Raw genomic sequence first — 45,388 nt, 5'->3', positions numbered from 1 at the left:
GTGGCGGCATCTACGCTAAAAGACCCCCATGCAGAATCGAGTTGGGAAAGAATTTCAGTATTAAAAAGATCACAAACCTTAGGCAGGGAATCATTGTCCAAAAGATTTAAAGGAATAAATTTTCCTGCACAAATTTCCGTATCATCCAAATTGAAAATATCATCATTGGCCATTGGAGACTGGCAACAATCAGCTTCCGGGACAACCACTTTCACCAAAGCCGAATCACATTCTGTTTCACAGCCGGGACAAGCATTGCAGACTTTGTAAGAAAACTCGAATTCCCCAAAGAAACCCGATTTGGGCAAATAATTAATTGTTCCTGTGGATGCATCCACAGTGAAAGACCCCCATGCAGAATCGAGTTGTGTAAGAATTTCAGTATTAAAAAGATCACAAACTTTAGGCAGGGAATCATTCTCCAGAAGATTTAAAGGAATAAATTTTCCTGCACAAATTTCCGTATCATCCAAATTAAAAATATCATCATTGGCAATTGGAGACTGGCAACAATCAGCTTCAGGTACAATGACTTTCACCAAAGCCGAATCACATTCAGATTCACAACCCGGACAAGCATTGCAGACTTTGTAAGAAAACTCGAATTCCCCAAAGAAACCCGGTTTGGGCAAATAATTGATGGTTCCAGTGGCAGCAACCACAGTGAAAGACCCCCATGCAGAATCGAGTTGGGAAAGAATTTCAGTATTATATAAATCACAAACCTTAGGCAGGGAATCATTGTCCAAAAGATTTAAAGGAATAAATTTTCCTGCACAGATTTCCGTATCGTCAAGGTTGAAAATATCATTATTGGCGAAGACTGGCTCACAATCTTTACAAAAAATAGTATCCGATTCCTGATCTGAGGAAATTACCAAAAGGTTGTTTTTTTGTAATTCAGCCCAATTTACTTTTTTAATTAGCTGTTTTCTGGCGCCATTTAAATAAGGATAATTTACCTCCACAAATAGATTATTTAAATCCGTAGAGGTTAGCGTTTTTAGTCCGAAATGGACCTGTGCAAAGTCTTGTGTGCCATGGCCATTTCCACCATTTATTTCTTTTATTCCGGATAATATTTTTTGCTCACAATTTAATAACCGAATCGTAGTGCCAAGTGCATTCCTGTTTTTTCCGGAGGAAAATCTATTTTCAAAAACCTGGACCAGCAAATGCTCCGACTCAGCCTTTTGAACAGATTCATTGAGCCAAAGCTGATTTTTGTCCCCATCAATATTGATATACAGATCCAAATCTCCATCTGAATCTATGTCCATAAAATTACAGCCTTGTTGCCTTCCTACAGCAGGAATATCATCAGATAACTCAAATTGAATTATTCCATCCTTCGAAATATTTTTGAGTAATTTTCCCGTTTTTAAACCGGCAAAATATAAATCAATATCGCCATCATTATCCACATCTCCCCCGGCAAGGCCTTCAATTGGATTCTTACCATCCGGGTTTAATTTGTCCAAAGCCGGGATATCCAGCGGAACAAAAGCCCCATTTTGGTTTTCATAAATTCGATTAAATTTATTTTCGGTCCAAATCAGGTCAAAATCACTGTCACTATCCAGGTCATAGAAAGAAACCGCCCCCTTATTTAAATTAAAGGCGTGTTGGCTTGTATCTGTTTCAGAAATTGGAACTTCAGTGAATTGCCCTCCTGTATTTTTATAAACATTCATTCCGAAAAGTCCGCTTTTTCTGGCGATTGCGTCCACATAACCATCATTATCATAATCAGTTACGGTAGAATAATCCCCATCACTTTGAGTAGCAGGTGGGAAGCCTTCAGGAAGGCCTGTAGCTGTTGGCTTTACATGACAAAATAAATCGTTGCATTCGGGATTGGTAAAACGAGATTTATCTTTTGAGGGAATGGTATTGTTTTCATAAATCTCCATTCCCCAATTGTGATTTTCAATGAATAAATCTAAATCCCCATCATTGTCATAATCTAGTACATTTACCCCTTCTGTATTCATCCCTCCGGGAATTCTGTGTAGAGTATCTGCCGGATTGACAAGGCTTGAGGTAAAAAGGAAAAAATTTGGCTCATTACTATTCCCTACTCCAAAATTAAAATCATTTTCGGGCCCCTGGTTAAAATAGACTTCCAATCTCCGGGATTCATTCCTAACAAAATCATTAAAACCATCATTATTGAAGTCTGCAATTACAAGGCTTCTTTCCATTACAGAAGTCCCGGGTAGGTTTTCCGCCTCACAACCCTTGCATTTTTCTGAGGTTACATCCTTATATTGATTATCCACAGGATCGAAAAAATAAATTCTTGTCCTGTGCTGGCTGTTATCTTCTTCTGTGTTGACAATCAAATCAGCAAATCCATCATGGTTTAAATCACCAAATGAAAAGCCTCCATCCTTTTTTCCCCCTAAAAATATAGCCTTATACTTAGGGTCATTTTCCTCCACTTTTGTGAATTGTGCCTGGGTCAGAAATGCATTAAAAAATAAAAATATGGTTAATGCAGTTTGAATAGTTTTTCTCATCGGAGAAGGTTGATAAGTAATGGTTTTAAATATTATTATCCTATTTTCTGAAAATTTCGATAAATTATTACTGGTTGGATTCCTAAAAAATAATATGCTGAAAATATCAAAAAAATAGTAGTTAAGTAAATGAAAAATTTGAGTTTCAAAAAGTGCTCAAAAGTAAAAATTCTAAATTCAGAATCCCCTTTGTACAACTTATTTTCCTAAAAACCGGAAATTAAAAAAGGGTTATTCATCCCATAGCATCAGTTACCGTGTAAAATATTTAAGGCAATTAAATTTGAGTAGAGAGAGTATTGATATTAATCCTGATCAGATTCTTGGAAAATTAGGCTGACAATTTCATTAAAATATGATTGCCTATTTGAGGTTTGAAGTTATGGAAATATTGGAGAATTCCTACTTAATTGCTATTTGATTAACATTTGTTATCCAAATTAATAAAGATTATGGAGGTTTAAAAAGACTTATTCCCTTATTTTCGGCTTACCAGAAAAGCGCCCAAAAATATCAATAAGGAAAAAACAATTTTCTCAATGGTAAGCTTATCCATTCCAAATGAAACCGCAATGGAAGTGCTCACAATGGGTTGCAAATAAATATAGAATCCTACAACGCTTGGATTTAATTTACCTAATGCGTAGGTATTGAGCAGGTAAACCAAAAAAGTAGCTCCAATAATGATATAGACTAATGCTACCCAAACGTGGAAAGGAAAAGTAGAAAATTCAGTATTCAAAACTTCTCCTATTCCAAAGGGAATTACCAATGGGCAACCGATCAGGAAAATCCATTTGATCACCGTAAAAGATTGATATTTAAGCATTAAAGGTTTTACCGAAACCAGGTATAGGGCAAAACAAAGCGTGTTTGCTAAAATGATGAGATCTCCGGTTGTATTTTCTCCGGAAAACTGAAAACCATTTCCTCCCACCAAAAAAAAGGCGCCTATAATTCCAACAATAATTCCTGCCCATTTTAATTTATTCAACCTTTCAAATCCCAGAAAAACGGAAAGTAAAAGCACCGAAACGGGAATTAAGGTCATAATGACTGAAGCATTTATCGCACTTGTCATGGAAAGGCCTTTCAAATACAACATTTGCGTGCCGGCAGTCCCGAAAATGGCACACATGATAAATCTTTTATAATCAGATACAGCAATCTTTTCTTTGGGCGCAAATCGTCCAAAAATCCAAAATAGGGCGGTAGCAATCCAGACCCTAATCATTACCAGGCCATATGGATGGACAAACTCAGGTGTTACAATTTTGGCAATATTATAATTAGAGCCATAAAGTATGGCCACACAAAGTAATGCAATATGGGGGGCTTTAATTTTAATGTTGTTGTTGGGAAAGAATAGTACTAAATTTTTATCAGAAAGAACCTGTTTTGTTAAAAGCTGCGAATTTAATTTATTAATTGGTAAATAGTGCTAAAAAGTCGATGGGATTTGGAGTAGGAGGGGTGGAAAAAACCACAAATAAATTTCATTTAAAAAACTTATAGAAATCATATTTCTAAGCTCAAAATAATCTTTAACTTTAGGAATCTGATAATTTTCAATATCAAGCAGATCAATATTAAAAATTCAGGAAATCATTAATTTTTACAACCAGACCCCTGGAGGCTAACCTTAAATTTTAAATTCAATGAAACACAATTTCACAGTTCAAAAACTTGGAAAATGTACCGTAAACTCTCCTCTAAAACTGTCAACTGAAAAGGGAGATAGTGTTTACAATTATATAAAAGATGAGGAAAAAGTAATTTTTGATGTTACCCTGAAGGGCTCAAAAAAGGCCAGAGAATCTAATGAGGAAGAATTGGCCATGGAAAAAGCTGGTCCGAGAGAACGGATTTTTTTCGATCCGGCCAAAACCAAAGCCGCAATTGTAACATGTGGTGGGTTATGTCCCGGCATAAACAATGTAATCAGAAGTCTGGTAATGGGGCTTTATTATCGGTATGGGGTGAAAAATGTAGTGGGGATTAAATATGGTTATGAAGGTTTTATTCCCAAATACAACCATCCTTTTGTAGAACTAACTCCAAAAACAGTATCTACAATTCACCAATTTGGAGGAACCATATTAGGATCTTCAAGAGGCCAGCAGGATGTAAGTGTGATTGTGGATACTCTGGTGCGTTTCAATATCAATATTTTATTTACCATTGGTGGAGATGGTACTTTACGAGGGGCTCAGGCCATCTCTCAGGAAGTAGAAAGGAGAGGACTGAAAATATCGGTGGTTGGGGTGCCTAAAACCATTGATAATGACATTAGTTTAATCGAAAAAACTTTTGGTTTTGAAACTTCATTTACCATGGCAAGCCCTATAATAAGAGATGCGCATAATGAGGCAAAAGGCGCCTGGAATGGAATTGCCATTGTGAAATTAATGGGAAGGGATTCTGGTTTTATTGCGGCCAATGCGGCACTTTCAATGCCTGAAGTAAATTTCGTTTTAGTGCCGGAAATTGATTTTACCCTTGAAGGTGAACACGGTTTTTTATCTGTTTTAAAAAAACGACTGGATCACAGCCAGCATGCCTTAATCGTAGTAGCAGAGGGCGCAGGTCAAACTTTGTTTGATGATAAAGAGCGGCAGAAAGATGCTTCTGGAAATGTTTTACACAAGGATATAGGTGTTTTTCTCAAAAATAAAATTTCGGAGTATTTTAAGAGAATTGATTACCCGGTTACGGTGAAATACATTGACCCAAGCTATATCATAAGAAGTGCTCCGGCTAATCCAAGTGATAGTATTTTCTGTAACAGGCTGGCCTTATATGCCATTCATGGGGCTATGACTGGAAGAACAAACTTTATCGTAAGCCGATGGAATAATAAATTTGTTTATATACCAATTGCCGAGGCGGTAAGAGAGCGGAAAAAAATTGACCTGGAAGGCGAATTGTGGTTAAATGTATTGGAAGCTACTGGCCAGCCAATTGAAATGAAAGGCTAGTGGGACTAAACTAAACCCAATTATTGAATGAGTGGAATTTTCAAGTTATCCCTAATTGGTTAACTTAAAACTTATTTAAGCAGTAATTCAAAATTAACCGTGTATTATTTTGCCATAAGAGACTGATAGAGGGATTACTATTTCTCGGAAATAATAGTACCCGGTATGGAGTACCCGGTGTGGAGCACGAGTGCTTAACAATAATTCCCAATGTGATAAAACAGGAGGAACAAGCAGGGTCATTTTTCGACCCTGTGTCCATAAAACTTGAGTTATAAATGGTATCCATGGATACGGTGGCTAATTTTATCTAAATATTCAATTTTTCTGAAGAATTTCCTCAATGACCAGGTTGGTAATATCATGGGCAGAATCTGAAAATAAAAAGATGGTGGCTGGCAAAACGTAATGATAACCATTCCGCATAGCCACTTCATTAATTCCTTCCTGAATTTTTTGAGAAATGGGTTGCATTAATTCCTGTTCTTTTATGGAAATATTAGTTTGGCTTTCATTCTTGAATCTGTCCAGGTTATTCGCCATAATCTGGATTTCCCTTTGTCTTTCAACCAAAATCTCCTCAATTGGATTTTGTTTTTTGAGGATTTCAAATTCGGCCATTTTTTGCTGAATCTCTGATTGCATTTTTTCAATTTGATCTACAATCTGTTTGGTATAAGCCTCAAAAAGACGGGACTGAATTTTAAACTCTGGTAGAGCCTTGACCACACTATCCTGATTAATATGTGCGATTTTGGTTTTCTGCTGGGCATTTCCTGTTTGGAAGAAAAAAAATAATGAAGAGATTAAAAGAAAAGCTTTCATATTTCTGGAGTTTGATTAAAAAAAACAGAGCGAATACCAATCACTCTGTTTTCTGAAAATGCCCCAAAATTGGTATATGACTACCAGCAATAAGATTTTTACTTTTTTTAACTAATCCAGGCTTTCCACAATATCTACATAAGAAAGATACAGGGCAATATAGGAAACAGGAACAGTTACCAACAATCCTATCCCAAAAACAATTGCTCCTGCAGCGTTTAACAATAATATTACTACTCCAAGCCCGAGGAAGCTAAACCAGTTTTTAGAGATAATTTTCCTGCTAAATTCCATTGCAGGCCAAAATTCCTGCTTGCCATAGTATATAATAAAAGAAACCCACATGTATCCCACCGCAAGATAAATTCCGGGAATTAGTAGTAATATTAATCCAATTCCAATTAAAACACCTGAAATAAACCCTCCAAGCGCTAAGGGGGAGAAAAGATCAAATCCCTTGAAGAAATCCCCAAATTCAAAGGGTTCCTCACGGAGGATTTTACTGGTTACGATTGCCCAGCCAATTGCAAGTGGTGCATTTACAATCGTGGTGGCAAAATTTCCGATAATGGGAAGAAAAGAAAGCCCTATATTAATGGCCAGGGTGACCAAAGCAAAACCTATAAATCCTCCGGCATTTCGCTGAAAAACTTCAAAAGCCCGGCTGATGTAAAAGCCGGTTCTTACTTCATAGCCTTCATAAATTAATCTTTCTGCTTTTTCCTCAAAAGCATAGGGGGATTGACTGCTCCCAAAATCGTCTAAAATTTCTTCTCTCATTTTTTATTATGTGTTTTTAAAAATAAAGTTTGTAGGTTTTTACCTGTAAAGATTACACCTTAATTTATTCAACGTGAGATATTAGTTAAATTCTGGGAATATGACAAATATTAGATGGAGTTCCTTGAGAATTAACCTACTGAAATGCTAAATATGGCTGGTTTTCACATTTCGGAAAGAAGTATCTTATTTATTTTCTAAAACCAGTATCTTTGGGATTTTTAGGGAAAGGGGTTATACAAAGAGGTTGAAAACTTTTGAGTTTTATTTCCAGGTATCCCGCTCCTGTTTAAGAAAACTGAAATGAACCTATTGGGAAAATACAGATTTTTTTCCATGTGAATTATTAAAAAAACACTTACTAAATAAAATTTTATGGCTAATAAGGAGGTAACCTTGGGAATCGATATTGGAGGAACAAATACCAAAATCGGCTTGGTGGATAAAACGGGTTATTGCTTGTCAGAGACTTCTATAGAAACGGATTCAGAAAAACCATTTGAAAATTTTTTGGATAGAGTTTTGGCTTCTGTTGAGGAAATCACAGGGAATTTGAATGAGGGTGTGGATATTAAAGGAGTTGGAATTGGTGCGCCAAATGGCAATTATTATACAGGAAAAATAGAAGAAGCACCAAATTTACACTGGGGAGAACAGGTTCCGATTGTAGAAAAAATGAAGGAAAGGACTAATCTTCCGGTAACGTTAACGAATGATGCCAATGCAGCAGCTCTTGGGGAGATGAAGTATGGAGTGGCCAAGGGAATGAAAAACTTTGTAGTTATCACATTGGGTACAGGACTGGGCAGTGGAGTTGTCGTAAATGGTGAGTTGGTTTATGGCCATGATGGATTTGCCGGTGAGCTTGGCCATACCACGGTGTTTATTGAAGGAGGCAGGGATTTACCAACCGGAAGAACCGGCTCCTTGGAGGCCTATGTTTCTGCAACGGGAATTAAAAGAACCATATTTGAACTATTAGCCAAAAGAATATACCCAAGTGAACTAAGGGATATTCCATACAACAAACTTGAAGCAAAAGACATAACCATTGCTGCCCAAAATGGAGATAAAATTGCCCTTGAGGCATTTGAATACACCGGAAAAATACTGGGGCTCAAGCTTTCTGATACCGTGGCACATTTAAGCCCGGAGGCTATCATTTTATTTGGAGGACTGGCTAAGGCAGGCGATTTAATCGTGGAGCCTACCAAAAGATACATGGAACAATACAATCTGAATATTTACAGAAATAAGGTAAAAGTTTTATTATCTAATTTGAAGGGAAGTAACACGGCCATTCTTGGTTCGAGTGCACTTGCATGGACTGAATTGGAAAAAGGGAAATAAAACTCAGTTCGATATTTTCTTTAAATAATTACCAAAGATTTTAGAAAGGGAATTTTTAATTCTTTAACTTCTAATGTCTTTGGTATTTTTTTGTTAAGGATTTAAATTACCTAAGATAAACCACCTGAAAAATAACTTTGTTTATATCAAAAGTAAAAACCTTAACCAAATACAAATGATTAAAACCATAGATCCCGGGTCGATAACCGTTCAGGAATTCCATTCGTATTTTCTTGGTGCAGTGGCCCCCCGGCCAATTGCCTTTGCCAGTACGGTTGATAAGGAGGGCAATGTAAATCTCAGTCCATTTAGTTTTTTCAATGCCTTTGGCAGTAATCCTCCTACACTCATTTTTTCTCCGGCCAGACGAGTAAGAGACAATACCACCAAACATACCCTGGAAAATGTGTTGGAGCATGATGAAGTGGTAATCAATATCGTGAATTTTGATATGGTGGAGCAGATGTCTCTGGCAAGCACTGAGTATGAAAAAGGGATAAATGAATTTGTAAAATCAGGTTTGACTCCGGTAGAATCTGAAAAAGTGAAACCGCCAAGAGTAAAAGAATCTCCTGCAGCATTTGAATGTAAAGTAAAGCAGGTGATTGCTATCGGGCAGGAAGGCGGTGCAGGAAACCTGGTAATTTGTGAGGTCCTTCTAGCGCATTTTCAGGAAAGTATTTTTGACAAAGATGGCAAAATTAGCCCTTATAAACTGGATGCTGTGGCAAGGATGGGCGGAAACTGGTATTGCAGAGCTCAGGGAGATGCCATTTTCGAAATTCCCAAGCCAAACCTGAAAAAGGGAATTGGAGTAGATCAAATTCCTGAAAAAATAAGAAACAGCCATGTGCTTTCGGGAAATAATCTGGGTAGATTGGGAAATATAGAAAATCTTCCTGCGGAAGAAGAGGTTCATAATTTTAAGGAAACACCGGAACTGCAGGAAATATTAATCAGGTTTAGTAACGACCAGGAATCATTGGAAAACCATTTGCACTTACTGGCCAAAGATTATTTGTTAAAAAATGAGTTAGAAAATGCCTGGAAGGTATTGCTTAGTTATTGAAGTAATTAGAATGAAAAATGCTGGTTGAAAGCAAAAGCCTGAATGTTAGTAAAATAAATTTGATATTTTGTTGAATTCCTTAGCTCTTTTCAACTGTAGATTTTAGACGATTTAAGCCATCTTCGAAAATTGGACCAAGGAAGGGATCAATTAAAACGCCCATCCATTTATCCATAATGCCCTCAGCTTCTCCTCTAAATGACCAGGTGACATACGTAGAACCTCCTTTATCTTCAAATTCCCAATGGCCATAGGCAACTCCCTGTTCCTTAAAATCGAGATAGGTATCAATCGATTTGTTGGTTTCTGTAGCGGTGATACTTTGTGCACCTTCACCAGAATTTTCACTTTCCCATGAGTAGGTGGCTCCGGTTCCAGCTGTAATAGAACCATAGGATAATTTCATTGTGGGGTCAGCCAGGTAAAAGGGCGACCAGCTTTCCCAGTTCTTAAAATCATTTACCTGTGCATAAACCTGAGCAACAGGGGCATCAATTTCAATAGATCTTTCCATTCCATAATCTTTGGGTAAAGCGAATCCTATAATGACAAAAAGAAGAATTAGCGAAGCGAGAACAATCCCAATAATTTTTAGCACTTTCATGATGGAAATAATTTTAGTTAGCAAGAAATTTTTAACATATAATCAAAGTAAGGATGGTAGTTCGTAAAGGATTTACGGAGAAGATGATATTAACTGAATTTTTGATAAAAAAGGGGATTTTTCGACAAATCAGTCTAATTATTTGTTAGACCATTGTTTTTCTAAAATTCAACAATGACTTTTGCAGTGAGATTTCCATTTTTTCAGGAATAACTCTACCTTATCCAACAATCCAACTACAAAAACCATTTCAAATGAATTGTAATAGAAACATGATTTCCTATTACTTTTGCCAATTGTAAAACCTGTACCCGCAGAAAAATAGAATAAAATGAAGGTCGCCCTAATAAAATATAATGCAGGAAATATTCAGTCGGTAATTTATGCCTTAAACAGACTGGGGATAGAACCCATTGTCACAGATGATCATGAGGTAATTAAAGCGGCAGATAAGGTGATTTTTCCAGGAGTAGGGGAGGCCAATTCTGCTATGAGGAGCCTGAAAAGTAAAAATCTGGATGTTTTAATTCCTTCACTCACACAGCCTGTTTTCGGGATTTGCATTGGCCAACAATTGCTTTGCAAACATTCTGAGGAAAATGACACCAAATGTATTGGCGTTTACGATTTGGAGGTAAAAAAATTTCCCAACAAAAACTATAAAGTGCCTCAAATGGGCTGGAATTGTATTCACTCCTACAAAGGCAAACTTTTTCAGGGATTATCTGAAAATGAATATGTGTATTTTGTGCATAGCTATTTTACAGAACTAAGTGACTACACCACAGCAGTTGCAGATTATTCAGTGCCTTTCAGCGCAGGTCTGGAAAAGAATAATTTTTATGCGGCTCAGTTTCACCCGGAAAAAAGCAGCAACGTAGGTAGTAAAATCCTTAAAAATTTTATTGAATTGACATAATTGCCCATTTGGTTTTTATGACAATTATCATATTTCACAGGTGAGAATCTTCAAAAATCCTGTTTTAGAATTGAGGTAAATTTGTAGTCTGATTTTCAACAATCAAGACTATGGAAAAACTCATACTAAAGGACTTAATCTCAAAATATAATGTACCCGGCCCAAGGTACACCAGTTATCCCACTGTTCCATACTGGGAAGGGGAAGGTTTAAGTGAAGAAACCTGGAAAGCTCACGTGAAATCCAGTTTTGCAGTAAGCAACAGTTCTCAGGGAATAAGTCTGTATATCCATCTTCCTTTCTGTGAAAGTCTTTGTACTTTTTGTGGCTGTAATAAAAGAATTACCAAAAATCACTCGGTTGAGGAAGTTTATCTAAAGGCTGTTGTGAAAGAATGGAAAATGTATAGGTCAATTTTGCCAGGCATTCCTAAAATTACAGATATTCATTTTGGAGGTGGGAGTCCCACATTTTTTTCAGCTGAGAATTTAGGTAAATTACTTGATGGAATTTTTGAAGGAGCTGAAAAAGGGGAAAATGCTTCTTTTAGTATAGAAGGCCATCCCAATTATACAAGAGAAGATCAATTAGTTACTTTATACAATTATGGATTTCGAAGGATTAGTTTTGGCATTCAGGATTTCGACCCCAGGGTCCAGGAGGTAATTAACAGAATTCAGCCCTTTGAAAATGTGGAGAATGCCACATATCTGGCAAGGAAAGTAGGGTTTACTTCAGTGAACTATGATATTATATATGGACTCCCACTTCAAAAAGAAGAAAGTATAATTGATACCATACAGAAAGTCGGTAAATTGAGGCCAGACCGGATTGCCTTTTATAGTTATGCACATGTGCCCTGGATAAAGGGAGTTGGCCAGAGAAAGTTTACCGAAGAAGATTTACCCAAAGGTCCTGAGAAAAGGAAATTGTACGAAACCGGAAAAGAAATGCTTGGTGATTTGAGATATGAGGAAATTGGAATGGACCACTTTGCATTAATTACAGATAAGCTGTACAACTCCATGAAAGAAAAGAATTTACATAGAAATTTTATGGGATATGTAGATTCAAAAACGGAACTGATGATTGGTTTGGGAGTTTCGTCCATTTCCGATTCCTGGACTTGTTTTGCCCAAAATGTAAAATCTGTAGAAGCATATTATAAATTATTGGAAGAAAAAAAGCTGCCCATTTTCCGTGGTCATGAATTAAATCCGGAAGATTTACTGGTAAGGAAGCATATCCTGGAGCTCATTTGTAATTTTGAAACTAAACTTAATCTTTCTGATTGGAATGAGAATGATTTTGAAAAAATTGAATGGAGTATGAGGGATTTTGTAAATGATGGTATTTTGACTTTTCAGGATGGAATAATTAAGGTGTTGGAGGAAGGAAAGCCTTTTATCAGGAATATTTGCATGGCGCTGGATTTGAGATTATTCCGGGCCAAACCAGAAACACAATTATTTTCAATGACGATTTAAACTCCAGTGTTCCACACCGGGTACTCCATACCGGGTACTATTATTTCCGAGAAAAAATAATCTCTCTGTCAGTCTTTTATGGCAAAATAATAAACGATTAATTTTTAATTACTACTTAAGTAAAATCAAAAGTTTAGTTTACCTGAATTTCCTCTAAATTAAATCAAAACCTCATCTAAAGAATGCACAAAAGTTTTTTGTGAAAAATCTTTACAATTGTTTAGGCTTGCAAGTTGCTAATTAAGGTATTAAAAGTAATTTTGAATCCTGTCTTTTTCTATTGAAATTGCACAATAGTAATCGCTGTTACTTAAATTTTAGGTAGCATTGGGAATTTTTGATTTTACCCAAAGAAAAAGTTTAAGTCACTTCAATAATAAATAGATTTTAAAATTTTTTGAACAATCCCATCATGTTAGAAGCAAACGTAAAAGCCAAAGTTGATGCCTGGTTAAATGGCAGTTATGACGAGGAAACTAAAAATGAAATCAAAAAACTATTAGCTGAAAATGAGGAAGAAATAGTAGATAGTTTTTACAAAGAACTAGAGTTTGGTACAGGTGGACTAAGAGGGGTAATGGGAGTTGGTTCGAACAGAATGAATAAGTACACAGTAGGGTCTGCTACCCAGGGGTTGGCAAATTACCTCAAGAAAAACTTTGAAGGAGAAGAGGTAAAAGTGGCAATTGCCCATGATAGCCGAAACAATAGCCCTTATTTTGCTAAAATTACTGCAGGAGTTTTTGCTGCGAATGGTATAAAAGTTTACTTATTTGATGCACTCAGACCTACTCCGGAATTATCATTCACTATTCGCCATTTAGGTTGCCACAGTGGAATTGTAATTACCGCTTCTCACAATCCCAGAGAATATAACGGTTACAAAGCTTACTGGAATGATGGAGGCCAAATTGTTTCGCCTCACGATAAAAATATTATTGCTGAAGTGAACAAAATCAATTCTATTGATGAGGTGAAATTTGAAGGAGGTGAAAACTTAATAGAGTCCATAGGAAAAGATTTGGATGAAGCTTATCTGGCTGCATTGAAAAAACTTTCACTATCTCCGGAAGTTATTGAAGCCCAAAGTGATTTGAAAATTGTATTTACTCCGATTCACGGAACAGGAATTACTTTAGTTCCTGCAGTTTTGGAGAAGTATGGTTTTAAAAATGTACATATTGTAGAAGAACAGGCAGAGCCAAATGGCAATTTCCCTACAGTAGTTTATCCTAATCCGGAAGAAGCCGAAGCCCTGAGCAAAGGACTGAAAATGGCAAAAGACCTGGATGCGGATATTTTGCTGGGGACTGATCCCGATTCTGATCGAGTGGGAATTGCTGTAAAAAATAACCATGGTGAATTCCAATTGCTAAATGGTAACCAGACAGGAACATTACTTTTCGATTACTTGATAAATGTAAGAAAAGAGAAAGGACTTTCTCAGGATAATGATTTTATTGCCAAAACAATTGTAACCACTGACCTGATTGATAAAATCGCTGCAAAAAACGGCATGCAGTGTTTCAATGTATTGACTGGCTTTAAATTTATTGCCGATGTAATTAAGCGGGAAGAAGGAAAATTAAATTTCATTGCCGGTGCGGAGGAGAGTTATGGTTATCTTGTTGGGGATGATGTGAGAGATAAAGATGCAATTGCCTCAGTAGCCATGATTTGTGAACTGACTGCATATGCCAAACATCAGGGATTGTCACTATTTGATAAACTTGCGAAAACTTATGTGGAATATGGATTTTATAAAGAAAGTCTGATTTCAATCACCAAAAAGGGAAAGAAAGGGGCAGAAGAAATTGCTGATATGATGAAAGGACTAAGGGAAAATCCTCCCACTTCAATTAATGGATCCGATGTAGTGCTGATTTTGGATTATCAATCTTCTGTAAGCAAAAATGTAATTTCTAAAACTGAAGAGGCGATTGATCTGCCTAAGTCGAATGTTTTACAGTTTATTACCAAGGATGGAAGTAAAATTTCCGCTCGTCCTTCCGGAACTGAGCCAAAAATAAAATTCTATTTTAGTGTAAATACAGAATTGCCATCAGCTGAACAATTTGATGAAGTTTCAGTAAAATTAGATAAGAAAATTGAAGGGATTATTTCAGATATGAAGTTGAAGTAATTTGTGAAATTTATTATAAATAATTGTATTTCAGGGTGTAATAATCATATTGCACCCTGATTTTTTTAATTCAACTGAAAAATGAATTTAGAAATAAACAAGGCATTGGCCATTTCAAGAGCATCTAGAAATAACATTCTCAAGATAATTGAGTCTCATTCCATCGATGATTTAAATAAAATTCCTGAAGGGTTTAACAACAACCTGGTTTGGAATTTTGGACATATCATTGTAACTCAGCAACTTCTTACCTACGGATTGGCTGGGTTGGAATTAAATCTTGACATGGGAATTGTGAATAAGTTCAGGAAAGGCTCAAAACCTACTTCTCCCATTTCAAGTGAAGAAGTGGATTTTTTAAAGGAAAAATTATTTCCCCTTGTGGATAAACTGGAGGAAGATTTGGGAAAAAAGATTTTCGAAAACTTCAAAACATATCCTACAAGCTATGGCTATGAATTAAATAGTATCCAGGAGGCTATTGCTTTCAACAATACCCATGAAGGAATGCATTTGGGCTATATGCTGGCCCTAAAAAGAGCTTTTTAAAAAAGCCTAAAAAAATAAAAGGTAAAAAATTAGAACAATCTTAGCCTCAACTGAAAGAAAGGGAATTTATGTCCCTCTTGGCCTAAAAATCTTGATTAGTTCTTTTTAGAGGAAAAATATTACTTTTCTGAGGTATACTCATATTAACCGGTAATTCCAGTCGTTGGAACTCTAAATTATCAAATAGTTAACATGAGTAAATATTTATCAGCACTAATATTTTTCGTATTACTTAATTTTTTTGGAACATCCAATTCGTTTGCTCAGGGCCAAAATGAGTCGATAGAGGATTATTTAGAGCAATTGGAAAGTTATCGTAAATCTGGTGATGAAGATGATATCAATAGAAGCCTGTTACAGATTGCTTTTTTGTTTTGGAACAAGGGAAAAGGACAGGAGGCGATTAAATATTTTGAGGAATCCATCAAAATAAATGAGGGGATAGGAAACCAGGCAGGAGCGGCACATGCCTATAATAATATTGGTATTATCTACTCAGAGCAAAATGATAAAGCCAAAGCGCTAACCAATCTTGAAAAGGCACTTTCAATAAGAAAATCCCTAAAAGATAAAAGTGGAATAAGCAATTCACTGTTGCATATCGGCATCATTAACTATGAGCAGGGAAATTTTGATAAGGCCATTGCGGTACTTGAAGAATGCCTGAAAGTGGCTACTGAGATCCGGTCTGTAATGGAAATTACGGATAGTTATTTGTATTTATCTCAGGCTAATGAAGCTGCTGGAAACGGTGAAGAAGCACTCAAATATCATAAACTTTATACACAAGGAGTAAAGTTTGAAGGGAATGATTATATCAACGGGCTTACCCAAAAGTTTGAAGCTGATAAATCGAAACTGGAAAAAGAAAAGCATTATACTGCGCTGGAACTCGAGAAGAAAAACAAAGAGCTCGAAATTATTAAACTGAGAGAAAGGGAAATTGCCGCTTTGGCAAAGGCAAGAAAAAATGAAATTGCCCTGCTGAAAAAGACTAAGGAACTTCAGGATGCGAAGCTGAAAGAACAGGAAGCTAAACTGAGGGCAGATAGAATTTTCCAAACATCATTAATTGCCGGGATTATTCTGGTATTCTTACTGGCTGCCGTAATTGCCTGGGCATATTTCCAGAAGATTAAGACCAACAAATTACTGACTACCCAGAAGAGGGAAATTGAGAAAAAGAGTATTCAGCTCAGAGTGCAGAATGAGAAAGTTAAAGCGAGTGAAGAAAAAATCCTTCAGAAAAACAGAGAATTAAAAGCAAAAAATAAAAAGCTGATAGAGCTAAACGATGAAGTTGGGAATTTGAATAATTTAATTTTAAATGACCTGAATGTTCCTTTGGCGCACATCGATGATTTGGTTGAATTGGTACACAATAATGTAAAAGAAATCTCTACAGAGCAGAAGCAACAAATCAATAGAATTGTAGAATCTAAAAAACACCTTCAGGCCTTAATAAAGGATATGGAGGAAATTCAAAAGATAAAAGCGCAGATTGGCCGTGTGGCTACCAAAGAAATTGACTTGAATAAAGTGCTTCAAAATGTGATTGATTCTACCAATAAGGAAGAAGCTGAGAAAAAAGAATTGGTCATCCATTCCAATTTTGAAATGAATGAAAGCCTGGTGAAAGTAGATGAAAAATATGTGACTCAGGTTTTTAAAAACTTGTTATCCAATGCAGCCAAGTTTTCCCCTCCAGGTAAAAAGATTTATGTAAACATGACCAACAAGGATGGGAAATTTCAAACGGAAATTAAGGATGAAGGCCCGGGGCTAAGTGAGGAGGATAAAGAAAAACTATTCTCCAAATTTCAGAAGTTATCTTCCAAACCAACTGCTGGTGAAGTTTCTACTGGTCTTGGCTTATCGATTGTAAAAGAATATACTGAATTGCTTAATGGAAAAGTGTGGTGTGAAAGTGAATTGGGAAAAGGATCCAGCTTCTTTGTGGAATTCGAAGCATTGAATTAGTATAAGCATTGGATAATTCATTGCTAAGGGTTTGCCATTTTAACCATTAATTCCGATAAATGCAGATAAATATTAAAATCTGTTTGGAATGGTTAGAATGGCAAATTTTTTTTTCACCCAGTTTACTGTCCTTTTTTTTAGTGGATTGTCTGCTTTTTCAGCATCTGTTGATACGGTGGAAGTCCACAGTTCCTCAATGGATATAAAATTAAAAACAGTGGTCATTCTTCCAGAATCTTATGATCATTCTTCCGAAAAATTTCCTGTAGTTTATTTATTGCACGGCTATAGTGGAAATCATGGTAACTGGGTTAATAAAGCTCCGGTTGTAACGCAACTTGCCGATGAACACGAAACAATCATCATTTGCCCGGATGGTGGTTTTAGCAGTTGGTATTTTGATAGTCCTCTCGATTCTTCCTTTCGATACGAAACTTTTGTGGCAAAAGAATTAGTGGATTTTGTAGATAAAAATTTTCGGACAATTCCAGAAAAAGCAGGAAGAGCCATTACCGGCCTGAGTATGGGCGGTCATGGGGCATTGTTTCTGGCTTTTAACCATCCAGAAACTTTTGGTTGTGCGGGAAGTATGTCTGGTGGAGTAGATTTAAGGCCATTCCCCAATAACTGGGATATTTCCAAAAGAATAGGAGTCATTGAAAAGCACCCGGAAAACTGGGAAAAATATTCAGTAATAAGCCAAATTGCCAAAATTGAGGGAAAATCCATGCCATTGATTATTGACTGTGGTGTGGATGATTTTTTCTTCCTTGTAAATCAGCAACTTCATGTAGAATTACTGAATAAAAAAATTCCTCATGATTTTATAGCAAGGCCTGGAAAACACAACTGGGAGTATTGGAGCAATGCTATTCCCTACCAAATGCTGTTTTTCAATAATTTCTTTAATAGAAAATAAATGAACCAATGGCTAAACAACGGAATATCCAAATAGCTTATGAAGAATTGGATCATATCGATGAATTAAATGCAGTTGATAAAAACTTATTACTCAAAGCCAGAGAGGCCAGTGAAAAGGCCTATGCTCCATATTCCAATTTTTTTGTAGGGGCAGCAATATTACTTGAAAATGGCGCAATCACTTCCGGAGCAAATCAGGAAAATGCGGCTTATCCTTCCGGACTTTGTGCGGAGAGAACAGCGGTTTTCTGGACTGGAGCTAACTATCCCAACCAGAAAATTTTGGCTATTGCGGTTACAGCCAAAAAAGGTCCAATCGGGGACTTTGTAATGGCTTCTCCATGTGGAGCCTGCAGGCAGTCATTGCTGGAGTATGAAATCAAACAGAAGAAGAACATAAAAGTGATTTTGGAAGGGAACAAGGGAAAAGTATTCATTCTGAATGCCATTCAGGATTTATTACCCATTCAATTTACCAGCGAAGCATTTTTATAAGTATTGCTTAATTTTATTTCCCGTTTTTATCCTGACACAAGGCAAGGATCAGATCACTAACAAATTTATTCTTTTCCTTTTCATCAAAAGTGACCAGGTTTTTATCCTCCATTTTTTTTACCGCTTTCTCTGCAAGTTCAATGGCGCCATCAAGCGTTTGTTTTGTACTTAAAAAATTAGAGATAGCCTTTTGCTTTTGAGACACTTTATCCACCATTTGATCGGAATATGCTATTTCTAAAAGCTGTAAATCTTTTATGATTAACCCCGAAGGTTTGATTCTTTTTAAAATATGCTGCATCACCAAACCAATGAATTTCTCTTCATTATTTCTGATAGATTCACCTTGTTTGGGATTACCGAAATTGTCAAGGCAGAAATGTCCGGTTAATTCTTTTAGGGCTAGTGCTGCCTCCATTTTCGGAATAGAGGCAAAGTTATCCATGGTGAAATAGGCTTTATAGGTATCTTCTATTTCCCATTTTAAAAAGGCCAAAATTTGAATTGGATATCCGGTCTTGTCAATGGTTTTTACCAGCTCTGTTTTTTCAGAAAAGGCTTTCAAAGAAATTTTTTTCCGTTTCAGAAAAGGATTCATCCAGAAAAAACCTGAATTTTTTATTGTTCCCTTATATTCCCCAAAAAGTGTAACTATTACGCCATCATTAGGCAAAACACTCACATATCCACCAAAACTCAGGAAAGTGAGGATTAAAAGAAAAATGCCTAAACTTTCGAAGGATGGGAGAAAAAAGAATAAAAGCGCTAATAATACCATCACCAATTGAATAATGATCATGGTAAAACCGGAAAATGTTTTGTAATCTTTTTCCTCCATTGGCAAATCTCTCAGAAATAATTTTGAAGTAAGTTTGTTATTTAGAGCTTGCTTAAGTAGCAATTCAAAATTAACCGTGTATTATTTTGCCATAAGAGACTGATAGAGAGATTACTATTTCTCGGAAATAATAGCACAGGCGCTTAAAATTTAATTTTTCAGCGAAACAGATAAAATTTGAAAATGCTTTTGGATATTCTTATGCGGGAAGAATATTGGAAAAGTCCCTTTCTTTCACAAATTTTCCAACCGAAGCCTCATAAACATTATCCTCCCATTGTTCAATATTTAAGATATATTGCTCTGAATCGTCAATATATTCCCAACCCATAAACTCTTCGGATTCCCCTTTACTTTCCACATTTTTGAAAAAACCAGGTCGCTGGCTTTCTCTGTAGAATACTTTCCCATCATAAATAATTTCTTTTGGAGGTTTTCCTTTATCATCTATACTATCTTCCACTTCTCCACCTAGTTTGCCAAAAGGAATTTTTCGACTTACGGTTAATATCAATTCATCATCTTCTTCAATGTATAAAAAAATGGAGTCATCGGCAGAAGTGAGTTTATATTCGTAGGTAAAATATTCATTGCCCCAGTCGTATTCATACTCGGAATCTACTTCCCATGTTTTTAGGTCATATTCTACAATAAAGCCCTTTCTCAAATCTCTGATGTGCAAATTTGTAGGGTCATAATGAGGAAGTTCCTCCTCCTCTTTTTTCTTCTTTTTAAAAAATCCGAAAGGCATAATATTTTTTGGTTTGTTGCTTAAAAAATTAACCAGATAAAGATTTTCTTCGTTCCCCTGGAAAATCCCAGGAACTTAAATGTAAAAAAAGTAATCGACTAAATTTATGAAAGTAGTATTATCCACTAATGGTTTTACTGTCTTTTCACCAGAATATGGAAACATCACTTCAGGAATAATGTCTAGAACCTCTTGCTTCATTCATCCTTTAAAAGTTTCTCCGGGTCTTTATCTCAAAAATAACAATTTCCTTCTTATCAAATTGAGGTTCAGACAGGAATTTTCTATACTGCCATAATTCTGCTATTTCCTTCACGGAATAATAGTTTGGAAGGTTTTTATTTATCCGAACAGCAAGGTTCATTCTTGGTTAAATTTTTTCATTTTGAGGGAGGCATTGTCTTTTTATTGAAGTGGAAAAACTTTCGGAATTTACCAATGGTAAGGGCATGTTCTTCGGTGCCTTCATCTCCCAGCAGAAAACTCCAGGGTTTTAGGGATTCTACATTATCACATAATATTTTTATCATGGCTACCAAAGGAACACTGATAAACATACCCGGAATTCCCCATACATATCCACCCAAAAGCACACTCAGAATAATCACAAATGGATTTATTCGGACACTTCCTCCAACAATATTCGGGGTAAGAATGTTATTCTCAGTGAATTGAACTATGATGAAAAGTACAATTACACCAAGTGCTAAATTAGGAGAATCACCAGTGAGCAGGGCAAAAATGAATGGAAATAAATATCCTATAATGGTCCCGAAATAAGGGATAAAATTGATGATAGCCGCGATTACACCAAGTAGTACAGCATGCTCTACACCAACTATCATTAACCCAATGGAATTTACAAAACATAAAATAAAAACTACAAAGAAAACCCCAGACATATATTTTTTGGTCACTACGGATACTTCATTTAGGGTTTTATGGGCTATGGTCTGATTTTTTTCAGGAATTAATTTCAGTATAAAATCCCTGAACTTATTTCTATAATATAGGAAAAAGAAAATATAAACGGGAAGAATAAAAATGGAAAAAATGGTATTAGTGGTCGCAGATAGAAAAATGGAAATATTTTGTCCCAAATTCCTGGTGAGTTCTTTAATATTTTCAATTAAAAAAACTTCTTTATTTTCAATATTTAAATCCAGTAATGTTTCTACAGAAGTTACCAGCGTCACCAGATTGTTTATGGCTTGTCTCTCCATAGCGGGCAAATCATTGATGAAAACACCCAATTGTTTATAAATAAAAAATACCGCACCATATACCACTGCAATTCCGAAAATGATACTAATAATATTTGACAGGATTCTTGGAAAAAAAAGTTTTTTTTCAAAAAAACGGGCAACCGGATAAAGCAAAAAGGCAAATAAAATGGCAATGCAAAGCGGGTAAAGTACATTCCTGAAAAGCTCAAGAAAATAGAAAAGCAAAATCCAGAAAAGCATTAAAATGGTAAGCTTGGAAACCAGAGGAAGCGGAAAATTTTTGCTCATTGGTGATTTATTTTTCAGGAATTATTTTTACTTGGAAAGATATATTAATTTTAAATAATAAGTAGCCTGTACATTTGACCATAAATTTAATTTAAAAATTATGGTGATTAAAAAAAACTTTTGAGGCAGGAAGGAACTTGTTTCAATAAGAAGATTCATATAGAAAAATAAAATTTAGACAAGCCTTTTACATCAGAAAAAACAGGTCTTTAGTTTTTTGTTTACTGAAATAATGATCAAATCATTTCCATTTTTTCACCTTTATTCAAATAGAAAGTATTTATGGTGGGTACTTTTCTTTTTGAGTATTTTTTTTCTTTTCAACTTAAGAAATTCGTATGCACAGGTAATTCCCGAAATTACTAATTTGGAAAACCCTGATGATAGTGACCATCCTGATTCAGTAAAAATCACTCCGATTCCTCTTACCGATATCCCGTCCTCAGCTGAGCAGGTAATTTCCGACATCCGGATTATTCAGAAATCACTGCTGGAGAATACGGATATCTTAACCATTTTCGAGGAAGCTCCTCAAAAGTTTGAAGAGTTGAATGAAAAAAAAGAAGTTCTGCTCTCCGAGGATTTAAATGAGAAATCAATTTCGGCTTTAGGAGACCTTACCAACCAGTGGGAAAGGAGTATCGAGTTTCTGAATAATTGGCAACAGCAGGTTGGAGAAAACCTGAAAACCAGGGAAAAACAGCAAAAAAGGCTGGAGATAATGGCCAAAACATGGAGAAAATCTTTCGATCAGGCTATAGAAAAGGAAGCTCCTGATGATTTGCTGGAAAGCATCGAAGTGCTGGAATGCCAGATTCTGGATATAAAAGATACCGTAAATCTACAACTGCAAAAGCTGCTTTCTCTCCAAACTCAGTTCACCAATGAAATGGTTTCCCTTACTGAGGTTAAAACTGGTATAAGAAATTTGATTATTTCTAAAAGAAAACAATTTTTAGTAAAGGACCAGGATCCCATCTGGGTAGATTTTTTTGATGAAGAAAAAAATGAAAGAATAGGAGAACGGCTCAACAGAGCTGTTGCCAGCAATTATGCCGCTATAAAAGACTATATCGAGCTTGCTCCTTCCAGCTTTTCTGTGCTGTTCTTGTTTTTTGCAATTTGTAGTATTTTTTTCTTTTTCATTAGAAAGAAGAAAAAAACCTGGGATTTGAAGGAGGATGATATCAGTTTGTTTGCAGCGCTCAAAACTATAGAGCATCCTTTTTCTTCAGCGCTTTTGCTTTCTATTTTTATCTGGTACTTTATTTATAATGATGCCCCAACAATTATTACAGAAGTCGTGGTGGTAATTAATTTAATTCCATTTTTCAGGTTAAGGAGCATTATTGTTTCAGCAAGAAAACAAAGACCATTTTTATTTTTGCTTTTCATAATTTTATTGGACCGGCTCCAAAATTTGCTGATAGAACAAACTTACATTGACAGGCTATTGATTTTGGTAAAATCAGGGCTTATGCTATTCGCTCTGATTTATTTGCTAAAACCCACAAGGATGAAGTTTTTTTTCCCGGTTATGGCATGGAGAAAATTTGCCAGACTAGTCGGAGTTTTGTGTGTCATCATCTTCATTGCCGCTGTTCTAAGTAATACTGTGGGATATGTATCTCTATCCAGTTTTCTGAGTGAAGGGGCAATCTATTCTTTAAGTTCTGCGGTTTACCTGTTTATGATTGCCCGAGTAATTATTGGCTCCATTATTATCCTGATCAACAACCGGCCGCTGATCAATTTGCAATTTATTCGAAAAAATCCCGAGCTTGTTCAAAGCAAGGTTATTGGTTCGATTAGGTTTTTGGCCATCCTTACCTGGGTGATTGATGTAATGTTCAACTTCAATCTCTTTAACAACTTATATGAAAGGACAGTTGAGATAATTGACGCCCCTGTGGTAATTGGGAGTATCAGTTTTACCATGGGAGGAATTTTTGCCTCCATAATAATTTTATGGATCGCCAATGTACTTTCCAAACTGGTGAAATTTATTCTGGAAGAAGATATACTTTTAAGATTAAACACTACCAGAAAAACAAGTGGATCTATTTCTCTTTTTACTAAATATTTTATTCTGGGAGTTGGTTTCTTTATGGCCCTGGCGGCTACCGGAATTGATATGAGTAATTTTACTATTATTCTAGGGGCTTTTAGTGTGGGCATTGGTTTTGGCTTGCAGAATATTTTTAATAACCTGGTTTCGGGAATAATTCTGGCATTCGAAAGACCTATAAACCTTGGAGACACCGTAGAAGTGGGCAACCTTAAAGGGGAAGTGAAGGAAATTGGCTTGAGGGCAAGCACTGTGAGAACTTTTGACGGGGCCGAAGTGATTGTGCCGAACGGTAATTTAATTTCCAATGAAGTAATAAACTGGACTTTATCCGATGGAAACCGGAGAATTGAAATTTTACTTGGTGTAGCCTACGGAACTGATCCTAACCGGGTACTTCCAATATTGATAAAGGCAGCACAAATGCATCCTGATGTATTGGTATTCCCTGCTCCAATGGCAGTTTTTTTGGGCTTTGGTGACAGTTCCCTTGATTTCAGGTTATTATTCTGGGTTTCAAAATATCAGGATTGGATGACTATAAGAAGTGATATTGCCATTAGTATTTACAATGCTTTAGATGAAGCTGATATTGAAATCCCATTTCCACAACGAGATTTGCATATTCGCTCCACTGTTGAGTCGGAAAAAGAGCCACATGAAAGGGGCATTCCGAACGGAAAGGGAAAACAACCAAAACAAAAAAATGTAAAGGAAATGGCTAAAAAGGAAAATTCTGCTGATTTTGGAATAAGTGATACTGGTGAAAATGATGATTAAAATATTATGCTTATTTCATTTTTGTTGTATTTTTTCTCTGCCCGCTATTAGCCAGTCCATTCCCACAACCCGTATTGAAGCGGGTTCGGATTCCTCCAAATGGTATAAAAAGATCACAGTTTCTATTCATTACCAACATGGTAATATTTTAGCCACCAATGATTTTGTGAGAGGGGAAAATCAAACCGGAAGCAGACTAAAAGATTTTAATAGTTTTTCATTGGAAGCTGGTAAGCAGACCAAAGGTGATAAACTATGGGAGAGGATTTACCAACTTCCTGAATATGGGGTGGGTATATTTTATGGAAATTTGAATAGCCCGAATGAAATTGGTCAACCTGTTGCTCTTTACGGTTATTTCACCGCTCCCTTCAAAAGATGGAAAAAGGTTACTATATTCTACAAATTTGGGTTTGGTCTGGCCTTCAACTGGAAATCGTTTCATCAGGATTATAATCCTTATAACTATGCGATTGGGTCGGATAAAACTGCTTTCATTTTAGGGAAAATAGGTGTTTCTTATCAGTTAGGGAAGCATTGGGAAAGTAGCCTCGGATTAACTGCCAACCATTTTTCCAATGGCGCAGTGGAAATGCCTAACTGGGGCTTGAACCTGGCGTCTATTGATCTGGCTTTAAAATACAGAATCTCCCCATTACCGGATAAAGTTGAAAAAGAACCAAAAGCTAAACCTCTTTCCGAAGTTTATATGGTGGTTTTCGGAGGAAAAAAACAGACCTGGTTTTATGATAAAAGACAAACTGCACCCAATAAATTTGTGCATTTGGATTATTTGGTTGGAGGGATTTCTGCAGGATTTAACCGAATTATTAGCCATAAAGTAAAATTAGGCGGAGGGGCTGATTTTACATATAACGAAGCCACTAATGCCAGAGTAGTTTTTAATGAAAATGAGGTCAACAAAATGGATGTTCCATTGGAAGAAAAATTAACCCTGGGTCTATTTGGCTCGGCCGAATGGGTTATCCAAAAATTTGGGGTAATTGGGCAGTTAGGGTATTACGTAGCTGGAAAGACTGAAAAAGACCCCAGGCCGGCATTATACCAGAGGATTGGCATTAAATATCATCTGTTTCAGAATTTGATAATTGGTGTAAATACCAGGGCCTATGATTTTTATCGGGCAGATTTTGTAGAATGGAATTTAGGGTATAGAATGAAGTGGTAATTTAATTTCCTACATCTGTTTTCATAGCTGAAATCCAGTTTTTAATTAATTCCACTCCTTCCTCATGATACATTGATCTGCCGAGCTCTGGCATCATCACACCCGGATCATTCGATTTAATTCTGTGGTATAAAATGGAACCTTCAGGATTCCCTGGTACAATATCGAATTTCCCATGACCAGCTCTGCCCGCAGCCACAGGTGCTTTATTGATTCCAATCGTGGTAGGGTTCGTTTCATAGGCTTCAAGAAATAGCCCGGAAGTATTTCCTGGTCCATTTAAATTATGGCAGTGAGCACAATTGATATCCAGCCAGGCTCTGGCTCTGTCATTTAAATCCAAAGATTTGTCTTCATAACTGGCCAATACAGGAATTTCCTGTTGATTTTCGGGTAGGTTTTTTAAGAACCCTAATTCCTGCCAATTCACTAATTGGTTTGTTGTGCCGGATTTATAAGTAAAATCCTTGTTTAAATGCCGGGCCTTAGGACCAATGGGAGTAAATTTATCTTTATACGAATGACAGCCTTTGCATTGGTTGGCATTGGGAATGATATATTCTGTGGATTTCAATGAGCCATCATAATGTGTCCAGCTGACTTCAGTGATTCCCCCGGCTAAATCAAGTTCGGCTTCACTTTGTTCATCATTCCATAAATAAGTCAGCGCTTCCCATTTTTCTCCCCGGTTGATTAATAATCTTGTCTCCAGTAACCGGATATTTTCCTCAGGCTTCCTAAAATCAGCTGGGTAATAGAAGTTTTTAACTAAAATAGCTCCTTTTGGAAATTCAAAAGCCTCTGATTCCACGTAGTTGGCACTGCTGCCATCGGGCATGTAAACAAACCTTTTCTTAAAAGCATAATCAGTGAAAAGAGGGGAATTAAGGTCATAGGGTAATACCTTTTCATTCGGAGTGAGATTTGCCAGAGTTCCCTTAAACAAATGATATTCGGATAACTTTTGATAGGCTTTCCCTTCAGGAAAACTCACTGACTGGTTTTGAAAACACCCCTGAAACACAAGCAGGAAGATGAACGATCCTGCTGTGATTATTTTTATTCCTGCTTTCACCATTTTAGAAAAGTTTTCTTCATTTTCTACAAAGGTATTCAAAGGCTGGCAATTTCTTTTCCTGCGACTTGTACGTTGGCTTCTTCAAGTGGAGCCAATTCACAATTATAAGCCTCAGGTGGAGTGGTAGGGTCCTGTAGGTTTACAATTACCACTTCCCCATTGTCCTTTATACAAAAACGGGATTCCGCTGGCATTTCCTGAACTGTTTTGCCCATTTCCGGATGGATTACACCATCATGCATTATATCCGGGCGTCTCCCTAATTGGGCTTCAAACTGTTTCACCATTGGGCCAATATCTTTCGTCATATCCGGCTCAACGGATAGATCCTGGCTAAACTTATTATTGTGAATATAAATAGCAGTTGGGAAAGGATTAAATAAAGAATCTTTAACTGGAATTTGAGTGAAAAAATAACTAATGATACCAATTCCTCCAGTGGCATTATCCAAAATTTCATTGTCAAATATCTCAATGTTCCTGGAGGCCAGTACAAACATGCCTGTTCCGGCAGGGATAGTAGCTACCATATTGCCCTCAGGCGCAAAGTTCCCCAGGTTATTTTTATATACTTTATTATTATAAACCCTGGTATGCCCACCTCCTTTTACAGGTAAATCAGGTAAATTAAACATGAGGATTCCCCCGGTGTTTCCGGTTGCTTCATTATTGTAAACATCAGAATTGGTGGTATTTTCTATTTCGATTCCAGCCACATTTCTTTCGGCATAGCAATTCCTTACAATTACATTTTTCGATTGCCCCACATAAATCCCTGCATCAGAAGCTCCTTTCGCAATGCAACCATCTATCAACACATTGGAACAAGTGACCGGATATAGTCCATACGCACCATTTTCTGGTTTTGCCCCAGCCCATTCTGTTCTTACATTCATAAAAATTACCCCATCAGAATCCTGTACTTTAATGGCATCCCCTGTGGTTTCTACCACTGCCAGGTCCATGAAAGTTACATTTTTCATATTTTTAGCCAGAATTCCTTCCGCTCCTGAAGCGCCTTTTTTCTGTTCCGCAAAAGAAAATATTGTTTTCTCATGGCCCTTACCAACTAGGGCAATATTTTCCTTATCCAGGATGGAAATGCCTAAATCCATTTCAAAAACTCCTTCATCAAAAAACAGGGTATCACCTGGCTGGGCCTGGATAAGTGCATTTTGAATTTCCTTTCTTGATTCAGGACCAGCTTTTATAAAACTTTTTTCTTCTTTAATGGCACCTCCTCCACAAGAGGCAAGGAACAAAATACCTATAAAAAAATTGATTTGGTTGTAGAAGTTATTCATGGTTATTTATCTTTTAAAAAATGAGTAGTTACTAGGAAATTGTGAGGAACAAATTAAGGAAAAATCAGCTTATTTGAAACAAAAATTTTAGCTATGGATTAGAGGGGAAATTTTATTCATTTTTAGTTCAAATTTGATTTTACCTAACACCAATTCTGTAAAACTGCAATGATTTGAATTTTTGTTACGTACAGAAAGATGTAATCAAAAATAAAAACCCTGTAATGCAAAAACTGATTCTATTTTTTATAATTTCCTGCTTATTTTTTCCTTCCTGTCAGGAAGATGCAGAACTTTCTCCAGGTAGTGTTTGCGGAAAAGAAATAGCAGAATTACCCTGGCTACAAAAAATAATTGAAGAAGCTGAAGAAGATGGAGTTGGTACTGTAAAAATTTATAGTGTGGAAAAAGGAGGGGAAACTTATATTGTGCCTTTCTTTTGTTGTCCAAGCTGTAATTATGTAATTTCTCTTTTGGATTGCAATGGTGAAATTACAGGTTATTTAGGTGATGCTAAAGTATCTTTTGATGATATTAATAACCCTAAAATCTCTCAGTTAATTTGGGAGCCAGAGCAGTTTAAGTGTATTGACGAGTGAAATTGGAGGTTAGTTTAAAATTCTCATAAGGGTTTTCATCTTGTTTTATCTCTGTGGCAAGCGAAAAAAAGCTTATAAAACTCAAATAGTAATAGCCATTCAGTAAAGGATGGTTATTTTTTTTGAAAAAATTTGATTGCAAATATTTTCGAAGAATTTAAGACTTGAAGTGCCCTTTTTTCATTTGGTCATTTTTAAAACGATTTAAAATCAGTTCATTCAGCTAATGTTTTTAATCGCTTGCCACTTTCCGCTAATTGATTGATTTTCTCTATGTTGAATAAGCACAATTATGACTCTAAAGATGGTATGGGAATTTTTTTCTCTGGCTTTTAAGGTTAAATTTGCGCAGAAAAAATTTAGATAACTCTATAACCATATATTATATGTCAGCAAAATTTGATTTGATTGTTATCGGAAGCGGACCTGGAGGTTATGTTGCTGCGATTCGTGCTTCTCAGCTTGGGATGAAAGTAGGTGTGGTGGAAAAAGCAGAGATTGGAGGGATTTGTTTGAACTGGGGATGTATTCCAACTAAAGCTTTATTAAAAAGTGCACAGGTATTCGAATATATTCAACATGCTGAAGATTACGGAATTTCTGTAAAAGAAGCTTCTATTGACTTTGATGGTATTGTTAAAAGAAGTAGAAATGTGGCAGGAGGAATGAGCAAGGGAATTGAATTTCTATTGAAAAAGAATAAAATTGAAAAATTATTAGGTTTTGGTAAATTGACTTCTAAAAATACAGTAGAAGTTACTGCAGAAGACGGTTCTAAATCTTCTTATACTGCGAGCCATATTATTTTGGCTACAGGTGGAAGATCAAGAGAATTGCCTAATGTGCCAATCGATAATAAGAAAATTATAGGTTACAGAAAGGCCATGACTTTAGAGAAATTACCAAAGAAAATGGTGGTAATGGGTTCTGGAGCCATTGGAGTAGAGTTTGCCTATTTTTATCAGGCTATGGGCACTGAGGTGACAATTGTAGAATACTTGCCGAAAATTGTACCTAATGAGGATGAGGATGTTTCCAAGCAATTAGAAAGAATTTTCAAGAAAAAAGGAATGAAAATTCACACTGATGCAGCTGTGCAATCAGTGGATACTTCCGGAGAAGGTTGTGTAGTAACTGTAAAATCGAATAAGAAGGGAGAAGAATTTAAGATTGAGTGTGATATTGTACTTTCTGCAGTTGGTGTGTCCACCAATCTTGAAGGAATTGGATTGGAAGATGTAGGCGTAGCTACTGATAAGGGAAAAGTGCTAGTGGACGATTATTACAAAACTAATATCCCTGGAATTTATGCTATTGGTGATATTGTGCATGGACCTGCTCTGGCACACGTGGCTTCAGCTGAGGGAATTATATGTGTAGAGAAAATTAATGGGCAAAATCCTGAGCCATTAAATTACAATAACATTCCCGGATGTACTTATTGTGCTCCTGAAATTGCTTCTGTGGGTTATACTGAAAAAGCGGCCAAAGAAGCTGGTTATGAAGTGAAAGTAGGTAAATTCCCCTTCTCTGCATCGGGAAAAGCAAGTGCAGCCGGAGCCAAAGATGGTTTTGTGAAAGTAATTTTTGATGCCAAATATGGCGAGTGGTTAGGAGCGCACATGATCGGGTTTAACGTAACAGAAATGATTGCCGAAGTAGTGGTAGCCAGAAAACTGGAAACTACAGGGCATGAAATTATCAAATCTGTTCACCCTCACCCAACCATGTCGGAGGCAGTGATGGAAGCTGCTGCTGATGCTTATGACGAAATCATTCATTTGTAATCAGATAAATATTATTTAAGAAAAGGTAATCTTCTTCGGGAGGTTACCTTTTTTATTGCCTAAAACTTTTTCCTGTGAAGCTTAAGTAGCAGTAGAGAAATTTCTATAAATGACAGGAATTGGGTACTTTAAGCACCTATGAACAGAAGAAACTTCATAAAACTTTCCTCACTTGCGCTCCTTCCAATTCTTTCCTGCCAAAAAAGTGAAAAGTCTGATAATATTCTTGATTTTGACATCTCCTTTCATTCAGATATGGCTGTGGGGCATCTGGTATTTGAAAGTCATAATTTCCCAAAAGGAAAAACCGAAAATGTGGATTATTTAATTGTAGGGGCTGGAATTGCCGGGTTAAGTATTGCCTGGAATTTACGTGAAAATAACATTTTGCTTTGTGAATTATCGGATAGAATAGGAGGGAGTTCTGGAAGTGAAAATTTTGAAGGAGAAGTTTTTGGCCAGGGAGCGCATTATGACCTTACTTATCCGAAATATTTTGGAGAGGAAGCTATTGAATTGCTGGAGAACCTGGGAGTGGTGAAGTTCAACTCCCTGATTGATAAATGGGATTTTGTGGATAAAAAATACCTGATCAGTCCTCACCGGGAATCTCAATGTTTTAATGGGATTGATTACTACGATGAGCTTTTGCCAGAAGGAAAGACAATGGATGAGTTTTTCGAATTGATGAAACCGTTTATTGGAAATTTCATGCTTCCCACCCGTTTAATCCCAGCGGATTACCAACATTTTAATCAAATCAGTTTTTATGACTTTCTAAAGAGTTCTATTGATCTTTCCCCTGAATTTAAAGCAGCAATCGATTATCATATGCGGGATGACTTTGGGGGAACCAGCGAGGATGTATCTGCCATTGCCGGCCTTTATTATTATGCCAACAGGGGCTATTTAACTTCAGAAACAGAAATATTTTCACCGCCAGAAGGCAATTATTATTTTGCGCATAAACTGGCTACACAGCTACCTGAAAATACCATCAGGCTGAATCATTTGGTAAAGAAAATTAGGCCGGTTTTAAAAGGTTTTGAGGTAGAAGTGATTGATATAAAATCCAAAACTATAAAAACTTTCCAGGCCAATAAGGTAGTGTATGCCGGTCAAAAACATGCGCTACAGCATATTATGCCATCTCAAAAAAAACTTTTTGCTACGAATCAATATGTGCCCTGGCTGGTGATCAATTTTGTGGTAGAATCCGATTTGAATGAAAACAAATTCTGGCAAAATGAAATCCTGTCAGATCACTCAAGTTTCCTTGGTTTTGTAGATTCTGCTGCTCAGATGGAAAAAACAAAAAACAGGGTTTTAACGGCTTATTATTGTTTTAGAATGGAAGATCGAAAGTATTTGGCTGCTTTGGAGGAAAATAAGGAAGATGTGGTGAAAAATACCATTGGTATCATGGCAGGATATTTTAAAATACCCAGTGAAGAGTTTGCCGGGAAAATAAAAAAAGTTTTTATGAAAGTGATGGGACATGCCATGCCATTAGCCTCCCCTGGCTATTTATTTAATGATAGGAATTTATACAGACCACACTCCAAAATGGTTTATGCCGGGGTGGATAATGGAAGACTACCACTTTTTATGGAAGCATTGGATTCAGGCTTAATGGCCAAAAAATATCTAAAGGAAGGTTAAAGATTCAATCGACAATAAGTCTTGTCTCCTAATTATTGACTTCTGGCAATTATAAGGATTTTGGAAAATTAACTTTCCATTTCAAATTTGGACTTTATTTCTTCTGGTGTTAAATTATAGCAGAAAATTATAAATTGATTTTTTTTGATTCGGAAAAACCCTCACTTTGATTTAGAGCTTGTTTATAATTTAGGTTTTCCGAAATGTCGGACCAAAGCGAAAACGACCAGTTTTGGGTTCTCAGGAAAAAAGAAAATTTTTGAATAGTAGCGTTATTTGGAAATTTTATTTTGAAGTGAGGTTTCATAAATGGGCGTTTGCAGCGAAACAGTTAAAATTTAAACATGTTCTTAAACTTTTCCATTATCCAAAACTTCTATAAAAATTAAACACTAACCTTTAATAAACTATGGATTTATTTTTTGAGACCCGGGAAGAAATGCTCAGTTCAGTTTTCACCATTGTTTTATTTGCAGTGGTATTTTTACTGGGAAAATGGTTTAAAGACCTTACTACTTCCTACAGCGTAAATAAACAACTTACCCATGAAGATAACCCTGCCCTGGCCACAAGTTTTACAGGGTACCTTGTTGGGATTACCATCATTTTTTTAGGTGCAGTAGATGGACCTCATGTTGGTTTGTGGGAAGATTTAATTGCTGTTGGCAGCTATTCCATTGCCGGAATTTTGGCTTTAAATTTAGCCAGAGTGATTAATGATAAGTTAATTATGCATCAATTTTCCAGCAAGGAGGAAATTGTAGATAAAAGAAATGTAGCGGCAGGAGTTGTGCAGGGAGCTTCTTATGTGGCTTCAGGGATGGTGATTGCAGGAGCTATTCACGGAGAGGGTGGAGGCCCATTTGTCACAATTGCTTTTTTCGCCATTGGCCAGATTATTCTAATTATTTTTGCCCTTCTTTATGAGAAAATCATTTCTTACAATGTGCATGAGGAACTTGGAAAAAACAACCTGGCGGCAGGATTGGGTTTTTCTGGGGGAATTATTTCCATTGGCATTATCGCCATGAAAGCTGTTTCAGGTGATTTTGAATACTGGTCTGAGAGCCTGCAATTGCTGGCTTTTGATATTGGGGTTGTTTTTATCTATTTATTTGTAGTCAGGTTTTTCTTTGATAAGTTGATTATTCCTCATTCTGATTTAAACCAAGAAATTGCTGAGGATAAAAATATTGGAGCAGGAGTGCTGGAAATGTTTGTGGCTATAGGATTTTCTATGGTATTATTTTATACCTTGTGACTTGATTTATAATTTTATTTGAATATGAAGCTAATTTTACTTTTTTGTCTGATTTTAACCTCATTTTCTGTATTCTCCCAAAATTATCAGGTGAAACTAGCCTCAGATATATGGCCGCCTTTTACCAATATTAAAGGAGAAAAAACTTTTGCAAGCGACCTGGTGAAAGAAGCTTTAAGAAGATCTGCTACAGGGGAAACCACCGAAATTCTTGATTTCCAAGATGTATTATCCAAAATTAAAGAAGGAGAATATGATGGAAGTGCAGCATTATGGAAAAGTGCGGAAAGGGAAGAATATATGCTGTTTTCTGTTTCTTATTTACAGAATCAGTTAATCCTGGTGGGCAGAAAAGGGAATGATGTCAGTGCGGCTTCCCTTTCAGAACTCAATGGAAATAAAGTGGCTGTGGTAGGAAATTATGCCTATGGGGAGGAAGTGGAAAATGCCAAAGGTGTTGAATTCATTTCGGGTAAAAATGATCAGGAGAATTTAGAAAAACTCTTGAAGGGTGAAACAGATTATATGTTGGTGGATGCACTTTTAATCCAATATTTACTGCACTATCAGCGAGAGGAAGCTGCTCAATATCTTGAAATTGGTACAACTCCTCTTATAACAAGATCCCTTCATTTTGCCCTAAGAAAAGACTTGCCTAATGCGGAAAAAATAATTGAAGGTTTCAATGAACAAATAGTGAAAATGGTAATTGATGGCAGTTATAACAGAATCCTTCAAATCAACTGGATAAAAACTGATGTGGATGGTGATGGAAAATTAGAATTAGTGTTGAATGGAAATCAGGCCGGGCAGGTGGCTCCATCCAGTAGTTACAATGTATTTTTAAATAATGAACCTTCCCTCACTCATTCGAGTACCAGCAATCGCTATTATGTGGAAGGAAATATTTACCATAACTGGGATAATGTTCCCGAGCAATACAAACAACCTCAGGTAAAAATTGAGGATCCCGGGCAAGTGAAATTGTTTAAGTTTAATTTTTAGGAAAACTGGGCTAAAACCCAATTTTCCTGCCCACATTCGATAGTTCCGTATTATCCTGATTAAACTCTTTTACATCATTCACAGAAAGGGTCTTCAATTGGTATTTAGTTCTTTCTTTAGGTTTTAATCCCGCCATTCTTAAATGTTGGTTTTTTACGGCTTTATCCACCATTTTCCTCACGGCCCTGGCGTTTCCAAAATATTTATCCCGATTATTATAAATATATTCAAGGTATTTTAAAAGGGATAATTCTGCTTCTTTGTTTGGTTTAAGCCCCTCTTTTTCCAACATAAACAGGGCAACTTTATACAATTCTTTATAGGAATAATCTTCGAAAGTTAATTCCACATCAAATCTGGATTTTAACCCGGGATTAGTTTCCAGCAGTTTTTCCATTTCCCCGGTATAACCTGCTGCAATAACGATAAATCCGCCCCGGTCATCTTCCATTTCCTTCAGAATTACTTCAATGGCTTCCTTTCCAAAATCATTTTGCTGATGTCCGGACTTAAGCGAGTAAGCTTCATCAATAAACAAAACACCACCTTTTGCCTGATCGATTACTTCTTTGGTCTTAAGGGCTGTCTGGCCTACAAATCCAGCCACCAGATCCTGCCGACTACATTCTATTACATGCCCTCTTTCCAGAATACCCAGCGCTTTGTAAATTTTGGCGAGTATTCTGGCCACTGTGGTTTTACCTGTTCCCGGGTTTCCTTTAAAGACAGTGTGCAGGTTAAAATTGCCAATTACATCCCTGCCTGTTTCCCGGTAAAACTTTACCAGGGCAATTAATTCATCAATTTTAGCTTTTACATGCGAAAGGCCAATGAGTTCTTTTAATTCAGTTAAAGCTTCTTCCAGGGATTCTTTATCCACTTCAATATGAGGTAAATCAAGTTCCTGTTTCTGAAAAACTTTTTCTAAATCCTCTTTTCTTATGGTGCGAAGCATGTTTTTATTAATTTCCTCATCTGCCGAATAATTATTCATTACCCGGAGCCCCATCTCCATTTTTGCATCGTTTATCAAACTCAAAACCAGTCGGGCATTTCCAAAAGCCCTGTCTCTTGAGCGAAAAGCCTCTGTCAGTTCCTTATAAAGTAGTTTTTTGGCACTTTTGGTAAAAGTCACATTTTTTTCATGTGATATTTTTTTTGAAATTTCGATCAGTTCCTGAGGCAAATAATCATTGAAGTTGAAATGCATATTGAACCTGGATTTCAAGCCGGGGTTGCTATTGATGAAATTATCCATTTCACTGGGATATCCCGCTACAAAAATGGCAATGTCTCCAGGACCATCCGACATTTCCTTCACCAAAACCTCAATTACCTCATGTCCGTAATCCTTGTCGTCATCAATATTTCGAACCAGAGCGTAGGCTTCGTCAATAAAAAGGACTCCACCACGCGCACTGTCAATTACATCCTTTACCTTAGGTGCAGTTTGGCCTATATATTGGCCAATTAACTCCGCCCGGCCAACTTCCAGAAAAGTCCCTTCACTTAAAAGACCCATTTGGTGGTAAAGTTTACCCAGCAATCTGGCCACGGTAGTTTTGCCTGTACCTGGATTTCCCGTAAAAATGGAATGCAGGTTAATCTGTTCATTTTCATCAAAACCCTGGCTTTGCCTGAGTTTTAAAAATTCCAGGTAATTAATATAGTCCCTTACTCTTTTTTTGATGTCGGATAAAGCCACCAGTGTTTCCAGTTGAATTAGGGTATCTTCAATACTGGCAGTAGTTGAAGTGTCATCTTCGTTCGTATTTGGCTTTAAAATCAGGTCTTCACCATGCAAATATTTATTTATGCCCTCAACTGGTGCATTTCCACAATCGAAAGGAACAACAGCAATCAGATGGTCCATAAATACAATTTCCAGTTTGTATTTATCATGATACCAACTCCCTTTTTTATCGGAACCCCAGCCAGTAATGATGGTGATATCATTTTCACTACTCTTAATTTGCTTCAGCTCCGATGTGGTGCCTTTTAGTTGACCTGCATCATTGTAAAAATTAAATTTTAGCTCGCAAAACCAGGCCTTGTCCTGCGCATTTTCCAGGTTAAATTCCACCCAAATATACCTGGTTTCTTTGTCGTGGAATTGTTTTAAATATTTCCTTTTTGAATTTTCAACTCCCGATTTTGGTCCTTCATAAAGTTTAATGGAATTGATGTCGAAATAAGGATTATCATAAAGGGTAACCGGGCCACCATTTTCTATATAGAAATAGGTAGTCCCCACCAGTTCATCATCAATATAAGCTTCCCACAAATAATCTCCTCTTTTCCAAATGTGCCCTGGTTCTTCATGGCCCCAGCCTTCTCTGATGAATACAATATTTTCATCAATTTCCACTTCCTTTTCAATGTCAAGGTTACAAATAGACTCTTTAGAACTTCCATTGTATCTGTAACATTTTAAATTGATGGAAACCTTCCAATGTTCCTCATCAAAAAGTTTATTAAAAAAGGAGAGCTCGGCATATAAGTAGGTAGTTTCTGTATTTTCAAATACTTTCCGGTATTTTTTGTTCCCTTCTGCCAGCCATTCTGTGGAGGAATAAACTTTTAAATCCTTGAATTTATATTTTTTTTCCAATTGCTTACCCATACGCTCCTGATGCAATAAATTTCAAAACCCAACAGTGGAAATTGCTTCCGAACCTGTTGTAAAAGTCTGCTATATTATTTCAAAAAATATCCAAATATCAAACAGGTTATGCAGTCACTTTTCATTGACAATTTAATCAATTTAAACGAATTCATGGATAATAAAGTTGAATGAATTTTTTACAAAACCTGAAATAATATTCTTTCATCCGAAAAACGATTTTATAAATTTTTTCGCATGGCATTGAAAGCCAAAACTCCTTTTTTTATATTTAGGAATAGGTAGTTTTTTAAGGGAAATTATACCCGGGAATCTATTAATATGATTGAAAACTTTGGAGTACGCTATTATTTATAATTACATTATTCTGCATAATTAATAAGCGCTATTCCCATTTGTTATCCATTAAAATTTTTAAATAAATGAAAGTCTATATCCAAGTCTTCTTCATCATTTTATTTTTTGCCCTTCAACCTGCATTTGCCCAGAAAATTAGTTCCCTGAAAAAGGAAGTTTTAAAAGAGGTGGATGGGTTAAAACCGGAAGTGGATGAAATTTCTGAAAAACTTTGGGATTTTTCCGAAACTGCACTTTTGGAATATAAATCCTGTGAACTTTTAATCGGAAAACTGGAATCGGCTGGTTTTTCCATAGAAAAAAATGTGGCGGGAATGCCCACTGCCTTTATTGCTTCCTATGGATCGGGAGAACCGGTAATTGGGATTTTAGCAGAATTTGATGCTTTGCCAAGTGTAGGTAATTCGGCTATTCCCGAAAAAAAGGAAAGGGCAGATGGTATCACCAACGGACATGGCTGTGGACATAATTTATTTGGAGCGGCTTGTGTTTCCAGTGCCATTGCCATCAGAAAAGTCATGGAAACAAAAAAAATAAAAGGGACCCTCCGGTTGTATGGCTGCCCGGCTGAGGAAACGGTAATAGGAAAAGTATATATGGCAAAAGCCGGCTTATTCGATGATCTGGATGGAGCATTGCATTGGCATCCCGGAACCGAAAATAGTGCCTGGAATGCTACAGGAAGTGCCATGAACAATTTTGAAATTGAATTTTTTGGAAAATCTTCCCACAGTGCCCGTGATCCATGGAATGGCAGAAGTGCTTTGGATGCGCTGGAAATGCTCAATTTTGGAGTGAACCAGATGCGTGAGCATGTAGAGCCGACTGCCCGAATTCATTATGTGATTACAAACGGAGGAGTGGCGCCCAATGTAGTGCCCAATTATACTAAAGTATGGTATTTTGCCAGAGATATTGACCGACCAAGAGTGGAAAGTCATTACAGCAGGATTTTGAAAATTGCTGAAGGTGCGGCCATGGCTACAGAAACAGAATTTAAAGTAAAATTGATTACTGGAGTGCATGAAGTTTTGCCAAATCTTCCTTTGCTTAAAGAAGTACAGAAAAATATGGATGCCATCGGAGCAATTTCCTATACCGATGAGGAATTAAAATGGGCAAAAGAATTACAGAAAAATTCAGGTAAAGAGGAGAAGGGCATTAAAGGAGAAGTTCGTCCACTGGAAAGTGAAGTGCCTGCTGAAAAAGGGGGAGGTTCCACAGATGTAGCCGAAGTGAGTTATATCACTCCAACCAGTGGATTCAGGGCTACTACTGCACCATATGGAATTCCCTGGCACAGTTGGCAGGCAGCTTCGAGTCATGGAACCACTATTGGCAGAAAAGGAGCATTTTATGCTACTAAAATTTTGGCCATGACTGGAATAGAAATGTTTACGAATCCGGAATTAATGGAAGCAGCTAAAAAGGATTTTTTAGAAAGGACAGGAGGTAAACCCTACAAATGCCCAATTCCGGAAAATCAACAACCTCCGATTCCAGAGCAAAAGAACCCTTAAAGGATATTTAAATTCTGTTTTTGAAGCGAAAATATCCGTTTGGGGATTTTTACTGGAGCGATGGTTTCTAACAAGGCAGGCCCTTCTGTGGTATTTTGCAGCCTAAAAGATAACTTTTAAAAATGATCCTAGTGATTAGTTTTAAGAAAGAAACCTGTTGATGTCCTTCATGGTGAAATAATCGCCATCGTCTGTAGGATGCACTTCCAATACATTGGCGATAGTCAGCCGAATAAGTATATCGGAGGCTTTTAATATGGGAATATTAACCCTGGCCGCAAAATCTTTTACATTGATCTGGCTTGTGGATTTAAAGCAATGCATCAAGGCCTGCTCATGTTCTCCATAATTAAATCCAATATCTTTTTGTGAAGAATTGGCCTGAAGTACTTTCCTCACTTCGCGACTGGTTTGTACGCTTTTATCATCGATCCGGATATAGGCTCTCCCCAAATTTCTCCGGAAATTATAAATCAGGAACACCGGTTTTTTTTCACTTTGTTCGATATCAAAAACGAGTACCGATCTTTTATCTGTAATGCGAACATGAGAAAGTGAATAATTCACTGCGGGTTTACAGTGCTTTTTAATGGCATTTTCCAGCACAAATTCTTCTTCCACAGCATCTTTCAATCCTACGATTGTTCCATCATCATCCACACCAATGAGTAACTTTCCCCCTTTCTGATTGGCAAAAGCTACCACTTCCTTCATTATTTTTACCGGGTAGGTTGCTTTTCTTTTAAATTCTAATCTGGCTCCTTCTCCCTGGCTAACCAACTTCCGTAGTTCCTGGATTGTCATTATTGTTCAAAATATAAATATCCTTGAGGTTTCGGCCAAATCCGTCATAATCCAGCCCATAACCTACCACAAATTTATTCTTTATTTCAAACCCAAGATAATCAATTTTAGCTTCATGTTTCAAAGCTTCTGGTTTATATAAAAGAGCGGTGACTTTTACCGATTTTGGCGAAAATTTTTGGATCTCTTTTAATAAGTGCCCCATGGTAAGGCCGGTGTCCACAATATCTTCTACAATGATCACATCTTTTCCTTTTATCACATTATCAAAGCCGATTAATTCAATCACTTTTCCCGAACTTTCGGTTGACTGATAGGAGGAATATTTGGTGAAACAAATCTCCACATCAAGGTCAATTTCCTTTACAAGATCGGATAGAAACATAAAACAACCATTTAGCACTCCAACCAACACTGGAGATTTTCCTCTAAAATCCCAGGTAATTTGCTCTGCAAGTTCTTCTACCCGATTGTTGATTTTCTCATTTGGAATATAAACTCTAAAATCTAAGTCCTTGATTTTCATGGGAATTAAATATGAATGTCTAAAAATTATTTTGGGGTTTGAAATTTGATGAGCAACAAAGGCTGAAGCAAAAAATACATTCCTGCCACCTCCTGCAAATTTACTGAAATTACTTTGATAAGTTTGGGGCAAAAGCCTGAAAAAGGTAAATTTATGAGAATGAGGGATTTGTTTTAAAATTTTTCTCAAAATCCTTTATAATTGTTTAAAAATTTAAATGCTATTCAATATGAATTACTGGCTGGTAAAATCAGAACCTGAAGCATATTCCTGGGATAATTTTATTGATTTGGGTAGAGACCATTGGGATGGAGTGAGGAATTATCAGGCAAGGAATTTTATGAAGGATATGAAAGTTGACGATTTGGTTTTGTTTTATCACAGCGGGAAAGAGAAACAGGTGGTGGGAATAGCCAAAGTGGTTAAGGAATTTTATCAGGACCCTACCACAACTGATGAAAGATGGGTAGTAGTGGATTTAGTCCCGGAGAAAAAGCTGAATCAACCCGTAACATTGCAGCAGATTAAAGCTGATGAAAGACTTCAAAATGTCTATCTGATCAGGCAATCAAGGCTATCGGTAATGCCTTTAAAGCCTGAGGAATTCGATATTATAATTGGAATGGGAGAGGAAGGGTAAAAAAGGCTGCCAATTCAGTTATTATTGGAAATTTCAACTCATTTTTTAGGACAAAATTAGATCATTTGCGCATATTATATTTTTTAAATAAAGTAGCGACTGTTGTCTCCATTGGGGCTTTTTTTTGTGTATTGATTCCTCCATCTCTTTTTTGGATATGCAGTTTTATTGCGCTTTCTATTCCCCTGCTTATCCTCATTCAGCTTTTCTTTTTAATCTACTGGGGATTGAAAAGAAAAAACCAGGCATTGTTGCCGTTTTTTACCCTTGCGCTTGCCTATCCATTTTTATCAGCTACGTTCAGTTTTTCAGCACAGGAAGATTCAGCTAAAAATTTATCAGTATTATCCTACAACACCCGAGTATTTAATGTTTACGATCATTTAAATAAAAATTTTGATTCTTCTAAAAAGATGATTGAGTGGGTTTGTAATGATAATGCGGATGTAAAATGTTTTCAGGAATATTATAATGACCGCAAATCTCCCATTTTTAAAACCACCCAAAAATTAGGTAGGGATAAGGGCTATTATCACTTTGTAAAACCTGTGGTAATTAACCATATCGGTGCAGAGTTTGGACTGGCCATTTTTAGTAAATATCCTATTGTGGATAAGGGTGTGATAGACCTTCAGATGGAATCGACCAACAGTGCCATATTTGCCGATATTAAAGTGGATGAAGATACTTTCCGGGTAATCAATGTACATTTACAGTCCCTAAGCATTTCAGAGGATGATTTGGAATTTAATTCAAATTCTAAGGAAAACTATAAGAATCTTTTCACCAAAATTAAAGAAGGCTATCTGAACAGAGACAGGCAATTGGAAAATATAGAAATTTACCTGAAAGACTCCCCATATAAAACAATTGTTTGTGGAGATCTGAATGATACACCTTATAGCTATGTATATTTTAGGCTAAAAAAATACCTGAATAATGCTTTTGAAGAAGCGGGAAGTGGATTTGGTTTTACTTATAACGGAAAGCTATTTTTTTTAAGGATTGACAACCAGTTTTTTAGTGATGACCTTGAGGCAACCAATTTTGAAACAAAAAAGGAAGTGAAATTTTCAGATCACTTCCCGATAAAAGTTTATTACAAACTGGAAGATTAGGGTTTGGGTTGAATTTTTACAAGGTTGTTTTCTATTGAATATTCTAAGTCCATTGTGGCCGATAGAATTTCCAATACATCCGACATGTTTTCTCCTTTGGCGGAAAAAGTAATTTTTCTATCTATAAAATTGGCCATATTTATGGGTTCAATCTCTGTATTGAATTTTCTTTCAATCTCATCCAGGATAAAACCAAGTGGCTGGTTCTCATAATTAAATTCCCCTTTTCTCCAGCTGGAAATAACTACCTCAGAGAATTTTTCCGGAGCATTAAATTCATTGTTTTGATTTAAAATAGTAGCCTCTCCCTTAGTCAGAAAAACGTATGAATTGTTATTGAATACCTTTACTTTTCCGGTGAAGCAGCTCACTTCCAGTTTTTTATCCCAGTTTCGCACATTAAAACTGGTACCCAGCACAGCAATATTTCCATTTGGTGTTTTCACAGTAAATTCTTTTCCTTTTTCCACTTCAAAGAAAGCTTCTCCCTCCAGGATAATTTCTCTGTTATTTTCCCAATTCCATTTGTAATAAGTAATGTGGGAACCGGCATTAAGGGTAATCTGAGAATTATCGGGTAAGGTTAAGGAAAGTGACTGGCCAAATGGAGCTTCTTCGTGTTGTCTGTTGGCAAAAAATGCAGAAATGCCAAGCACCATTAATAATAAAATGGAAGCTGCAATTCTCACCAAAAATTTGGAAGACTGGAAAGCTACAACTTTAGGTTCAGCTTTTTCCTGATCTATTCGATTAAGTACATTATTCCACGCCTCTTCTTTTGTTTTGCCTTTCGGAACATCAAGATTTTGGGTTTTCTCTATTATGTTTTTTATAGATTGAAATTCTTCAGACTGATGATCGGATTCAGGTGTCTGGTCGGGAATTTTCCCTTCCAGCATTTTTTTTATGAAATCGTTTTTGGATGAAAAATTTTCCATTCCAGCGTAAATTTTAATAAATAGTTAAAGTTTTGATAAAAGGTTGTCATTTAACCTGGTTAGCAAAAAAAGTAGGATCCCAAAGGTTTTCGCCAGTGGGAACTTCTCTTTTTCATAATTGGTTGAAAGTGTTTTTGGTATAATACAATTGTAAAATAATTTTCCCTACCTTTCCTAGAGAATTATTAAAAGTTAATCTCTAACTGCTTGAAAACCTGTAATGCTGCAATTAAAGGCAGTGAAAATTCCTGCACCATTTTGAATATTGCTTGGAGAAGATTCTACGCTTGGTGTTCCCTGGTTATTCTCTGATACAATTTCAAAATAGAGTGAAACATATTCGGGGTTTACCCGATAAAGTTTTACCAGGTGATTGCCGTAATATTGCAAATCGGTATCCTGGATGATTGCAAAATTATTATTTACCGGGAAAAGGAAGTTTTGAGGTCGCTCAAAATCTTCCCCAAAATCAATTTCTTCCGGATTCTCCTCAATATTGTAAATTTCAAGAAAGAAGTAGTTTGTTGCATTTTGATTTTCCCAGGCCAGGCCAAGGAAATATTCCTGATCAATTACACTATCAGGATTGGAGGGAACTCCAGCTTTAATTACAAATTTATCCTGTCTCAGGTTTATGGGAGGGGGAGGAACAATGGTGCTTCCAAAAGCAGTTTTGTCAAAATAATTTACAATAATGGTATATTCATTTCCTTGTCTGATATTTAGTTCGTTTCCTTCAAAATGGTACCTTCCCGGTCGATTTGGAGTAGGTGATAATAAAAAAATACTATCATTGGAAAAAATAGCCACATCCGCATCGGAAATGGGTTCCTGGTTATCCAGTCTCTTCACTAATATATTTTCTACGGGTTGATCAGCAAATAAATATCCTTCAATGACTACTTTTTCTAAATCACCAAAATCAGGTTCTTCAGGATCGCAGGAAGACAAAAAGCACAGTAAGGCTAGTACTGAAATCCAGCTTAGAATAACAGAAAGTGATTTACCAGTATTTTTATTTTTGTGCAACATATGATTGGGTTTTCATTTAGAATTTGAAGTTTAAAAAAACATTGGGTGTAAAACCAAGTAATTTTACATCGGCAACTATTAATCTTTGTCCATCCGGACTATTATCACCCAAACTGATGCCCTGAATTTGCCTGAACTTTATATTATCCCTGTCATAAAGATTGATTAGGGCAAGTCCTACTTGCCCTTTTCCCACTTTTCCAATATTGTAATTATAGGTGGCAGAAAAATCTAACCGGTGGTAATCGGGAAGTCTTGTATTGTTTTTGACGCCCACATACAAAAAAGGTTTTTGTGCTCCACCCAGTAAATTGAGATCGTAAATAGCTGAAGGAGAGGTATATGGTCTTCCGCTGCCATATACCCAGGTTAAAGAAAAGTCCCATTTTTTTATGCCATACATATTTACAATTTTTAATTCGTGTCTTTGATCGTGGAGTGCGGGAAAATCATTGCCATTGTTTAACTGAGGAAAGTTATGATCCACACGGGCCAGGGAATAACCAATCCATCCGGTATGTTTTCCGGTTTTCTTCTGTAGAAAAAAATCTATTCCTCTGGCTACACCATCTCCTGTAAAAAAAGCTTCAGTAGGTCCTGGGATCTCAAAAAATGGTTCAGTTAACCTTAAGTTTTCCAGCAAGCCATCGGTGCTTTTCCAGTAGGCTTCAATATCAAATAAAAAGTCGGATGTTTCGTAGGCAAACCCTGCAAGAAAATGATTGCCTGAAATAACCGGGAAGTTTTCTCCATCTGTAAGTACCCAAAAATCACGGCTACTGCTAAATAAACTTTCGGAAATTACCCGGTTAATAAACTGGTAATATTTTCCTGCTCCGGCCTTAAGGGAAATGTTTTTCCCAATATTGTAGGTTAATGACCCTCTTGGCTGGAAATAATATTGTTCAGTAAGGCTGAAATCATTGATTCTTAATCCTAAAGAAAGAGAGAGTTTTTTAAATAGTCGGCTGGTATTTTGGAAATAGATAGATTTTTGCTTGCCCTTGTCAGAAAGATTAGCCAACTCAAAATCAGTACTTGTTACTTTATATAAAATATCATTTTCATTGAATAACAAGCCAAATTCCAACTTGCTATTGGGATGAAAGTTCCATTCATTATCCCATCTGAGCATAAAGTCTTTTACATCATTTTCTTCAGTAAAGGTTGTATTGGTAATTTGTGATTCTTCATCCAAATAAACCCGCAAATTCCTATTGCGCTCAAACTCACTAATATATTCAGATTTTCCCAGATTAATATTACTGTAAAACTTCTTGTTCCACTGCCGGCCCCATCTCAGGCTAAAACCTTCTGTCCCCCACTCAGAAGCATCATTTTCGCTATAGTCAAACCCAAAGCTGATATCCGG

Annotated in this window: 37 protein-coding genes (1 of these 37 only partly in view); 20 read left to right on the top strand and 17 right to left on the bottom strand. The window is 36.4% G+C overall.

The genetic code is table 11. From position 1 onward, the window contains the following. Together A3EM_RS41980 and A3EM_RS0109795 are read right to left on the bottom strand one after the other, a co-directional pair. Positions 1–2,522 (bottom strand): FG-GAP-like repeat-containing protein (locus tag A3EM_RS41980; RefSeq protein WP_044237896.1); only part of this gene is annotated, 2,522 nt, incomplete at its 3' end. A gap of 478 nt (positions 2,523–3,000) precedes the next feature. After that, positions 3,001–3,849, bottom strand: coding sequence for a DMT family transporter (locus tag A3EM_RS0109795; protein ID WP_281169813.1), 849 nt, complete (start codon positions 3,847–3,849; stop codon positions 3,001–3,003). A gap of 331 nt (positions 3,850–4,180) precedes the next feature. On the opposite strand from A3EM_RS0109795, the gene A3EM_RS0109780 reads away from it, so the two are divergent. After that, positions 4,181–5,500 (top strand): ATP-dependent 6-phosphofructokinase, encoded by a 1,320-nt coding sequence (locus A3EM_RS0109780; protein WP_020528022.1) that lies wholly within the window; start codon positions 4,181–4,183, stop codon positions 5,498–5,500. Between the two features lie 318 nt (positions 5,501–5,818). On the opposite strand, the gene A3EM_RS0109775 is transcribed toward A3EM_RS0109780, so the two are convergent. Further along, positions 5,819–6,325, bottom strand: a complete 507-nt coding sequence (locus A3EM_RS0109775) for an OmpH/Skp family outer membrane protein (protein WP_020528021.1) — start codon at positions 6,323–6,325, stop codon at positions 5,819–5,821. A 111-nt stretch (positions 6,326–6,436) separates the two neighbouring features. Then, on the bottom strand, positions 6,437–7,105 hold the full coding sequence (locus tag A3EM_RS41975) for a hypothetical protein (RefSeq protein WP_020528020.1): 669 nt from the start codon (positions 7,103–7,105) through the stop codon (positions 6,437–6,439). A 375-nt stretch (positions 7,106–7,480) separates the two neighbouring features. Between A3EM_RS41975 and A3EM_RS0109765 the strand changes: the two genes are divergently transcribed. Beyond that, on the top strand, positions 7,481–8,455 hold the full coding sequence (locus A3EM_RS0109765) for an ROK family protein (RefSeq protein WP_020528019.1): 975 nt from the start codon (positions 7,481–7,483) through the stop codon (positions 8,453–8,455). Positions 8,456–8,630: 175 nt separating this feature from the next. Continuing rightward, positions 8,631–9,524 (top strand): flavin reductase family protein, encoded by an 894-nt coding sequence (locus tag A3EM_RS0109760; RefSeq protein WP_020528018.1) that lies wholly within the window; start codon positions 8,631–8,633, stop codon positions 9,522–9,524. Positions 9,525–9,603: 79 nt separating this feature from the next. Here the strand turns inward: A3EM_RS0109760 and A3EM_RS0109755 are convergent, their stop codons facing one another. Further along, entirely contained in the window at positions 9,604–10,128 is a 525-nt protein-coding gene (locus A3EM_RS0109755; protein ID WP_020528017.1) for an SRPBCC family protein, read from the bottom strand. Positions 10,129–10,459: 331 nt separating this feature from the next. On the opposite strand from A3EM_RS0109755, the gene hisH reads away from it, so the two are divergent. The 7 genes from hisH (at position 10,460) to cdd (ending at position 18,622) form a co-directional block, all read left to right on the top strand. Further along, a complete protein-coding gene (gene hisH / locus A3EM_RS0109750; RefSeq protein WP_020528016.1) occupies positions 10,460–11,047 on the top strand; it encodes an imidazole glycerol phosphate synthase subunit HisH in 588 nt (195 codons plus the stop codon). Between the two features lie 110 nt (positions 11,048–11,157). After that, the gene (gene hemN, locus A3EM_RS0109745; protein ID WP_020528015.1) at positions 11,158–12,534 is read left to right on the top strand and encodes an oxygen-independent coproporphyrinogen III oxidase; all 1,377 of its coding nucleotides are present in this window, start codon (positions 11,158–11,160) and stop codon (positions 12,532–12,534) included. Positions 12,535–12,946: 412 nt separating this feature from the next. Then, complete coding sequence (locus A3EM_RS0109740; RefSeq protein ID WP_020528014.1) at positions 12,947–14,677, top strand: phospho-sugar mutase; 1,731 nt, start codon at positions 12,947–12,949, stop codon at positions 14,675–14,677. Positions 14,678–14,758: 81 nt separating this feature from the next. Further along, the gene (locus A3EM_RS0109735) at positions 14,759–15,226 is read left to right on the top strand and encodes a DinB family protein (RefSeq protein WP_020528013.1); all 468 of its coding nucleotides are present in this window, start codon (positions 14,759–14,761) and stop codon (positions 15,224–15,226) included. Positions 15,227–15,418: 192 nt separating this feature from the next. Next, positions 15,419–17,206, top strand: a complete 1,788-nt coding sequence (locus tag A3EM_RS0109730) for a tetratricopeptide repeat-containing sensor histidine kinase (protein ID WP_020528012.1) — start codon at positions 15,419–15,421, stop codon at positions 17,204–17,206. A gap of 97 nt (positions 17,207–17,303) precedes the next feature. Further along, complete coding sequence (locus A3EM_RS0109725) at positions 17,304–18,125, top strand: alpha/beta hydrolase (protein WP_020528011.1); 822 nt, start codon at positions 17,304–17,306, stop codon at positions 18,123–18,125. Between the two features lie 8 nt (positions 18,126–18,133). Next, complete coding sequence (gene cdd, locus A3EM_RS0109720; protein WP_020528010.1) at positions 18,134–18,622, top strand: cytidine deaminase; 489 nt, start codon at positions 18,134–18,136, stop codon at positions 18,620–18,622. 13 nt (positions 18,623–18,635) lie between these two features. Here the strand turns inward: cdd and A3EM_RS0109715 are convergent, their stop codons facing one another. From A3EM_RS0109715 to A3EM_RS46900, 3 genes are all read right to left on the bottom strand, one after another. Further along, entirely contained in the window at positions 18,636–19,523 is an 888-nt protein-coding gene (locus tag A3EM_RS0109715; protein WP_169513341.1) for an SPFH domain-containing protein, read from the bottom strand. Positions 19,524–19,659: 136 nt separating this feature from the next. Continuing rightward, positions 19,660–20,211 (bottom strand): DUF4178 domain-containing protein, encoded by a 552-nt coding sequence (locus tag A3EM_RS0109710; RefSeq protein WP_020528008.1) that lies wholly within the window; start codon positions 20,209–20,211, stop codon positions 19,660–19,662. A 380-nt stretch (positions 20,212–20,591) separates the two neighbouring features. Further along, the gene (locus A3EM_RS46900) at positions 20,592–21,725 is read right to left on the bottom strand and encodes an AI-2E family transporter (RefSeq protein WP_020528005.1); all 1,134 of its coding nucleotides are present in this window, start codon (positions 21,723–21,725) and stop codon (positions 20,592–20,594) included. Positions 21,726–21,957: 232 nt separating this feature from the next. Between A3EM_RS46900 and A3EM_RS45670 the strand changes: the two genes are divergently transcribed. Continuing rightward, positions 21,958–24,573, top strand: coding sequence for a mechanosensitive ion channel family protein (locus tag A3EM_RS45670; RefSeq protein WP_020528003.1), 2,616 nt, complete (start codon positions 21,958–21,960; stop codon positions 24,571–24,573). After that, the gene (locus A3EM_RS0109680; RefSeq protein ID WP_083925205.1) at positions 24,563–25,762 is read left to right on the top strand and encodes an acyloxyacyl hydrolase; all 1,200 of its coding nucleotides are present in this window, start codon (positions 24,563–24,565) and stop codon (positions 25,760–25,762) included. Before A3EM_RS45670 ends, A3EM_RS0109680 begins: the two co-directional genes overlap by 11 nt. A gap of 1 nt (position 25,763) precedes the next feature. Here A3EM_RS0109680 and A3EM_RS0109675 read toward each other — a convergent pair whose 3' ends face one another. Continuing rightward, positions 25,764–26,879 carry an SO2930 family diheme c-type cytochrome gene (locus A3EM_RS0109675; protein ID WP_020528001.1) on the bottom strand — a complete coding sequence of 372 codons (1,116 nt, stop codon included), beginning with the start codon at positions 26,877–26,879 and terminating at the stop codon, positions 25,764–25,766. Then, positions 26,876–28,144, bottom strand: a complete 1,269-nt coding sequence (locus tag A3EM_RS41960; protein WP_020528000.1) for a parallel beta-helix domain-containing protein — start codon at positions 28,142–28,144, stop codon at positions 26,876–26,878. Before A3EM_RS41960 ends, A3EM_RS0109675 begins: the two co-directional genes overlap by 4 nt. A 224-nt stretch (positions 28,145–28,368) precedes the next feature. Between A3EM_RS41960 and A3EM_RS0109665 the strand changes: the two genes are divergently transcribed. The 5 genes from A3EM_RS0109665 (at position 28,369) to A3EM_RS0109640 (ending at position 34,458) form a co-directional block, all read left to right on the top strand. After that, complete coding sequence (locus tag A3EM_RS0109665) at positions 28,369–28,743, top strand: hypothetical protein (protein ID WP_157637802.1); 375 nt, start codon at positions 28,369–28,371, stop codon at positions 28,741–28,743. A 386-nt stretch (positions 28,744–29,129) separates the two neighbouring features. Then, positions 29,130–30,530 (top strand): dihydrolipoyl dehydrogenase, encoded by a 1,401-nt coding sequence (gene lpdA / locus A3EM_RS0109660; protein WP_020527998.1) that lies wholly within the window; start codon positions 29,130–29,132, stop codon positions 30,528–30,530. A 138-nt stretch (positions 30,531–30,668) separates the two neighbouring features. Continuing rightward, positions 30,669–32,192, top strand: coding sequence for an FAD-dependent oxidoreductase (locus A3EM_RS0109655; protein WP_020527997.1), 1,524 nt, complete (start codon positions 30,669–30,671; stop codon positions 32,190–32,192). A 409-nt stretch (positions 32,193–32,601) separates the two neighbouring features. Next, positions 32,602–33,453, top strand: a complete 852-nt coding sequence (locus A3EM_RS0109645; RefSeq protein WP_020527995.1) for a DUF350 domain-containing protein — start codon at positions 32,602–32,604, stop codon at positions 33,451–33,453. 24 nt (positions 33,454–33,477) lie between these two features. Further along, positions 33,478–34,458 carry a substrate-binding periplasmic protein gene (locus A3EM_RS0109640; protein ID WP_020527994.1) on the top strand — a complete coding sequence of 327 codons (981 nt, stop codon included), beginning with the start codon at positions 33,478–33,480 and terminating at the stop codon, positions 34,456–34,458. A 10-nt stretch (positions 34,459–34,468) separates the two neighbouring features. Here the strand turns inward: A3EM_RS0109640 and A3EM_RS0109635 are convergent, their stop codons facing one another. Beyond that, positions 34,469–37,081 (bottom strand): AAA family ATPase, encoded by a 2,613-nt coding sequence (locus A3EM_RS0109635; RefSeq protein WP_020527993.1) that lies wholly within the window; start codon positions 37,079–37,081, stop codon positions 34,469–34,471. 422 nt (positions 37,082–37,503) lie between these two features. On the opposite strand from A3EM_RS0109635, the gene A3EM_RS0109630 reads away from it, so the two are divergent. Then, a complete protein-coding gene (locus A3EM_RS0109630; RefSeq protein ID WP_020527992.1) occupies positions 37,504–38,958 on the top strand; it encodes an amidohydrolase in 1,455 nt (484 codons plus the stop codon). Between the two features lie 141 nt (positions 38,959–39,099). Here the strand turns inward: A3EM_RS0109630 and A3EM_RS0109625 are convergent, their stop codons facing one another. Beyond that, entirely contained in the window at positions 39,100–39,762 is a 663-nt protein-coding gene (locus tag A3EM_RS0109625) for an AlbA family DNA-binding domain-containing protein (RefSeq protein ID WP_026210203.1), read from the bottom strand. Next, positions 39,731–40,288 (bottom strand): hypoxanthine phosphoribosyltransferase, encoded by a 558-nt coding sequence (gene hpt, locus A3EM_RS0109620; protein ID WP_026210202.1) that lies wholly within the window; start codon positions 40,286–40,288, stop codon positions 39,731–39,733. The genes A3EM_RS0109625 and hpt overlap by 32 nt, the downstream gene beginning before the upstream one ends. A gap of 229 nt (positions 40,289–40,517) precedes the next feature. Here hpt and A3EM_RS0109615 point away from each other — a divergent pair, with 229 nt between their 5' ends. Then, a complete protein-coding gene (locus A3EM_RS0109615; RefSeq protein WP_026210201.1) occupies positions 40,518–40,928 on the top strand; it encodes an EVE domain-containing protein in 411 nt (136 codons plus the stop codon). 61 nt (positions 40,929–40,989) lie between these two features. On the opposite strand, the gene A3EM_RS47495 is transcribed toward A3EM_RS0109615, so the two are convergent. Beyond that, the gene (locus tag A3EM_RS47495; RefSeq protein WP_157637801.1) at positions 40,990–41,127 is read right to left on the bottom strand and encodes a hypothetical protein; all 138 of its coding nucleotides are present in this window, start codon (positions 41,125–41,127) and stop codon (positions 40,990–40,992) included. Between the two features lie 28 nt (positions 41,128–41,155). Between A3EM_RS47495 and A3EM_RS0109610 the strand changes: the two genes are divergently transcribed. Next, the gene (locus A3EM_RS0109610; protein ID WP_157637800.1) at positions 41,156–42,046 is read left to right on the top strand and encodes an endonuclease/exonuclease/phosphatase family protein; all 891 of its coding nucleotides are present in this window, start codon (positions 41,156–41,158) and stop codon (positions 42,044–42,046) included. Here the strand turns inward: A3EM_RS0109610 and A3EM_RS0109605 are convergent. The 3 genes from A3EM_RS0109605 to A3EM_RS41955 all read right to left on the bottom strand — a co-directional run. Continuing rightward, positions 42,043–42,984 carry a FecR family protein gene (locus A3EM_RS0109605; RefSeq protein ID WP_020527987.1) on the bottom strand — a complete coding sequence of 314 codons (942 nt, stop codon included), beginning with the start codon at positions 42,982–42,984 and terminating at the stop codon, positions 42,043–42,045. The two genes, A3EM_RS0109610 and A3EM_RS0109605, sit on opposite strands and share 4 nt — an antisense overlap. A 192-nt stretch (positions 42,985–43,176) precedes the next feature. Further along, entirely contained in the window at positions 43,177–44,016 is an 840-nt protein-coding gene (locus A3EM_RS0109600; protein ID WP_020527986.1) for a DUF4249 domain-containing protein, read from the bottom strand. A gap of 16 nt (positions 44,017–44,032) precedes the next feature. Continuing rightward, positions 44,033–45,388: the 3' portion of a TonB-dependent receptor gene (locus A3EM_RS41955; protein ID WP_083925203.1), read on the bottom strand. The gene runs 1,335 nt beyond the window's last position; the window shows 1,356 of its 2,691 coding nt (coding positions 1,336–2,691); the start codon falls outside the window, past its right edge — the gene reads right to left on this strand; it ends in the stop codon at positions 44,033–44,035.

This window comes from Flexithrix dorotheae DSM 6795 (assembly GCF_000379765.1).
Taxonomy (GTDB): domain Bacteria; phylum Bacteroidota; class Bacteroidia; order Cytophagales; family Flammeovirgaceae; genus Flexithrix; species Flexithrix dorotheae.
Note: the sequence above shows the minus strand (reverse complement) of the source record. Positions and strands in the feature narration are given on the sequence as shown.

Bases quoted from the DNA above. Each gene is read 5' to 3' on its own strand.
- A3EM_RS0109710 (WP_020528008.1), bottom strand. From the start codon at position 20,211: ATGCCTTTCGGATTTTTTAAAAAGAAGAAAAAAGAGGAGGAGGAACTT.
- A3EM_RS47495 (WP_157637801.1), bottom strand. From the start codon at position 41,127: ATGAGGATAAGCAGGGGAATAGAAAGCGCAATAAAACTGCATATCCAA.
- A3EM_RS0109725 (WP_020528011.1), top strand. From the start codon at position 17,304: ATGGCAAATTTTTTTTTCACCCAGTTTACTGTCCTTTTTTTTAGTGGA.
- A3EM_RS0109640 (WP_020527994.1), top strand. From the start codon at position 33,478: ATGAAGCTAATTTTACTTTTTTGTCTGATTTTAACCTCATTTTCTGTA.
- A3EM_RS41960 (WP_020528000.1), bottom strand. From the start codon at position 28,144: ATGAATAACTTCTACAACCAAATCAATTTTTTTATAGGTATTTTGTTC.
- hisH (WP_020528016.1), top strand. From the start codon at position 10,460: ATGAAGGTCGCCCTAATAAAATATAATGCAGGAAATATTCAGTCGGTA.
- A3EM_RS0109630 (WP_020527992.1), top strand. From the start codon at position 37,504: ATGAAAGTCTATATCCAAGTCTTCTTCATCATTTTATTTTTTGCCCTT.
- A3EM_RS0109755 (WP_020528017.1), bottom strand. From the start codon at position 10,128: ATGAAAGTGCTAAAAATTATTGGGATTGTTCTCGCTTCGCTAATTCTT.
- A3EM_RS0109615 (WP_026210201.1), top strand. From the start codon at position 40,518: ATGAATTACTGGCTGGTAAAATCAGAACCTGAAGCATATTCCTGGGAT.
- A3EM_RS0109740 (WP_020528014.1), top strand. From the start codon at position 12,947: ATGTTAGAAGCAAACGTAAAAGCCAAAGTTGATGCCTGGTTAAATGGC.
- A3EM_RS0109645 (WP_020527995.1), top strand. From the start codon at position 32,602: ATGGATTTATTTTTTGAGACCCGGGAAGAAATGCTCAGTTCAGTTTTC.
- A3EM_RS0109635 (WP_020527993.1), bottom strand. From the start codon at position 37,081: ATGGGTAAGCAATTGGAAAAAAAATATAAATTCAAGGATTTAAAAGTT.
- hemN (WP_020528015.1), top strand. From the start codon at position 11,158: ATGGAAAAACTCATACTAAAGGACTTAATCTCAAAATATAATGTACCC.
- A3EM_RS0109775 (WP_020528021.1), bottom strand. From the start codon at position 6,325: ATGAAAGCTTTTCTTTTAATCTCTTCATTATTTTTTTTCTTCCAAACA.
- A3EM_RS0109760 (WP_020528018.1), top strand. From the start codon at position 8,631: ATGATTAAAACCATAGATCCCGGGTCGATAACCGTTCAGGAATTCCAT.
- A3EM_RS0109655 (WP_020527997.1), top strand. From the start codon at position 30,669: ATGAACAGAAGAAACTTCATAAAACTTTCCTCACTTGCGCTCCTTCCA.
- A3EM_RS0109680 (WP_083925205.1), top strand. From the start codon at position 24,563: ATGATGATTAAAATATTATGCTTATTTCATTTTTGTTGTATTTTTTCT.
- A3EM_RS46900 (WP_020528005.1), bottom strand. From the start codon at position 21,725: ATGAGCAAAAATTTTCCGCTTCCTCTGGTTTCCAAGCTTACCATTTTA.
- cdd (WP_020528010.1), top strand. From the start codon at position 18,134: ATGGCTAAACAACGGAATATCCAAATAGCTTATGAAGAATTGGATCAT.
- lpdA (WP_020527998.1), top strand. From the start codon at position 29,130: ATGTCAGCAAAATTTGATTTGATTGTTATCGGAAGCGGACCTGGAGGT.
- A3EM_RS0109625 (WP_026210203.1), bottom strand. From the start codon at position 39,762: ATGACAATCCAGGAACTACGGAAGTTGGTTAGCCAGGGAGAAGGAGCC.
- A3EM_RS0109730 (WP_020528012.1), top strand. From the start codon at position 15,419: ATGAGTAAATATTTATCAGCACTAATATTTTTCGTATTACTTAATTTT.
- A3EM_RS0109780 (WP_020528022.1), top strand. From the start codon at position 4,181: ATGAAACACAATTTCACAGTTCAAAAACTTGGAAAATGTACCGTAAAC.
- A3EM_RS0109765 (WP_020528019.1), top strand. From the start codon at position 7,481: ATGGCTAATAAGGAGGTAACCTTGGGAATCGATATTGGAGGAACAAAT.
- A3EM_RS0109605 (WP_020527987.1), bottom strand. From the start codon at position 42,984: ATGGAAAATTTTTCATCCAAAAACGATTTCATAAAAAAAATGCTGGAA.
- A3EM_RS45670 (WP_020528003.1), top strand. From the start codon at position 21,958: ATGATCAAATCATTTCCATTTTTTCACCTTTATTCAAATAGAAAGTAT.
- A3EM_RS0109665 (WP_157637802.1), top strand. From the start codon at position 28,369: ATGCAAAAACTGATTCTATTTTTTATAATTTCCTGCTTATTTTTTCCT.
- hpt (WP_026210202.1), bottom strand. From the start codon at position 40,288: ATGAAAATCAAGGACTTAGATTTTAGAGTTTATATTCCAAATGAGAAA.
- A3EM_RS0109735 (WP_020528013.1), top strand. From the start codon at position 14,759: ATGAATTTAGAAATAAACAAGGCATTGGCCATTTCAAGAGCATCTAGA.
- A3EM_RS0109600 (WP_020527986.1), bottom strand. From the start codon at position 44,016: ATGTTGCACAAAAATAAAAATACTGGTAAATCACTTTCTGTTATTCTA.
- A3EM_RS41975 (WP_020528020.1), bottom strand. From the start codon at position 7,105: ATGAGAGAAGAAATTTTAGACGATTTTGGGAGCAGTCAATCCCCCTAT.